The sequence below is a fragment of the Geodermatophilus aquaeductus genome, assembly GCF_900182545.1.
GTDB lineage: Bacteria > Actinomycetota > Actinomycetes > Mycobacteriales > Geodermatophilaceae > Geodermatophilus > Geodermatophilus aquaeductus.
This window is the reverse complement of record NZ_FXTJ01000018.1, coordinates 1-57441: the sequence shown is the minus strand read 5'-3', so window position 1 is coordinate 57441 and position 57441 is coordinate 1. Positions and strand designations below refer to the sequence as shown.

Genomic DNA, 57441 nt, shown 5'->3' with positions numbered 1-57441 from the left:
GCGAAGTAGCCGTGCTCGCGGCCGGCGGCGCCGTAGGTGAGCACCACCCGGTCGATGAGCTGGCGCAGGCTGGTCTCCCGCTGCGGGGTGCCGACGGCGCCGCGGAAGTACTTCGTGGTGACGATGTTGGTGGCGTTGATGCTCCACTCGGCGGGGAACTCCACGCCGCGCTGCTCGAAGTTGATCGAGCCGTCACGCCAGTTGGTCATGACGACGTCGCGGCGCTCCCACGTCACCTCGTCGTACGGGTGCAGGCCCGCGGTGGTGTAGACGCGCTTGACCTTCAGGCCCTTCCCCCTGGTCGGCGCCTTGGCGGCCCGACGGGTGCGGCCTGCCGGGCGGTCCTCGATCTCGGTCACGAGCTCTCCCTCGGTGAAGTGGTCCAGGCGGCTGGGGAAGAGAGCCGACCTGTTTCTAGCGGGCGGTACTGACGTTCTCTGGCGGTGCGAACGGTGGTGCCGGGGTGGCGCTGCTGGGTGGTGCGGGGCCGGCGACGCTGCCGGCGGGTCGAGGGGCAGGGGACGGCGGTCAGCCGTCGCGGGCGGGCGAGGGGTTGCGGGCGGGGCCCCGGCGCCGGGGCGCCGGCGGCTCGATCTGCATCCCGGGCAGCGGCGGGGTGCCACCACGGTGGTGGCGCGCCCGCAGCTCGGTGATCTCCTTCTCGAAGTCCTCGACCGAGGTGAAGGCGCGGTAGACGCTGGCGAAGCGGAGGTAGGCCACCTCGTCGAGCTCCCGCAGCGGCTGCAGGATGGCCAGGCCCACCTCGTTGCTGGGGACCTCGGCCACGCCGCTGGCGCGGACGGCGTCCTCCACCTGCTGGGCGAGCTGCTGGAGCTGGTCCTCGTCGACCGGGCGGCCCTGGCAGGCCCGCCGCACACCGGCGACGACCTTGGCGCGGTTGAACGGCTCGCTGACACCGCTGCGCTTGACGACGGCGAGCACCGCCTCCTCCACGGTGGTGAAGCGGCGACCGCAGGCCGGGCACGAACGGCGGCGGCGGGTGGTCGCCCCCTCGTCGGCCTCGCGCGAGTCGATCACCCGGCTGTCGGGGTTGTGGCAGAACGGGCAGCGCACTGCGGGTCACCTCCTCCGCGGGTTCCTCGTCCGGACCGGTCCCCCGGTCGCGGGCGGCTCGTGCCGGCGGGCCCTGGCGGGCCGCCCGGCTGCCGGTCTCCTGTGGACCCCCCTGGGGACATCCGGTGGACTTCCCGTGGAGGTCCTGAGGACGGCCTGTGGATGAGTTCCAGAGGTGCAACTACTAGATGTAGGGGGACAGTAGGCCGCGCTCCACTACATCTGCAAGACGGGGATCCGCGTGTCTGTTCCGTCGAGATGCGCTCGTGACCCGGTGGTGACCAGGCGCGACCACGCTCCCCACCCGTCACACGACACGCCGGGAGCTCGTGCGTGTCGGTGCGCGACGGCGCCCGCGCGGGTGTATCCCGCGGGCACCACAGGACCGCCGGCCGACCGCCGCTGCGCGCCGGTGCACGAGCGGGAGGAACCGGCGCGGGCGCGGAGCCGAAGGGGGCAGAGCGCCGTCGGTGGCGCGGACCGGGCAGGTGCCCGGTGCCGGATCAGGCCGGAGGCCGGACCGCGGGCCGGCCGCCGCGCGGGTTCGGCACCAGGTCGCCGAGCCGGATCGGCCGGGTCAGCAGGTCCGGCTCCCCCGTGCTCTCCACGGCCGGGCCGGCGGGCGCCTCAGCGGCGGGCGCGGCACAGGTGACGCGCGGCATCTCGGTGGTGACCGCCCGGTGTCGCCCAGAGCCGGCGGGTGCCCGGTGGCGGCCCGCGGCGGCCGGGCGGACGGCGGGCTGCTCGGCGGTGACGTCGCCGCCGTGCCTCCGGGTGGCGCGTCGGGGAGCGCGGGCACCCGGCGCGACGGCGGGCTGCCCCGCCACGACCATGACGACCGTCCCCGGCGTGCCTGCGGACGCCTCCGCGAGGTCGGGAGCCAGGGACAGGTGCCGCTCGGGCAGTCGCACGGCGGCGAGGTCGGTCCAGGCCTCCTGTCCGGGCGCCGCGTCGCGCAGCCGGACGAGCGCCTGGCAGCCGTCGGTGGGGTCGACCCGCCAGCCGAGCATGGCGCCGGGCGCCCAGGCGCCGTCCATCCCGTCGCCGGCCACCAGGACCTCGACGTCCTGCGCGGACCGGAAGGACACCGTTGCGCTGCTGTTCACGGCTGCTGACACGCTCCTGACCGTAAGTGTCCTAGCGACCGCGGCCGGTGAACGACCGGGCCCGGATGGTTGACGAACTCACCGACGCCGTCTCGTCACTTCTCAGGGATGACGACTCCGGCCGGGACACCTACGGCAGGCGCAGGACCTGGCCCACGACGAGCGCGGACCCCTCCAGGTCGTTGAGCTCCTGGATCGCGTCGACCACGGCCCGCACGTCCCGGCCGGGGCCGGCCACCTCCCCGGCGATCGACCAGACGGTGTCCCCCTGCTCGACGACGAGGCTGCTCTCCCCCGCGAGGTGCAGGCCCGGGGCGGGCGCGAGGAACTCCCGCCCCAGGGCCGCACCGCCGACACCCGCCGCCAGCACCAGCGCGACCACCAGGCGGCGGCCGCGGCGGGTGAGCCGCACGGGCGCAGGGTCGGGCGCGCACCGGACGCGGGCGTCGCCGCGGGCCGGACCCGAGCGCACCGGCCGGCCACCGGGGCGGGCCGGGTCGCGGCGGGAGCGCGGCGCCTCGGCCGACGGGCCCGAGGTCCGCGCCGCCTGGGGGGCCGGCAGGTCGGGGACGGGCCGCAGGTGCCCGGTGACCCGCAGGCCGGAGCCGGGCACGGCTGCCCGCGGGACCCGCGCCTCCCGGGGGGCCTGCGCCGGCCGGCCGGCCGGTCGCGTCCCGCCGGGGCCACCGGCGTCCCCGAGCAACGGCCGCCACGGGACCCGGACCGCCGCGTCGAACTCCAGCACTGCCTGCCGCACGCCGCCCATGACCGCTCCTCCTCGACTGACCCACCGACTGGCCCACCGCATCGAACACGCGTTCGACTTCGAACGTGTGTGCGGATGTCTACCGCACGGCGACGACGGGATCGAGCCGGCGCGGCGTGTCCTTCGAACACACGTTTGAACCTGCGCGGTCCACGCGCTACGGTCCGTGCGGGCGCACCGCCCGCCGACCGGTCCGCAGGGCCGGGCGGTCGACGGAACGGCCGCGGGACGCGGCCGGCGAGGAGGAGACGTGGCGGGCACGAGCGGGACCGGCCAGGGCACGCGGAGCGGGGCGACGCGCCGGGCGGCCACCCCGGCCGGCGAGACCGCGGTCGCCGACGGCGCGGGCGCGGTCCGCACCTTCCCCGACCGCGGCGAGGGCGGCGACGGGCTGACCCAGCGCCAGCGCCGGGTCCTCGAGGTCATCCGCGACTCGATCGAGCGGCGCGGCTACCCGCCCTCGGTCCGCGAGATCGGTGAGGCCGTCGGCCTGTCCTCGGCGTCGTCGGTGGCCCACCAGCTGTCCGTGCTGCAGAAGAAGGGCTGGCTGCGGCGCGACCCCAACCGCCCGCGCGCCCTCGACGTGCGGCTCCCCGGCGACGCCACGGCCGAGGCCGCGCCGGCGGCCGCCGCGGCGCCCGACGGCACCACCGCCCCCACCTACGTGCCGCTGGTGGGACGTATCGCCGCCGGTGGCCCGGTGCTCGCCGAGCAGGCGGTCGAGGACGTGTTCCCGCTGCCCCGCGAGCTCGTCGGCGAGGGCACGCTGTTCATGCTGCGCGTCGCCGGTGACTCGATGGTCGACGCGGCCATCTGCGACGGCGACTGGGTGGTCGTGCGCCAGCAGCCCAGCGCCGAGAACGGCGAGATCGTCGCCGCGATGCTCGACGGCGAGGCCACGGTGAAGACCTACAAGCGCCGCGACGGGCACGTCTGGCTGCTGCCGCACAACCCGGCCTACGAGCCGATCCCCGGCGACGAGGCCACCATCCTCGGCCGCGTCGTCACCGTCCTGCGCCGGGTCTGACCGGCGGTCCGCCCGCCGGCGCGGCAGCTCAGGCGCCGGCGGGAGGACCGCCCGAGCGACGGCGGCGGATGCGCCCGCCGATCCACACCAGCACCGTCGCGACGAGCGCGGCCGCGATCCCCGCGGTCACCGGCGACGGTCCCGTGCCCCCGTCGTCGAGCAGCGCCGACAGCGACGGGTCCGCGGCGCCGCCCCCGCTCGCAGCCGTCGGGGCCGAGGCCGCCGGGATCGGCACGAGGGTGACGTCGCCGGGCACGCCCTCCCCCGCCACCAGCAGAGCGCTGCCGTCGGCGGTGAAGGAGACCGCCTCGCCCTGCGGGGCGTCGGGCAGCGCGATCCGCACCGGCTCGGCGGCCAGCGCGGCCGGGACGTCGGAGCCGGCCAGCGGCCAGACGTAGGCGTCGGTGTAGGTGCGCAGCGCGATGCGGCTGCCGTCGCGCGCGACCGCGCCGCCGGTCACGAGCAGTTGCCCGGCCCGCCCGACCGGCCCGCCCGGCGTGCCGGTGAGGGTGAAGGCGACGGTGCCGACGTCGGTCATCGGCACGGTGCCGCCGTCGACCAGCGGTGCGGCGGGCCGGTAGACGTGGCTGGCGCCGAGCACCTCCTTGGTCACCACGTACGGGGTGCCGTCGGGGGCGAGCAGCAGCGCCTCGGCGTCGTGCGGCCCGTCGGGATAGGTCAGCCGGTACAGCGCGGTGCCGCCGTCGGGCCGCAGCGCGATCAGCGCGACCGTGGCGCGGGTGGCGTTGTTGTCGCCGGTGTCTGCGAACCACACGGTGCCGTCGGCGCCGACGCCGAGGTCCTCCGGGTCGTAGGGGTCCAGCGCGGCGGTGGTCACGTCGACGACCTGGCACCCGACGTCGAGCACGTACACGGCGATCTCGTCCCCGCCGTCGACCATCGCCAGCATCCGGTCGCCGACGTCGACCAGCCCGGACAGCTCGGCCAGCCGCGGGTCGGTGACCTGGCAGCGCACCGACGGGGCCGCCGGCTCCTCGGCGGCGGCCGGCGCGGCGGTCAGGACCGCCAGGTCCAGGGTCAGCAGCCCCAGCGCCAGCAGGAGCGCCGGTGCCCGGCGGGAGCGCGCGACGGCGCTACGCGGGGGGGCGGCCGGCTCGGGCACTCGCCCAGCGTGACACCACGAGTGCGTCGAGTGCGTGAACCACGCCCAGCAGCAGCACCCCGACGGCCGCGCCCACCACGGCGTCGGTGACCCAGTGGAAGTCCAGGGACACCATCGCGATCCCGGTGGCCACCGGCCCGACGACGGCGAGCCACCACAGCGAGCGCTGCACCCGGGGCCCCATGCGGTACTCGACCGCCAGCCAGTAGGCCACGCCCCACATGAGCACGGCGTTGGCCACGTGCCCGGAGGGGTAGCTGGCGCCGTCGCGGTGGAAGAAGGAGCCGGGATAGGCCGGCGCCGTGCGCCCGGTCCCGAACTTGAACGCGTAGACGACCACCGTGAGCAGCGCCAGCGCGGTGAGCACCCGCAGCAGGGGCGCCACCGTCCGCCGCCGTACGCACAGCCACCCGACCAGGGCGGTCAGCACGATGAGGATGGTGCCGCGCCCGCCGATCTGGGTGACCGCCCAGACCGGCCAGTACGCCGGGGAGTCGCGCAGGTCCCACGCGCTGACCACCTCGGACACCTCGAGGTCGAGCCGCTCGAGCACGCCGCGGCTGAGCAGGTCGGCGGTCACGCCGACGGTGACGACGAACGCGACGAGCAGCAGCCACCACGACGGGCGGCCGGGGCTCACGACCGGCTCGGGCCGGGCTCCGGCCTCCTCCGGCTCCCCGGACGGCGCGCCGGGAGTGCGCCGCACAGCGGCGCTGCTCACACGGCCGCTGGTCACCTGGTCACGGTACCGGCCCGTGACCCCTCCGTGACCTCAGCGGTGGCGGACGGCGAGCCGCCCGGGCACCCGGCGTGGAGCCGGGCACCCGGGCGGATGCGGGAGAACGGGGTCAGCCGACGGGGACGGCGAACCGCTCGAGCGCGGCGGCCAGACCGCCGTCGACGCGGGCGGTGAGACGGGTGCCCGACGCCTCGTGCTCCTCGCTCAGGACCTCGCCGTCGCGGTGGACGCGGGCCACCAGGTCGCCGCGGTCGTAGGGCACCAGGACCTCGACCTCGACGTCCGGGTGGGGCAGCCGGGCGGCGACGATCTCGCGCAGCCGCTCGATGCCCTCACCGGTGCGGGCCGAGACCCACACCGCGCCCGGCAGCGCCTGGCGCAGGGTGAGCACGTCGTCCTCGGTCATGGCGTCGACCTTGTTGACGACGATCAGCTCGGGCACCGCCGCCGCGTCGATCTCGCGGAGCACCACGTGCACCGCGTCGATCTGGCCCAGCGGGTCGGGGTCGGCGCCGTCGACGACGTGCAGCAGCAGGTCGGCGCCGGCCACCTCCTCCAGCGTCGAGCGGAAGGCGTCGACCAGCTGGTGCGGCAGGTGCCGCACGAAGCCGACGGTGTCGGTGAGCGTGTACTCACGGCCGTCGGGCGACTGGGCCCGGCGCACCGTCGGGTCGAGGGTGGCGAACAGCGCGTTCTCCACCAGCACGCCCGCGCCGGTCAGCCGGTTGAGCAGGCTGGACTTGCCCGCGTTGGTGTACCCGGCGATCGCCACGCTGGGGACGGAGTTGCGGTCGCGGCCGGAGCGCTGCGTGGCCCGCGCGGTCGCCATGCCGGCGATCTCGCGGCGCAGCTTGCTCACGCGGGACCGGATCCGTCGCCGGTCGGTCTCGATCTTGGTCTCACCGGGACCGCGGGTACCGATGCCGCCACCGCCGGCGACACGGCCACCGGCCTGCCGGGACAGCGACTCACCCCACCCGCGCAGGCGCGGCAGCATGTACTGCATCTGGGCGAGCTCGACCTGCGCCTTGCCCTCCCGGCTGGTGGCGTGCTGGGCGAAGATGTCGAGGATCAGCGCGGTCCGGTCGACCACCTTGACCTTGAGGATCTTCTCCAGCGCGTTGAGCTGGCCCGGGGTCAGCTCGCCGTCGCAGATCACGGTGTCGGCGCCGGTCGACGCGACGATGTCGCGGATCTCGGCGGCCTTGCCGGACCCCACGTAGGTGCCGGCGTCGGGCTTGTCGCGCCGCTGACTCACCGCCTCGAGCACCTCGGAGCCGGCGGTCTCGGCGAGCGCCGCGAGCTCGGCCAGCGAGCGGTCGGCGTCGGCCTGGGTGCCCTCGGTCCACACGCCGACGAGCACGACGCGCTCGAGGCGCAGCTGCCGGTACTCGACCTCGCTGATGTCGGCGAGCTCGGTGGAGAGCCCCGCCACGCGGCGCAGCGCGCCACGGGCCTCGAGGTCGTAGGAGCCGGTGGTGTCGTCGGTCTCGTCCCACTGGCCGGCGGGCGCGGGGCGCAGGGTCTCCTCCGCGGACGGGGGCGCCCCCTCCGCGCGCTCGGCCCGGTCCTGCGCGGCAGCGAGCACGGCGCGGTTCTGTGCGGTCGTCATCGGGTCCAGCGTGGCACGCATGCCGTCCCCGGTCACCTGGGTTGTCGTCTCTGCAGTCGTCATACGACCGGTACAACACCGGAACGGGTCAGGTGCATCCCGCGGGGAGGCGGGTAGGGGCGAGACGACGACCACGACGCAGGGAGGCCCCCGTGAGCACCAGCAGCGACGCCGGCACCGACGACCCCGGCCGCGACCCCGCCGGCCTGGACCCGCCGCGCAACCTCTTCGGGGGCGCCGACCAGGACACCGGCCGCGGCGAGCCGCGCGGCACCGGCAACGTGGGCCCCGGCGACAAGCCCGAGGCGCCGACCGACGAGCCCGAGACCCGCGCCGACACCCCCGACGCCCCCTAGGGAGCCAGCCACTCCCGCGTGAGCTCGCCCGCCGCCACGACGACGGCGGGGCCGCGCAGCACCGTCGTCTCCGGGGACACGTCGACCGTCAGCCGCCCGCCGGGGACGTCGACGACGACGGTGCCGCGCTGCGGCTCCTCCGACCCCGCCGCCAGCGCCGCGTAGGCCGTGGCGCAGGCGCCGGTGCCGCAGGAGCGGGTCTCCCCCACCCCGCGCTCGTGCACCCGGAGCCGCACGTGCGCGTCGGCGCCCTCCGCGCCGGCGGCGAGCACCCGCACGAACTCGACGTTGACGCCGTCGGGGAACAGCGCGGCGTCGAAGCCGGGCTGCCGGGTGAGGTCGAGGGCGTCGATGTCGGCGTCGGTGGGGCAGACCAGGTGCGGGTTGCCCATCGACACCGCCTGCCCGGGGAACACCTGCCCGGCGACGGTGGCCTCGCCGCGGCCGAAGGGCCGGGCCGGGCCCATGTCGACCCAGTAGGTGCCGTCGGGACCGGCGCCCACCCGCCGCGGCCCGCCGCGGGTGCCCACGAGCACGCCGTCGGCGCAGGCGGCGCGGTCGAGCAGTCCCTCGGTGACCAGCACGTGCAGGAACAGCCGGATGCCGTTGCCGCACATCTCCGCGTGCGAGCCGTCGGCGTTGCGGTGGTCCATGAACCACTCGCAGTCGTCGAGGTGCTCGCCGAGGACGGCGGGGGCGTCGGGCACGGACCGGCTGCGCACCACCCGCAGGACGCCGTCGCCGCCGAGGCCGGAGCGGCGCTCGCACAGCCGCTGCACCAGGGCGGCGTCGAGGCGGTCCTCGGGCCAGCGGTCCCCGTCGGGGTCGGGGAGGACGACGAAGTCGTTCTCGGTGCCGTGCCCGAGGAGGAACCGGTCGCTCACCGCCCGATCGTACGGCCGGCGACCAGCGCCCCGACCGCGTCGGCGAGGTCGGGACGGGCGGCGTCGAACCACGTCGTCGCCGCGTCGCGGCGGAACCAGGAGCGCTGCCGGCGGACGAACCGGCGGGTGGTGGCGACCGTCCGCTCGCGCGCCTCGGCGGGCGTCAGGTCGCCGTCGAGCTGGGCCAGCACCTGCGCGTAGCCGAGGGCCCGGGAGGCGGTCGGGCCCTCGCGCAGGCCGTCGGCCGCGAGTCGCTCCACCTCGGCGACGAACCCGGCGGCCCACATCCGGTCGACCCGCTCGGCCACCCGGGCGTCGAGCTCGGCCGGCTCGCGGTCCAGGCCGACGACCACCGCCGGGTAGTGCGGCCGCGGCTCGGGCAGCGTCGCGCGGAACGGGCGGCCGGTGATCTCGACGACCTCCAGCGCCCGCACGATCCGCCGCCCGTTGCTGGGCAGGACGGCCGCGGCGGCGTCGGGGTCGACGGCGGCGAGCCGGGCGTGCAGCGCGGCGGGGCCGACATCGTCCAGCTCGGCCTGCAGGCGGGCGCGCACGGCGGGGTCGGTACCGGGGATGTCGAGGTCGTCGAGGACGGCGCGCACGTAGAGCCCCGAGCCGCCGACCAGCAGCGGCAGCACGCCCGCCGCCCGCAGCCGGTCGATCTCCGCCCGGGCCATCCGGGCGTACTCCGCCACCGACGCCGCCTGCCGCACCGGCCAGACGTCGAGCAGGTGGTGCGGCACGCCCTGCCGCTCGGCGGCGTCGGGCTTGGCGGTGCCGATGTCCATGCCGCGGTAGAGCTGCATGGAGTCGGCGTTGACCACCTCGCCCCCCAGCCGCTGCGCGAGCGTCACCGCCAGCGCCGTCTTGCCGGTGGCGGTGGGTCCGACGACGGCCACCACGGGCGGCAGCGTCACCGCGCCGTCCACGACGCCACCAGGTACCCGACGCCGAACGGTGCGCCGTCGAACAGCAGGGCGGCGTCGACGTCGCGGCCGGCCAGCAGCGCGCCGGCCGCCCGCCAGGACGAGACGCCGGCGACCAGCAGCCGCTCTCCCTCCGCCGGGTCGAGCGCGGCCAGCGCGGCGGCGTCCCCCGCGGCGAGCGCGGCGGCCACGGCGGCGTCGAAGGGCGCGGCGGCCGGGTCGAGGTGCCCGGGCGCCTTCTCGCTGCGCCGGGCCGAGCCGTCCCCCATGACGAGCAGGCCGGTCCGGCCGGGCAGCTCCGCGACGACGGCGGCGAGGTCCTCCGGCGCCGTCCCGACGCGGGCGCCGGCGTACCCGGCGCGGTCGAGCAGCCAGGCGCCGACGGTCAGAGACAGCGGCAGCCGCCGACCGCCGGAGCGCACGGCGCCGTCCAGTGGCACGTCGAGGTCCACGCCGAAGCCCCGCAGGTCCCCGCCGTCGCCGGGCCCGTACCGCCCGTCCGTGCCGGGGCCCACGAGCACCACGGCGTCGGGCCGACCGGCGACGAGCGCCTCGACCGCCGCGGCGCACGCGGCGCGCAGCGCGGCGGTGTCCGCGGCGGCCCGGCCGGCGACCTCGGGGAGCAGCAGCGGCGGGCACGGGCAGAAGGCGACCGGGACCGGTGCGGCGGGCGGGCTGCTCACCGCAGCAGTGTCGCCGATGCGGCGTGGGACACTGCGGTGCGTGTCGAGCACGGAGAACCCCGGAGACGGGTCGCAGCAGGTCCCCCCGCCCGAGACGACCGGTCCCGACGCGGTGACCCCGGAGGCCGGGACGCCCGCCGCGCCCACCCCCGGGGAGGCGGCGCTGGCCGACCCGACGGCGACCGAGAGCACCCCCGAGGCGGTCGCACCGGAGGTCACCCCCGAGGAGGCGGCCCCCGAGGCGGTCGCACCGGAGGTCACCCCCGAGGAGGCGGCCCCCGAGGAGGCGGCACCGGAGTCCGTCGTCCCCGAGTCCGTGACCCCCGGCGACGTCGCCCCGTCGGAGTCGGCGCCCGCGCCGGCCGCCGAGGCGGTGTCGGACCCCGCGCAGTGGGGCCGGGTCGACGAGGACGGCACCGTCTACGTGCGCACCGCCGACGGCGAGCGCGCGGTCGGGTCGTGGCAGGCCGGTGACCCGGCCGCGGGGCTGGCGCACTTCGCCCGCCGCTACGACGACCTGGCCACCGAGGTCTCGCTGCTCGAGGCGCGGCTGAAGGCGCACACCGGCAACCCCAACGAGCTCAAGGCCAAGGCGCAGGCGCTGGCCGAGTCGATCCCGGCCGCCACCGCCGTCGGCGACCTCGACGGCCTGGCCGCCCGCGCCCGGGCGATGGTCGGCACCGCCGACTCCGCGGCCGCCGAGTCGCGCGCCGAGAAGGCCGCCGCCCGCGCCGTGCAGATCGCCCGCAAGGAGGCGCTGGCCGCCGAGGCCGAGCAGATCGCCGCGGAGTCGACGTCGTGGAAGGCCGCCGGCGACCGCCTCAAGGCGATCGTCGAGGAGTGGAAGACGATCCGCGGCATCGACCGCAAGACCGACGAGGCGCTGTGGACGCGCTTCGCCGCCGCCCGGGACGCCTTCGGCCGCCGCCGCGGCGCGCACTTCGCCGCCCTCGACGCGCAGAAGGGCGAGGCGCGCGCCGCCAAGCAGGAGCTCATCGCCGAGGCGCAGCGGCTGGCGACGTCGACCGACTGGGGACCCACCAGCGCCGCGATGCGCTCGCTCATGGACCGCTGGAAGGCGGTGCCGCGCACCGGCCGCGACGGCGACGACGACCTGTGGAAGCAGTTCCGCGCCGCGCAGGACGTCTTCTTCACCGCCCGCGCGGAGTCGGACAAGGTGCGCAACTCCGAGCAACTGGCCAACCAGCAGGCGAAGGAGGAGCTGCTCGCCGAGGCCGAGAAGCTCGACCCCTCCACCGACCTGCGCGGGGCCCAGGCCGCGCTGCGCCGGATCCAGGAGCGCTACGACGCGATCGGCCACGTGCCGCGCGGGGCGATGCGCTCGCTCGAGGACCGCATGCAGGCCGTCGAGCAGAAGGTGCGCGGGGCGTCGGACGCCGGCCGGGTGCGCACCGCGCCGGAGAACCCGATGGTCGCCTCCATGCGCGCCGCGGTCACCAAGGCCGAGGAGCAGCTGGCCAAGGCCGAGGCCGCCGGCAACGCCCGCCGCATCGAGGAGGCACGCGCGAACCTCGAGACCCGCCGCGAGTGGCTGGCCGAGGCGGAGAAGACCGCCTCGCGCCGCTGACGCACACGGGGCCGGTGCCGGACGTCGTCGTCCGTCCGGCGGACGACGGGGACGCCGCCGTCGTCCGCCGGATGCTCGCGGCCTACCACCGGGCGACCGAGCGGGAGAAGGGCCGTCCGGTCGACGACGTCGACCGGCTCCCTGCCGCCTACCGCGCCGAGATCGCCGACGCGGGGCCGGCGTCGGGCACGCTCCACCTGCTGGACGCGGGCGGAGCGGTGGCCGGCATGTACGTCCTCGCCCCGATGCCCGTTCGGGCGACCGTGGAGCTGAAGCGGCTGTGGGTCGACCCGGACCGGCGTGGCCGCGGACTCGGCGAGCTGGCGGTCCAGGATGCGGTCCGCCGGGCCGGCGACGCCGGCGCGCACACCGTCCGGCTCAGCGTGTGGGAGTGGCGGACCGGCGCGCTCGACCTCTACCGCCGTGCGGGGTTCGTCGACTGCCCGTCGTGGGATCCGCGGCCCGGCCTGGTGTGCATGGAGCGGCGGGCCGGCTGACGCGTGCCGGTCCCGGTCAGCACCCGCCGGTCGACGCCGGGAGCGGCTCGGGAACGCCGATCCCCGGCATGCCGAGCGCCACACCCGGGGTGGAGGGCCGGATGCCGGCCTCGTGCGCGTCGCCGGCCCGGGTGCGCCGGTGCGACAGCAGCGGGCCGTCGGCGACCAGGTGGTGCGGCGCGGCGGCGGTGACGACGGTCTCGACGACGTCGCCGGGCCGCACGCCCGCGCCCCCGGCGAAGTGGACGAGCCGGCCGTCGCGGGCACGCCCGCTCATCCGCCCCGTCCGGGCGTCCTTGCTGCCCTCCCCCGCCGCGGCCAGCAGCTCGACCGTGCGGCCGACCTGCGCGCGGTTCTCCGCCCAGCTGATCTCCTCCTGCAGCGCGGTCAGCCGCAGGTAGCGCTCCTGCACGACCTCCTTGGGCAGCTGGCCGTCCATCTCGGCGGCCGGCGTCCCGGGGCGCTTGGAGTACTGGAACGTGAAGGCGCTGGCGAAGCGCGCCTGCCGCACCACCTCGAGGGTCTGCTCGAAGTCGGCCTCGGTCTCACCGGGGAAGCCGACGATGACGTCGGTGGTGATGGCGGCGTCGGGCATCGCGGCGCGGACGCGGTCGATGATCCCGAGGTAGCGGTCCTGCCGGTAGCCGCGGCGCATCCGGCGCAGCACGTCGTCGGACCCGCTCTGCAGCGGCATGTGCAGCTGGTGGCAGACCGCGGGGGTCTCGGCCATCGCCTCGATGACGTCGTCGGTGAACTCCCGCGGGTGCGGGCTGGTGAAGCGGACCCGCTCCAGGCCCTCGATGCGGCCGGTGGCACGCAGCAGGTCGGCGAACGCGCCCCGGTCGCGGAACTCGACGCCGTAGGCGTTGACGTTCTGCCCGAGCAGGGTCACCTCGAGGACGCCCTGGTCGACGAGCGCCTGCACCTCGGCGAGGATCTCGCCGGGCCGGCGGTCCTTCTCCTTACCGCGCAGCGCCGGGACGATGCAGAACGTGCACGTGTTGTTGCACCCGACGCTGATCGACACCCAGCCGGCGTAGGCCGAGTCCCGCTTCGCCGGCAGCGTCGACGGGAACACCTCGAGCGCCTCGGCGATCTCCACCTGCGCCTCGGCGTTGTGCCGCGCCCGCTCCAGCAGCGCCGGCAGGGAGCCGACGTTGTGCGTCCCGAAGACGACGTCGACCCACGGCGCCCGCTTCACGATCTCGCCGCGGTCCTTCTGCGCCAGGCACCCGCCGACGGCGATCTGCATGCCCGGGTGCGCGTCCTTCACCGGGCGCAGGTGGCCGAGGTTGCCGTAGAGGCGGTTGTCGGCGTTCTCGCGCACCGCGCAGGTGTTGAGGACGACGACGTCGGCGTCCTGGCCCTCGGGGGCGGCGGCGTAGCCGGCGGCCTCCAGCAGCCCGGACAGCCGCTCGGAGTCGTGCACGTTCATCTGGCACCCGTAGGTGCGCACCCGGTAGGTGCGCTGCGGGCTGGCGAGCTCGGTTCCCATGGCGCTGACGAGGGTACGGCGCCCTGCCGTCCGCCTGCGGCGAGCGATGCCGGTCACGGGGCGTGACCGACGTCGTTACGGCTTCGTGATGACCCCGGGACCTCCCCGTCCCCGTCCGGCCCTAGGGTCCCTACGTGACCAGCCAGCAGACCGGAGGACCTCTCGTCCAGCTGACCGGCGTCAACAAGTGGTTCGGCGAGCTGCACGTGCTGCAGGACATCGACCTCTCGATCGACCGCGGCGAGGTCGTCGTCGTCATCGGCCCGTCCGGGTCGGGCAAGTCGACGCTGTGCCGCACGATCAACCGGCTCGAGTCGATCGAGAAGGGCGAGATCTCGATCGACGGACAGCGGCTGCCCGACGAGGGCAAGCAGCTCGCCCGCCTGCGCAGCGACGTCGGGATGGTCTTCCAGAGCTTCAACCTCTTCGCCCACAAGACGATCCTCCAGAACGTCACGCTCGGCCCCACGAAGGTGCGCGGGCACTCGAAGGCGGACGCCGAGAAGCGGGCGCGCGAGCTGCTCGAGCGCGTCGGCGTCAGCGCCCAGGCCGACAAGTACCCGGCGCAGCTCTCCGGCGGTCAGCAGCAGCGCGTGGCCATCGCCCGCGCGCTGGCCATGGACCCCAAGGTCATGCTCTTCGACGAGCCGACGTCGGCCCTCGACCCCGAGATGATCAACGAGGTCCTCGACGTCATGATCGCGCTCGCCCGCGACGGCATGACGATGATCGTCGTCACCCACGAGATGGGCTTCGCCCGCCGGGCGGCCAACCGGGTGGTCTTCATGGACGGCGGCCGGATCGTCGAGACCGCCGACCCCGAGACCTTCTTCACCGCGCCGCGCTCGGACCGGGCCCGCGACTTCCTCTCCAAGATCCTCAACCACTGACCACCCACGGGAGGACACACCCATGCGCAGCACCCGGAGGATCGCGGCCTTCGCCGCCCTCGGCCTGACCCTGGCCGCCTGCTCCAGCGAGGCCGGCAACCAGGCGGCCGAGGAGTCCTCGGCCGCACCCACCGTCGCCGAGGACGTCGACTTCCCCGCCGGGTCGACGATGGCCGCGCTCAACGAGGCCGGCACCATCACCGTCGGCACCAAGTACGACCAGCCCGGCTTCGGCCTGCTCAACCCGCAGTCCGGGGACCCCGAGGGCTTCGACGTCGAGATCGCCAAGCTCATCGCGGCCGAGCTCGGCATCGCCGAGGACGACATCACCTGGACCGAGACGGTGTCGGCCAACCGCGAGCCGTTCATCCAGAACGGCCAGGTCGACATGGTCGTGGCGACCTACACGATCAACGACGCGCGCAAGCAGGTCGTCGACTTCGCCGGCCCGTACTACCTCGCCGGCCAGGACATCATGGTCGCCGAGGGCAACCCCGAGGGCATCGAGGGCCCCGACGACCTGGCGGGCAAGACGGTCTGCTCGGTCGAGGGCTCGACCCCCGCGCAGAACATCCGGGACAACTACCCGGAGGCGCAGCTGACCACCTACGACGTCTACTCGAAGTGCGCCGACGACCTGCGCAACGGCAACGTGCAGGCGGTGACCACGGACAACGTCATCCTCACCGGCCTGGTGGCCGGCAGCGACGGCGCCTTCGAGCTGGTGGGCAACCCGTTCACCGAGGAGCCCTACGGCATCGGCCTGGCGCTCGGTGACACCGACTTCCGGAACTTCGTCAACGACGTCCTCGAGGAGGCGTTCGAGGACGGCCGCTACGCCGACGCGTGGGACCGCACCGCCGGTTCGATCACCGGCGAGGAGGCTCCCGAGCCCCCGGCGGTCGACCGGTACTGATCCCACTCGACCGGCCGTGACGCCGCCGGGGGGCTCCCCCGGCGGCGTCACGCCCCTGACTGATCGAGGGCGCGGTGCAGTTCCTCAGCGACAACTCCGATCTGTTGTGGAGCGCGTTCCTCACGACGCTCTCCCTGGCGGTCGTCAGCGGCGTGTGCGCCCTCGTGCTGGGCACCGTGCTCGCCGGCATGCGGGTCAGCCCGGTGCCACCCCTGCGCGGGCTGGCCACGTTCTACGTCGAGGTCTTCCGCAACACCCCCCTGACGGTGGTGTTCTTCTTCCTCGCGTTCGGGATCGTGGAGATCGACCTGCAGTTCCCGAGCCGGTTCATCACCGCCGTGGCCGCCCTGTCGCTGTACACCGCGGCCTTCGTCTGCGAAGCGCTGCGCTCGGGCATCAACGCCGTCCCGCCCGGACAGGCCGAGGCGGCCCGGGCCCTGGGGCTGACCTTCGGGCAGGCGCTGCGCCAGGTCGTCCTCCCCCAGGCGTTCCGCACGGTCGTCCCGCCGCTGGGCAACGTGTGGATCGCCCTGGCGAAGAACACCTCGATCGCCGCCGGCTTCGCCGTCACCGAACTGACCGCCTCGTTGCAGCGCCTGGCCAACGTCAACGCCGACCAGCTCCTGGCCGTCTTCGCCGCCGTCGTCGCCGGCTACCTGGTCATCACACTGCCCTCCGCCTGGCTCATCCGGGTGATCGAGAACCGGGTGGCGATCGTCCGATGAGCAGCAGCGTCCTGTTCGACCTGCCGGGGCCGCGCGCCCGCCGCCGGCAGCGCATCGGCACCGTCGTCGGCGCCCTCGTCATCGCGGCCCTCGTGGGGCTCGCGCTCTCCCGCCTCTACGTCAACGGCCAGCTCGAGCCCGACCGGTGGGCGGTGCTGTTCGACCCGGCGTCCGGGGTGCCGCAGGCGCTCTGGGAGGGCCTGCTCAACACGCTGAGCGTGGCCGCCGTCGGCATGGTGCTGGCCACCGTGTTCGGCGCGCTGCTCGCCGTGGGCCGGCTGTCCGACCACCGCTGGGTCCGGGTCCCGGTCGGCCTGGTGATCGAGTTCTTCCGGGCCGTGCCCCTGCTGATCCTCATCCTGTTCTGCCTGCTGTTCCTGCCGACGGTCGGGGTCCCGATGAGCGCGTTCCGCGCGCTGGTCCTGGGCCTGACGCTCTACAACATGGCCGTGCTGGCCGAGATCTTCCGGGCCGGGATCCTGTCGGTCGACCGCGGGCAGCAGGAGGCGGCCTTCGCCCTCGGCATGCGCAAGACCCAGGTCATGACGCTGGTCCTGCTGCCGCAGGCGGTGCGCCGGATGCTGCCGGTCCTGGTGGCCCAGCTCGTCGTCCTGCTCAAGGACTCCTCGCTGGGCTTCATCGTCGCCTACTTCGAGCTGCTGCGGACGGCACGCAGCCTGGTCGAGTTCTTCAACTTCAGCTTCGGCAACCGGTACACCTTCCAGCTCTACGTGGCCGCCGGGCTGATCTACATCGTGGTCAACGTGCTGCTCTCCACGCTGGCCAAGTACGTGGAGAAGCGCACCCGCCGCAGCGCCAAGGCGGCCGCGGTCGACGAGGTCGAACTGCCGGCCGACGTGCAGATGGGTGGCGGCGGCGGGACGGTCACCAAGGCCTGACCAGGCCGTCCTGGGTCCGTCCGGCCGCGCCGCCGGCCGCTCGGACACGGGACGGTCACGGCGAGTCCCGCCCGTCCCGCCGTCCGCGCGGACCACGCGGGTGGTCAGGCCGGGCCGCCGGGCTGCCGAGAGGTGCTCCGTGGACACCGCTCTCCGCCCCGTCGTGCCGCCGCTGCCGGCGATGGTGCGCCTGCCCGACGGTCAGGTCGACGTCGCCCAGGACTTCGTGAACCGCCTGCGTGCGGCCGCACCGCACTTCGCGATCGCCGCCGGTGCGGGGTCCGCCGTCGTCCGCGAGGCCGTGCCGCCGGCGCGGCACCGCCGGGCGCGCTGCCGCGTGGTGCTGCGGCACGCCGACGGCACCGAGCGCGACCTGACCTTCCTCGGCCCGGTCAGCCGGCCCGCGGTGATGCCCGACCGCACCTTCGAGCAGCAGATCCAGCAGTGGCTGGCCGCCGGGCTCGAGGGCGAGGGCGAGTGGCTGGTCGCCGACGACGAGGCGCCCGACGGCGTCGCCGTGGACCTCACCGCCTGGACCGGCCGTCCCGCAGCCGCCGGTCTGGTCACCCAGGCGATGCCGCTGCAGGCCGTGCCCGCCGAGTCGCTCGCCACCCAGGCGATGCCCGCCCAGCTCGCCGCTCCGCTGGCTGGCTGAGCACCGGCGGTCCAGGCCCTACGGGCTCAGTCGTCCTCGGAGCCCCAGGCGGTCGGGTCGGCGTCGTCGTCCCCGAAGGCGGTCTCGTCGAGGACCTCGCGGACCACCGCGCCGGCCAGGCCGCCGTTGTAGCCCTTGCGGGCCAGCATCCCCACGAGGCGGCGGGTGGCGGTGACCCGGTCCACCCGGCGCAGTGACGGCAGGCGGCGCTCGACCAGGTGCCGGGCGGAGGCGCGCTCGTCCTCGTCGTCGACCTGCGCGAGCGCCTGCTCGGCGTCCTCGCCGTCGACGCCCTTCTGGCGCAGCTCCGCCCGCAGCGCCCGGCGGGCCAGGCCACGGCCGGTCTGCCGGGAGGTCACCCAGGCGCGCGCGAAGGCGGCGTCGTCGATGAGACCGACCTCGCCGAACCGGTCGAGGACGGCGGACGCGGCGTCCTCGGGGATCCCGCGACGCTCCAGCAGGTCGGCCAGCTGCTGACGCGTCTTGGCCGACCCGGTCAGGGCCCGCAGACAGATGGCGCGGGCCACCGACTCCGGGTCCCCCTGGTCGTCGGCGGCACCGTCGCGGGGGCCGCCGGACCCCGGGTCGGCGGCGGCCGGGTCGTCCGGGTCAGGGGACGACCCGGCCCGCCGCCGGGAGCGGCCGGCGCGGTCGCGAGGACCGCGACCACGCCGGCCGGCGGGTCGGTCGGACTGCTCGGGGTCGGCCCACTCGGGGCTCGAACCGGACCAGCCGCTCACGAGGTCGCTCAGAAGTCGACCGCGGCAGGGGCCTCGGCCGGCGCGTCGAGCGTGGCGCCGACGCCCAGCTTCTCCTTGACCTTCTTCTCGATCTCGTCGGCGAGGTCGGGGTTGTCCCGCAGGAAGGTGCGGACGTTCTCCTTGCCTTGGCCGAGCTGGTCGCCCTCGTACGTGTACCAGGCGCCGGACTTGCGGATGAAGCCGTGCTCGACGCCGGCGTCGATGAGGCCGCCCTCGCGGCTGAAGCCGTGGCCCCACAGCAGGTCGAGCTCGGCCTGCTTGAACGGAGCCGCGACCTTGTTCTTGACGACCTTGACGCGGACCCGGCTGCCGACGGCCTCGGTGCCCTGCTTGAGGGTCTCGATCCGGCGGACGTCGAGGCGCACCGAGGAGTAGAACTTCAGCGCGCGGCCACCGGTGGTGACCTCGGGCGAGCCGTAGACGATGCCGACCTTCTCGCGCAGCTGGTTGATGAAGATCGCGGTGGTGCCGGAGTTGTTGAGCGCACCGGTGATCTTGCGCAGCGCCTGGCTCATCAGGCGGGCCTGCAGACCGACGTGGCTGTCACCCATCTCGCCCTCGATCTCGGCGCGGGGCACGAGGGCCGCCACGGAGTCGATGACGATGACGTCGAGCGCGCCGGAGCGGATCAGCATGTCGGCGATCTCGAGGGCCTGCTCACCGGTGTCGGGCTGGCTGACCAGCAGGGCGTCGGTGTCGACGCCGATGGCCCGGGCGTACTCGGGGTCGAGCGCATGCTCGGCGTCGATGAAGGCGGCGATGCCGCCGAGGGCCTGGGCGTTGGCCACCGCGTGCAGGGCGACGGTGGTCTTACCGGAGGCCTCCGGCCCGTAGACCTCGATGACGCGGCCGCGGGGCAGGCCGCCGATGCCGAGCGCGATGTCGAGGGCGATGGAGCCCGTGGGGATGACCTTCATCGCCTGGGCCGGGTTGTCGCCCAGCCGCATGACCGAGCCCTTGCCGAACTGCTTGTCGATCTGGGCCAGGGCCATGTCGAGGGCCTTGTCGCGGTCGAGCGTTGCCATGGTGCTCACCTTCGGGAAGTCGCGTGTCGTGGAGTCGAAGCGGTGTCGGAGGCGACGCTAGGCCGGGGGTCTGACACTTTCGGGTGACCGACTCGACCTGTGGAGGGACGACCCCCCTGTGGACGCGGTGCCACTGTAGGGCGAACACGTGTTCGAGTCGAGTGACACGCCGCCGCCCGCGTGCGGGAACGGGCTCAGCGGTCCTTCGGCGGCACGTCGTACTCCTCGCAGATCGCCAGCCACACGCGGCGCACCGGCACCCCGGCGTCGATGGCCTCGACCGCGGAGCGGCCGCCGAGGACGGCGAACACGTGGTCGCGCGCCACGCTCTGCGCCCGCATCGACCCGAACTGGGCCTCCAACCGGGACCAGAACTCCTGCAGGCGCACGTCCCCGACGCTAGCGCGCGTCCCCGTCGGCCGGAGCAGCCGCGTCGGCCCGGGCGGCGTCGACCCGCGCCGCGTCGGTCCGGGCGGCGTGGTCGGCGAGCCCGGCCCGCAGCCGGCGGACCAGCGCGGCCGGGTCGTCGGCGGCCAGCCGCAGCTCGGTCACCGGCCGGCCGCGGGTGCGCGCGAGCGGCAGCACCAGCGGCGTCCGCAGCTCGACGTCCACCTGGGTCGAGGACATGACCGTCACCGACACCGCACGCCGCTCCCCCGACTCCTCGACGACGACCGTGCGCGAGCCCTCGACGCTGCGCCGCCGGGCCCGCACCGCGACGATCTCCTCCCACGGCACCCGGACGTCGACGGCGAACCCGGACCGCACCCGCAGGCCGTGGTCGCCGACCGAGTGCGGGTACACCTCCATCGACGCGAGCAGGCCGATCATCCACAGCAGGCCGTACACGCCGACGACCAGCAGCGCGATCCGCAGGGACTGCCACGGCAGCAGCCAGTCGACCAGCGGGATCTCCACGGCCGACAGCACGATGAACGTCCACAGCACCGGCGTGACGGCCGAGGCGTAGGGGAAGGCGTCGGCACCGGCCGGCACGTCGGGACGGCGCCGCACCCAGCGCCACAGGCTGCACCACATGCCGATCTCGAAGGTGACCGCCTTCCGCAGCAGGCCGGCGACGGTCACGACGCCGCCCCGCCGGGCACCAGGACGCGCAGCCGCTCGAGGACCTCGTCGAGGCCGGAGACCAGCCCCTCCAACCGCTCCGGCGACATGCCGCCGAAGAGCTGGTCGGCGAGCTCGGCCTGCCCGGCCGCCATCCCGGCGAGCAGCTCGTCGGCCCGGGCGGTCGGGGTGACGAGGGTGGCCCTCCGGTCGGTGGGGTGCGGCTCCCGGGTGACCAGGCCCGCCTCGACCAGCCCGTCGACCAGGCCGGTGACGTTGCGGGCACTGACGCCGAGGGCATCGGCGAGGGCGCGCTGGGTGCTCGGGCCGGTCTCGCGCAGCCGCCACAGCAGCGTCGTCCGGGCGACGGTGAGGCCCTCGCCCGCCAGTGACGCCGTCATGTCCCGGCCGAGCAGGACGGTGACCTCGAGGACCCGGTCGAGCGCGGCGATGCGCGCGTCCGTCATCGTGAACCTCCTACACCGTGAAGTAACTTCACGATATAGGACGGCCTAGGCTGGCGCCGTGTTCCCCACCACGGGCTCGTCGACCTGGGACGTCGTCCTCGAGATCGGCATCGCGCTGTGCCTGGTGGTCACCCTCGTGCTGCTGTGGCGCAACATGCGCGGCCGCTGAGCGGTCAGCGCCGGGCCCACACCAGCGCCAGCGGTACCACCAGGGCCGCCGACACCCCGGCCACCAGGCCGAAGCCGCCGAGGGCCAGCAGCGGCCCGCCGAGGGCGCCCGCGACCGCGGCCCCCAGGCCCATCAGCAGGTCGGTGCCGCCCTGCGCGGTGGGCCGCACGTCCCCGGACACCGACTCGGTGACCAGCGTGGAGCCCGCGATCAGCCCGCACGACCAGCCGAGCCCGAGCAGCAGCAGGCCGGCGCCGAGCCGCCCGGCGGCCTCCGGCGGTGCGGTGCCCGCGATGCCGGCGGCCGCGAGGAGCAGCAGGCCCCCGACGGCGACCGTCGCGCGCCGTCCGACGCGGTCGGCGAGCAGGCCGACGAGCGGGCTGAACAGGTACATCCCGGCCACGTGGACGCTGATGACCAGGCCGACCAGCCGCAGCGTCGTCCCGTCGTCGTGCCCGCCGGCGTGGCCCATGTGCACCGGGGTCATGACCATCACGCCGACCATCACCGCGTGGGAGACCACGACGGCGACCAGGCCCAGGCGGCCGCCGGGGTCGGCCCACACCGCGGCCAGCGCCGCCCGGGTGGCCCGGCGCGGGCGGACGGGCGCCGGGCCGGTGCCGTCGCGCAGCCGCCGGGCCAGGAGCAGCGGGTCGGGGCGCAGCGCCAGCCACAGGCCCGCCGCGACGACGGCGAACACGGCGACCGACACGGCGAAGCCGCCGCCGAGCGCGGGCAGGCCGAGCGCTCGGCCGAGGTCCGCTCCCGGTGCGGCGAGGTTCGGACCGAGGACCGAGCCGATCGTCGTCGCCCACACCACGAGCGACAGCGCCCGCCCGCGGCGCTCGGGGGCGGCGAGGTCGGCGGCGGCGTAGCGCGCCTGCAGGCCGCACGCGGTGGAGGCCCCGAAGGCGAAGAGCCCGACCAGCAGCAGCGGCAGCGACGACAGCGCCGCCGCGACGACGGTGAGCGCCGCCCCGCCGACCGCGACGGCGTACCCGGCGGCGAGCCCGGTCCGCCGCCCGGCGCGGTCGGACAGCCGCGCGAGCGGGACGGCGAGGACCGCGGCGCCCAGCACGCCCGCCGTCTGCCCGAGGCCGGCCGCGGCGTCGCTGCCGGCGACCTCGCGGGCGAGCAGGCCGCCCACGGTGATCCCGACCGTGACGCCCAGCCCGGCCAGCGCGACGGCGCCGGAGAGCACGCCGACCGTGCGCCGCTGGACCCGCTCGACGTCGAGGGCGGCCGGGACCTCCGTGGTCACGACACCCTCACAGGCCCAGCGACCGGCCGATGATCTCGCGCATGATCTCGTTGGTGCCGCCGTAGATCGACTGCACGCGGGCGTCGCGCCAGGCCTTCGACACCGGGTACTCGTCCATGTAGCCGTAGCCGCCGTGCAGCTGCAGGCAGCGGTCGGCGACCTTGTTCTGCAGCTCGCTCGTCCAGTACTTGGCCATGGCGGCGTCGACGGCGGTCAGCTCGCCGGTGCCCAGCTGGCGCACGCACTCGTCGACGAAGGTCCGCGCGATCGTCGTCTCGGTGTGCAGCTCGGCGAGGACGAACCGGCTGTTCTGGAAGCTGCCCACCGGCCGGCCGAAGGCGGTCCGGCCGGTCACGTACTCCCGGGTCTGGGCGAGCACCGTCTCGCAGGCGGCCACCGCGCCCACCGCGATCGACAGCCGCTCCTGCGGCAGGTTCTCCATCAGGTGGGCGAAACCGCGGTTCTCCGTGCCGAGCAGGTTCTCCGCGGGCACGCGGACCTCGTCGAAGAACAGCTCGGCGGTGTCCTGGGCCTTGAGGCCCACCTTGTCGAGGTTGCGGCCGCGGGTGAACCCGTGCATGCCGCGCTCGACGACGAGCAGGCTGGTGCCGCGCGAGCCGGGGGCGTCGGGGTCGGTGCGCGCCACGACGATGACCAGGTCGGCGTTGATGCCGTTGGTGATGAACGTCTTGGCGCCGCTGAGCACCCACGAGTCGCCGTCGCGGCGTGCGGTGGTGCGGATCGACTGCAGGTCGCTGCCGGTGCCCGGCTCGGTCATCGCGATGGCCGTGATCAGCTCGCCGCGGCAGAAGCCGGGCAGCCAGCGCGCCGCCTGCTCCTCGGTGCACAGGTCGCGCAGGTAGGGCGCGACGACGTCGTTGTGCAGGCCGAAGCCCAGGCCGCTGGCGCCGACCCGGGTGACCTCCTCGTCGAGGACGGCGTTGTAGCGGAAGTCGCGGACGCCCCCGCCGCCGAAGCGCTCGTCGATGTCGAAACCGAGCAGGCCCTGCTCGCCGCCGGAGAGCCACACGTCGCGCGGGACGACGCCGTCGCGCTCCCACTGGGCGTGGAAGGGGGCGACCTCCTTCTCCAGGAAGGTGCGGACGGTCCGGCGGAGGTCCTCGTGCTCGGCCTCGTAGAGCGAGTGGCGCATGCCCGGCAGTGTGCCGCACGCCACCCCCGGATCGGGGGACCGATCCGCCGTGGGCGTACGCGCAGGCCAGCGGACTGTCGTACCCGCGGGGAGACTGGGGACGTGCCCGCTCTCGACCGGTTCTCCGCGCCCACGCGCGCGTGGTTCACCGGCGCCTTCGCCGAGCCCACGGCCGCCCAGGAGGGCGCCTGGCAGGCGATCAGCAGCGGCGAGCACGCCCTCGTCGTCGCCCCCACCGGGTCGGGCAAGACGCTGGCGGCCTTCCTGTGGTCGCTCGACCGGCTGGCCAGCACCGCGCCGGTCGACGAGAGCCGCCGCTGCCGCGTCCTCTACGTCTCCCCGCTCAAGGCGCTGGCCGTCGACGTCGAGCGCAACCTGCGCGCGCCGCTGGCCGGCATCGGCCAGGCCGCGATGCGGCTGGGCCTGCCGCGGCCGGAGACCACCGTGGGCATCCGTTCCGGCGACACCCCGGCCGACGAGAGGCGGGCGTTCACCCGCCGGCCCACCGACATCCTCATCACCACGCCCGAGTCGCTGTTCCTCATGCTGACCAGCTCCGCGCGGGAGGCGCTGCGCGGTGTGGAGACGGTGATCGTCGACGAGGTGCACGCCGTCGCCGACAGCAAGCGCGGCGCGCACATGGCGGTGTCCCTCGACCGGCTCGACGAGCTGCTCGAGCGGCCTGCGCAGCGGATCGGCCTGTCGGCCACGGTGCGCCCCATCGAGGAGGTCGCCACCTTCCTCGCCGGCGGCCGCCCGGTGCAGGTCGTGCAGCCGACGTCGGTGAAGCAGTGGGACCTGTCGGTCGTCGTCCCGGTCGAGGACATGAGCGCACTCGGCCAGCCGACCGGCGAGCTGGAGGGCTCGGCGGCCGGCGACCAGCCGCGGACGTCGATCTGGCCGGCGGTCGAGGAGCGGGTGCTCGACCTCGTCGAGGCGCACCGCAGCACGATCGTGTTCGCCAACTCCCGGCGGCTGGCCGAGCGGCTCACCAGCCGGCTCAACGAGATGTCCTACGAGCGCACCACCGGCGAGGTCGTGCCCCCGGGCACCAACGCCGCGGCGCTCATGGCCCAGGCCGGCTCCGGCGGGGGCACGCCCGAGGGCTGGCAGCCGGTCGCCGCCGCGCACCACGGATCGGTGTCCCGCGAGCAGCGCGCCGTCGTCGAGGAGGCGCTGAAGTCCGGCCGGTTGCCGGCGGTGGTGGCGACGTCGTCGCTGGAGCTCGGGATCGACATGGGGTCGGTCGACCTCGTCGTCCAGGTCGAGGCGCCGCCCACCGTGGCCGCGGGCCTGCAGCGGGTCGGCCGCGCCGGGCACCAGGTGGGCGCCATCAGCCGCGGCGTGCTGTTCCCCAAGTACCGCGGCGACCTCGTGCAGTGCGCGCTGGTGGCCGAGCGGATGCAGGCCGGCGCCATCGAGTCCATCCGCTACCTGCGCAACCCGCTCGACGTGCTCGCCCAGCAGATCGTGGCGATCGTGTCCGAGGGCCCGCGCACGGTCGAGGAGGTCGGCGCGCTGGTCCGCCGGTCGGCGCCGTTCTCCGGCCTGCCCGACTCCGCGCTGCACGCCGTCCTCGACATGCTGGCCGGCCGCTATCCCTCCGACGCGTTCGCCGAGCTGCGACCGCGGCTGACCTGGGACCGGGTCACCGACACCCTCACCGCCCGCAGCGGCGCCCAGCGGCTGGCGGTCACCAGCGGCGGCACCATCCCCGACCGCGGGCTCTTCGGCGTCTTCCTCGTCGGCGGCGAGGGGGCCGGCGGGCGCCGGGTCGGCGAGCTCGACGAGGAGATGGTCTACGAGTCGCGGGTGGGCGACGTCTTCCTGCTCGGGTCGTCGTCGTGGCGGATCGAGGAGATCACCCACGACCGCGTGCTGGTCTCCCCCGCCCCCGGCCAGCCCGGGAAGATGCCGTTCTGGCACGGCGACGCCCCCGGCCGGCCGCTGGAGCTGGGCCGGGCGCTCGGCGCGTTCCTGCGCGAGGTCGGCTCGGCAACGCCGGAGAGGGGCCGCGAGCGCGCGCAGGCCGCCGGGCTGGACGACTGGGGTGCGGCCAACCTGCTCGCCTACCTCGCCGAGCAGAAGGCGGCCACCGGCCACCTCCCCGACGACCGGACGCTGCTGGTCGAGCGGTTCCGCGACGAGCTCGGCGACTGGCGGCTGGTCGTGCACTCCCCCTTCGGCGCGCAGGTCAACGCCCCGTGGGCGCTGGTGCTGGCCGCGCGGCTGCGCGAGCGCTACGGCGTCGACGTCGCCTCGATGCACTCCGACGACGGCATCGTGCTGCGGCTGCCCGACACCACCGGCGAGCCGCCCGAGGCCGACCTGGCCGTCCTCGACCCCGACGACGTCGAGCGGGAGGTGACCGCGGAGGTCGGCAGCTCGGCACTGTTCGCCAGCCGGTTCCGCGAGTGCGCCGCCCGCGCGCTGCTGCTCCCCCGCCGCGACCCGCGCCGCCGCACGCCGCTGTGGCAGCAGCGCCAGCGCGCCGCCCAGCTGCTCAGCGTGGCCAGCGAGTTCTCCGCGTTCCCCATCACGCTGGAGGCCGCGCGCGAGGTGCTGCAGGACGTGTACGACGTCCCCGGCCTGGTCGAGCTGATGCGCGACGTCCGCTCTCGCCGCGTGCGCGTGGTCGACGTGCAGACCCAGGCCGCCTCGCCGTTCGCCCAGTCGCTGCTGTTCGGCTACGTCGGGCAGTTCCTCTACGAGGGCGACGCCCCGCTGGCCGAGCGGCGGGCGCAGGCGCTGGCGCTCGACACCGGCCTGCTCGCCGAGCTGCTCGGCCGCTCGGAGCTGCGCGAGCTGCTCGACGCCGAGGCGCTCGCCGAGGTCGAGCGGGAGCTGCAGCGGCTGCCGGCCGAGCGCCACCCGCGCGACGTCGACGGCGCCTCGGACCTGCTGCGCGGCCTCGGCGACCTCACCCCCGCCGAGGCGGCGCTGCGCGGCGTGCCGGCGGCATGGCTGGAGGAGCTGGTCGCCTCGCGGCGGGCCATCGTCGTGCGGATCGCCGGCGAGGAGCGCCACGTCGCCATCGAGGACGCCGGCCGGCTGCGCGACGCGCTCGGCACGGCCCTGCCCGTCGGCGTGCCCGAGGCGTTCACCGAGCCGGTCGCCGACCCGCTCGGCGACCTGGTCGGCCGCTACGCGCGCACCCACGGCCCCTTCCAGCCGGCCGAGGTCGCCGCACGGCTCGGGCTGGGCATCGCCATCGTCACCGCGACGCTGCAGCGGCTGGTCGGCACCGGCCGGCTGGTCACCGGCGAGTTCCGGCCCGGCGGCACCGGCCAGGAGTGGTGCGACGCCGAGGTGCTGCGCTCGGTCCGCCGCCGCAGCCTGGCCAAGCTCCGGCAGGAGGTCGAGCCGGTCCCGATCGGCACGCTGGCGCGGTTCACCCCGTCCTGGCAGTCGGTGGGCAGCCGCATGCGCGGGGTCGACGGCGTCCTGGCCGTCGTCGAGCAGCTGGCCGGGGCGCTGGTGCCGGCCAGCGCGCTGGAGTCGCTGGTCCTGCCCAGCCGGGTGCGCGACTACCGCCCCGCGATGCTCGACGAGCTGACCAGCGCCGGTGAGGTGCTGTGGGCCGGCGCCGGCGGGCTGCCCGGCGGCGACGGCTGGGTGAGCCTGGTCCCCGCAGACCTGGCGCCGCTGCTGCTGCCCGACCCGGTCGAGCCGGGCGGGTGGGGAGACGGCACCGAGGGCGGCGTCGCGTTCGCCGTGCTCGAGCAGCTCGGCGCCGGGCAGGCGGTCTTCTTCCGCGGGCTGTCCGACCTCATCGGCGCCACCGACGACACCGCGCTGGCCGACGTCGTGTGGGACCTGGTGTGGGCCGGCCTGCTCACCAACGACACCCTCGCGCCGCTGCGTACCCGGCTGGCCGGCGGCGGCACGCACAAGCGGGCGCCTGCGCCGCCACGCGCCCGCGTCGACCGTCCCCGCTACGGCCGCGCCCGGCTCGGCCGCCCGGCCATGCCCACCCGCACCGGGCCGCCCACCGTCGCCGGCCGCTGGTCCCGGCTGCCCGAGCGCGAGGCCAACCCCACCCGGCGCACCACCGCGCGCGCCGAGGCGCTGCTCGAGCGGCACGGCGTGCTCACCCGCGGCGCGGTCATGGCCGAGCAGGTGCCCGGCGGCTTCTCCGCGGTCTACCCGGTGCTGCGGGCGTTCGAGGAGAACAACCGGGCGCGGCGGGGCTACTTCGTGGAGACGCTGGGCGCCGCGCAGTTCGGCACGGTCGGCTCGGTCGACCGGCTGCGCGCCTTCGCCACCCCCGACCGCCCGCCCGAGGGCGCGGTGGTGCTCGCGGCCACCGACCCGGCCAACGTCTACGGCGCCGCTCTCCCCTGGCCCGACCGCGGCGGCCCGACCGACGGCGGGTCCGCCGACCAGGTGGCCGTCGACGTCGGCGAGGGCACCGGCAGCCGGCGGGCCACCGGCCACCGCGCCGGGCGCAAGGCCGGTGCCCTGGTCGTCCTGGTCGACGGCGAGCTGGTGCTCTACGTCGAGCGGGGCGGCAAGTCGCTGCTGTCGTGGACCGAGGACGAGACCACGCTCAAGGAGGCGGCCACCGCGCTGTCGGGCGCCGTCGCCGCGGGGGCGCTGGGCCGGATGGTGGTGCAGAAGGCCGACGGCGCCTCGGTGCACGAGGACACCCCGCTGTCGTCCGCGCTGCAGGCCGCCGGTTTCGCCGCCACCCCGCGCGGGCTGCGCCTGCGGGGATGAGCTCCTGCGGCTGACCCCGCCGGGGGTGCCGGGCGCCCGCGTACCGTGGACCGTCGCAGTGACGAGGGATAGAGGGAACTGACATGGCAGCCGGAACGGTCCGCTGGTTCGACGCGGACAAGGGCTTCGGGTTCATCGAGCCGCAGGACGGCGGGGACGACGTCTTCGTCCACTTCTCGGCCATCGAGGACACCGGTGGCTTCCGGACCCTCCAGGAGGGCCAGAGCGTCGACTTCGACGCCACCGAGGGACCGCGCGGCCCGCAGGCCGACCGGGTGCGCCCGGTCGGCGGCGCTCCGCGCGGCGGACGCGACGACCGGGGTGGCCGGGACGACCGCGGCGGCCGGGAGGACCGGGGCGGCCGCGACGACCGAGGCCGGGGCGCACGGGCTCCGCGCGGCCTGGTGATCCAGGGCACCGTCGCCCGCTACGACGCCGACCGCGGCTTCGGCTTCATCGTCCCCGAGGACGTCTTCGTGCACGTCTCCGCGGTGGCTCGCGGCGGCGACCTCGAGGAGGGCGACCGGGTCGAGTTCGAGCTGGTCGAGGGCCCGCGCGGGCTGCAGGCGGACGGCGTGCGCCTGCTGCCCTCGCTGCCGCGCCGCGGCGCCGACCGCCCCGCGCCCCGCGAGCGCCGTGACGACCGCAGGGACGACCGGCGCGACGACCGGGGCGGCCGCGACCAGCGCCCGGCCCGCGCTCCCCGGGGCGACTCCGGTGGGGACGCCGGTGGGGACGCCCAGGGCACCGTGCAGTGGTTCAACGCGGACAAGGGCTTCGGCTTCATCACCCCCGACGACGGCGGCGACGACGTCTTCGTGCACTTCTCCGAGATCGCCGACGACGGCGGCTACCGCGAGCTCGAGGAGGGCCAGCGGGTCGCGTTCACCCGCACCTCCGGCGCGCGCGGCACCAGCGCCAGCGACGTCCGCCCGCTGGACTGAGTCAGCGGCCGCGGGCCGTCCGCTCGTCGTGGGCGGCCCGCAGCAGCACCGCGGCCCAGCTGCGGTAAGGGCGCCACGCCTCGGCGATCCGCGCCAGCTCCGCCGGCGAGGGGTCGGCCAGGCCGTAGCGGTGCGCCATCTCCTCGCGCAGCCGCGGCTCCGCGGTCGGGAGGACGTCGGGCGCCCCGGCGCCGCGCACCACCACCAGGTCGGCGGAGAACGGGCCGATCCCGGGCAACTCGCGCACCTCGGCCAGCGCCTGCCCCACCGGCAGCGACCGCAGCCGGCCGCCGTCGAGCCGCCCGTCGAGCGCCGCCTCCGCCAGCCCGCGCAGCCGCTCCTGCTTGACCGGCGGCACCGGCAGGTCGCCGGCGACGGCCACCAGCCGCGACGGCGTGGGGAACGCGGCCGTCGCCTCCCCGTCGACGTCGTGGACCGTGCCGAACCGCTCGGCGATCCGCGCCTTCGTCCCGGCCGCCGCGACCCTGCTGATCCGCTGCGAGAACACCGCCCAGCACGCGGCCTCGTACGGCGACCAGAAGGACACCGGGCGGAAGCCGGGACGCGCGGCGGCCAGCGGCGCGAGCACCGGGTCCGTCGCGGTGACCCCGGCGAAGCCCGCGCCGTCGACGTCGAGACCGAGGATCCGTGCCACCTGCTCGGCCAGCCGCGGCGGCCCGGCGTCGGCGCGCAGCCGCACCGCACCGTCGGCGTCCTGGCTGACGGCGATCCCCGCCGCGGTGTCCGAGCCCTCGATCCAGCAGGCCAGCCGCAGGACGCCGTCGGGTGCGCCGCGATGGCGGGCGGGCGCGAAACCCTCGAGGAAGCGGGCGCTCTGCGCGAGGTCGAACGGGCCGCGCACCGGGAGGGCGATCACGCGCCCCGGTCTACGCGGCGGGTGTGACGGTCCTCAGCGGCGGCCGCGCAGCCAGGGGGCGAGCCAGCGCGACAGCCGCGGCATGACCACCTGGCCGAGCAGCACGACGACGATCGTCGCCGACAGCAGCAGCCGGGCCGGCAGCGGCCACGACGCCACGTACGGGGCCACCAGCAGCTGGAAGGCCAGCGTGATGGCGAAGACGACGCCGATGGTCAGCACGGTCAGCCGCCAGCGCGGTCCCGGGCGCGGCGGGGTCAGCGCGGTGAAGAAGCTGTCCAGCCCGGCCACGCGGGCGTAGTCGGCGCCCTCGGCGAGGTGCTCGACCCGGTCCAACGCCTCCTGCCGCTGCGCCGAGCGCTCCCAGCGGGCCAGCGACTCGCCGTCGGCGAAGCGGTAGACCAGGTGGTAGCGGGTCGAGCCCGGACCCGGGCGCAGCAGGCTGGTGCCCAGGTTGCCCGCGAAGCCGGCGGCGAGGCCGAGGATCTCGTCGGCCCAGCGCTCGAACGCCTCGCCCTGCTCGGGCCGCACGTCGCGGGCGACGGTCACGGTCACCGGCTCACCGGCCGCGGCCAGGTGCGCGGGGGTGCTGCTGGCGGAGGCGGGTCGGCGCTGCACGGGTGCTGCAGCGCCGCGGCACCCGCTGGGCTTCCCGCCCGCGGGGTGACGTCCCTCGCGTCCGAGCAGGGCGGATGCCGTCGGGGGACACTGGAGGCGTGCCCGAGGGAGACACCGTCTGGCTGGCGGCCAAGCGGATGAACACGGCGCTGGCCGGCCAGACGCTGCGCCGCGGCGAGCTCCGGGTGCCGCAGCTGGCCGCGACCGACCTCGCGGGCCGCACGGTCAGCGAGGTGGTCCCCCGCGGCAAACACATGCTGACCCGGTTCACCGACGGCTGGACGCTGCGCACCCACTACCGGATGGACGGCAGCTGGCACATCTACCGCAAGGGCGCCAAGTGGCGCGGCGGGCCGGCGTTCTCGATCCGGGCCGTCCTGGCCACCGACCAGTGGGACTGCGTCGGCTACCGGCTGCACGACGTCGCGATGGTCCGCACGCAGCACGAGGACTCCGTCGTCGGCCACCTCGGCCCCGACGTCCTCGGCCCGGACTGGGACCTCGACGAGGCGCTGCGCCGGCTGCGGGCGCACCCCGACGAGCAGATCGGCGTCGCCATCCTCGACCAGCGCAACCTGTGCGGGCCGGGCAACCTCTACAAGGTCGAGGGCCTGTTCGTCTGCCGCGTGCACCCGTGGATGCGGGTGGCCGACGTCGAGGACCTCCCCGGGCTGGTCGAGCGGACCCGCGCGCTGATGCTGGCCAACCGCGACCGTCCCGAGCAGAGCACCACCGGCGACCTGCGCCGCGGCCGCGACCACTGGGTCTACGGCCGCAAGGACAGGCCCTGCTACCGGTGCAGCACGCCGATCCTGCGCGGTGACCAGGGCCCCGACCTGCAGGAACGCATCACCTACTGGTGCCCGACCTGCCAGGCCACCGACGCGCCGGTCGACCCGCAGGCCCGTACGGGCGAGCCGGACCACCCGCGGCCGCTGACCAGCGCGACCTGAGACACCGCGGGCCCGGTCACCACCGGTGACCGGGCCCGCGGTGGGTGCTCAGGCGTTCTCGGGTCGCTGGACCGGCTGCTCGGTCTTCTCGAACGACGGCGACGACGTCCCCGGGCCGATCGCGCCCGCGGCGCCGCTGCCGCCCTCGACGGCGGCCTGCCCGCCCATGCCGGCGCGGATCTGCTCCAGCCGGGAGGCGCCGGCGACGTCGAGCGTCGCCTTCTGCACCTCGAGCATGCGGCCCTCGACCGAGGTCTGGGCGAGCTCGGCCTGGCCCAGGGCGTTGGCGTAGCGGGCCTCGATCTTGTCGCGGACCTCCGCCAGACTCGGGGTGTTGCCCGGCGCGGACAGCTCGTTGACCTGGCGCATCGAGGCGGCCACGTGCTCCTGCATCTTGGCCTGCTCGAGCTGGCTCATCAGCTTGGTGCGCTCGGCGAGCGTGGTCTGCAGCCGCATCCGGCTCTGCTCGACCGCGCCGCGCGCCTGCTCGGCGGCGTGCAGCGCCTCGTCGTGGCTGCGCTTGAGGTCCTCCATCGCCTGCTCGGCGGCGACCAGTTGGGTGGCGAAGGCCTGCGCGGCGTTCTCGTACTCGCCGGCCTTGGCCGCGTCGCCCCGGCCGCGCGACTGGTCGGCGAGCACCAGCGCCTGGCGCGCCGAGGCCTGCAGCTTCTCGACCTCGCCGAGCTGCCGGTTCAGCCGCATCTCCAGCTGCCGCTGGTTGCCCAGCACCGCGGCGGCCTGGTTGGCCAGCGCCTGGTGCCGCTGCTGCTCGGCCTCGATCGCCTGCTGGATCTGGATCTTCGGGTCCGCCCGCTGGTCGATCTGCGCGTTGGCCGACGCGGTCAGGTACCGCCAGAGCTTGACGATCGGGTTGGGCATGGTGGCTCCTCCTGCTCCGGCGCGCGTCCCGCGCCGCCTCCTGGCCGACCGACCACCACCTCCCGGCAGCGGTCCTCCCCGTCATCGTCCCAGCAGGACGGGTGTCCCGGCCAACAGGGACGTCCCCGGTCCGCCTGGCGTCCCTCGTCCGGGGATGCCCGGAGCGCCCCGGCCGTCCGGGCCAGGGTCAGGCGGGCGCCAGCCAGACGGCGGTGTCGGGCGCGAGCGCCTCCCCCGGGGTCCCGCTGCCCAGCAGCACCCGCCCGAGCCCGGCCAGCGGGACCGGCCGCGCCGACAGGTTGACGACGCAGCGCAGCGCCGGCCCCCGGTCGAAGGCCAGGACGTCCGCACCCAGGTCCAGCCAGGTCAGCGGCTCCTCCACCGGCAGCTCCCGGCGCAGCCGCAGCGCGGCCCGGTACAGCGACAGCGTCGACGCCGGGTCCGCGCGCTGCGCCTCCGCGGTCAGCGACGCCCACGACGCGGGCTGCGGCAGCCACGGCGTCACACCGTCGGGCGCGAACCCGAACGGCGGCGCGTCCCCGGACCACGGCAGCGGCACCCGGCAGCCGTCGCGCCCCCGTGCCGTGTGCCCGGACCGCTCCCACGTCGGGTCCTGCAGCGCCTCGGCGGGCAGGTCCTCGACCTCCGGCAGGCCGAGCTCCTCCCCCTGGTACAGGTACGCCCCGCCCGGCAGCGCCAGCGTCAGCAACGCCGCGGCGCGGGCCCGGCGCAGCCCCCGGGCGAGGTCGGCGGGCGGGGCGTCGTCGAACCCCATCACCGCGGCGCCGCTGCGCTCCCGGCCGAAGCGGGTGACGTGCCGGGTCTCGTCGTGGCTGGACAGCACCCAGGTGGCCGGGGCGCCGACCGGGGCCAGCGCGGCCAGCGTCCCGTCGACCACCGTCCGCAGCGCCCCCGCGTCCCACGGCGCCTTGAGGTAGTCGAAGTTGAAGGTGGTGTGCAGCTCGTCGGGCCGGACGTAGCGGGCCAGCCGTTCCGGGCCGTTGACGACGGCCTCGGAGACGAACAGCCGGTCGCCGTCGTAGGCGTCGCCGATGCGGCGCCAGCGCCGGAAGACCTCGTGCACCTCGTCGACGTCCCAGTGCGGGTTGCCCACCCACTCGCTGCTGGCGAACGAGGCGCCCGGCGGGTGCCCCGCGTCGGGCAGGCCGGGCACCTTCGCCATCGCCGGGGCGGCGTCGACGCGGATCCCGTCGACGCCGCGGTCGAGCCAGAACCGCACCGTCGCGTCGAAGTCGTCGGCCACCTCCGGGGAGGTCCAGTCCAGGTCGGGCTGCTCCGGGGCGAACAGGTGCAGGTACCACTGCTCCGGGCCGCCGGGACCGGTCACCCGCGTCCAGGCCGGGCCGCCGAAGGCGCTGATCCAGTCGTTGGGCGGCGCGCTGCCGCCGGCCCGCCCGTCGCGGAAGAAGTACCGCGAGCGCTCGGGCGCGCCCGGACCCGCGGCCAGCGCCGCGCGGAACCACGGGTGCTCGGCCGAGGTGTGGTTGGCGACCAGGTCGACCACGACGCGCACCCCCAGCGCATGCGCGTCGGCCACCAGCGCGTCGACGTCGGCGAGGGTGCCGAAGCGCGGGTCGACGTCGCGGTGGTCGGCGACGTCGTAGCCGCCGTCGGCCATCGGCGAGGGGTACCAGGGCGTGACCCACAGCGCGTCGACGCCGAGGTCGGCGAGGTACGGCAGCCGGCTGCGCAGGCCGGGGACGTCGCCGAGCCCGTCCCCGTTCCCGTCGGCGAAGCTGCGCAGGTAGACCTCGTAGACCACCGCCGTCCGCCACCACGGACGGCGGTGGTCCACGGGCGGGGCCGTTACGCGGCGCCGGAGCGGTGCGCCCCGGAGGGTCCGGACGTCCCGGAGGGCCCGTCGATCACGCTGGAGCCGACGGTCTGCCCCGACGCCTGCGCCTCCTGGACCTGCTCCACCCGGTCCTCGGTGGCCATCTGCGTCAGCCGGGCGCCGGCCTCCGCGTCGCGGGTGAGGTTCTCGCCGGTCTGCGGGTCGAAGACGTGCACCTTCCGGCTGTCGAGCCAGAACTCCGCCTCCCGGCCCTCGCGGATCCGGCTCGTGGAGTCGATCGACACGATCGCCTGCGTGCGCAGCTCCTCGGAGTCCAGCTCCCGGGACAGGTCGCGCAGCTGGGCGGTGATCGCCTCGGGCGCCTCGTAGGGGATGTAGGCGTACTGCGAGTCCCCCAGCCACTCGGTGACGTCGACCCGGGCGCGGAACAGCGACCCGACCGGGCGCTTGGCCTCGTCGACCAGCGACGCGTCCTCGAAGTACTCCGGCCGGATGCCCACCAGCAGCAGCTCCCGGCCGGTGACGGCCGCGACCCGCTTCTCGTCGAGGGTGATCGACCCGAACGGCGTCGTGAGCGCGTTGCCCTCCAGCGTCGCGGGCAGGAAGTTCATCGGCGGCGAGCCGATGAACCCGGCGACGAAGAGGTTGACCGGCTGCTCGTAGAGCTCGCGCGGCGAGGCGACCTGCTGGATCTTGCCCTTGCGCAGGACGCAGACCCGGTCGCCCAGGGTCATCGCCTCGGTCTGGTCGTGGGTGACGTAGACGGTGGTGATGCCCAGCCGGCGCTGCAGCCGGGAGATCTCGGTGCGCATCTGCCCGCGCAGCTTGGCGTCGAGGTTGGACAGCGGCTCGTCGAAGAGGAACGCCTCGGCCTGCCGCACGATCGCCCGGCCCATGGCCACCCGCTGGCGCTGACCACCGGAGAGGTTGGCCGGCTTGCGCTCGAGGTGCTCCTTGAGCTCGAGGACGTCGGAGGCCTCGTTCACCCGGCGGCGGACCTCGTCGTCGGGCGTCTTGGACAGCCGCAGCGGGAAGGCGATGTTCTCGAACACCGTCATGTGCGGGTAGAGCGCATAGTTCTGGAAGACCATCGACAGGTTGCGCTCGCGCGGGGCGAGGTCGTTGACCCGCTTGCCGCCGATGACCATGTCGCCGCTGGTGATGTCCTCCAGCCCGACGATCATCCGCAGCAGGGTGGACTTCCCGCAGCCGGACGGGCCGACCAGGATCATGAACTCGCCGTCGGCGATGTCGAGGCTGACGTCGTTCACGGCCGGGTAGCCGTCTCCGTACTGCTTGACGATGTTGCGCATCTCGATGGAGGCCATCAGATCTCGTCCCCTTCGGACGTCAGTGGAACGGGGAGCACAGCCGGGTCAGCCCTTGACCGCGCCGTTGGTGAGACCGGCGACGATGCGCCGCTGGAACAGCAGGACCAGGACGACGACGGGGATGGTGACGATCACCGCGGCCGCGGCGATGGCCCCGGTGGGGTCCTGGAACTGGGAGGCCCCCGAGAAGAGCCCGAGCGCCGCCGGGACCGGGCGGGCGGCGCTGGTGGAGGTCAGGGAGATGCCGTAGGCGAAGTCGTTCCATGCGATGAAGAACGCGATGATCGCCGTGGTGAACACGCCGGGAGCGGCGAGCGGGACGATGACCTTGCGGAAGGCCTGCCACGTCGTCGCACCGTCGACCTGCGCGGCCTGCTCCATCTCCCAGGGGATCTCCCGGAAGAACGCCGACATCGTCCAGATGGAGATGGGCAGCGTCAGGGACAGGTACGGGATGATCAGCCCGGGCCAGGTGTCGTACAGGCCGATCTGCCGCCACAGGTTGAACAGCGGCGTCACGATCGAGATGACCGGGAAGATCGCCACCGCCAGCGCGGTGCCGAGGATGAGCTTCTTCCCCGGGAAGTCCAGCCGGGCGATCGCGTAGGCGGCGAACATCGACAGCAGGCACGAGATCGCCGTGGCGATCAGGCAGATGCCGAACGAGTTGCGCAGCGCCGGCAGGAACAGGTCACTGGCCGTGCCGGTGAGGATCGTCGAGTAGTTCTCCCACGTCCACGACGAGGGCAGGAACGACTTGTTCGCGAGGTCCGCGGTGGTCTTGAAGGACAGCGAGACGATCCAGGCGATCGGGAACAGGCAGTAGACGACGATCAGCACGCCGCCGACCCACCACCAGGTCTTCTCCTTGGTCGACATCAGCGCTCCCCTCGGGCCTGGGCCAGGTCGACCCTGAAGCCCTTGATGAAGGTGAAGGCGATGAGCACCACCGCCAGGAAGAGCAACACCGAGACGGCCGAGCCGAGCCCGATCTCCACCCGGGAGATCGTCTGCCGATAGGCGAGGAACGACACCGACTCGGTGTTGTTCGCGCCCGCGGTCATGATGAAGATGCTGTCGAAGACCCGGAACGCGTCGAGGGTCCGGAACAGCAGCGCCACCATGATGGCGGCCTTCATGTTGGGGATGGTGACCCGCCACATCCGCTGCCACCAGGTGGCGCCGTCGACCTTGGCCGCCTCCTGCAGCACCTCCGGCACCTGGGCCAGGCCCGCCAGGAGCAGCAGCGAGATGAACGGGGTGGTCTTCCAGATCTCGGCCAGGCAGATGACGAACAGCGAGGACGCCTGCCCACCGAACCAGTCGGTGGTGTCGCTGACGCCCGGCAGCCAGGCGAACCAGCTGTTGACGAAGCCGGTGTCGATCCTGAAGGCGAACTGCCAGGCGAAGGCCGACACGACCGTGATCACCGCGTAGGGGATCAGGATGGCCGCCCGGACGACCGGCCGGATCGACGAGAGCGCCTTGGCCATCACCAGGGCGAGGGCGAAGCCGGCCACCAGCTCGACGCTCACCGTGACCACCGTGATGATCACCGTGACGAGGATGGACTGCCACCACACGCCGTCGGTGAGGATGACCCAGTAGTTGCCGAGACCCTCGAAGGACCGGTTCTCGGGGTCGGTCAACCGGTAGTTGAACAGCGAGTAGTAGACCGCCTGCACGATCGGGTAGGCGGTCACCAGCAGCATGACCACGAAGGCCGGGCCGGCCAGCATCCAGCCGAGCTTGCGCTCGGCCCGGGACCGGTCGCTGATCGAGCCGCCGGGTGCGGAGACGGGCTGGGTCTTCTCGACCGGCGGCAGCGTCGTCTGGCTCATAGCAGCTGCTCTCCTGTCAGGACGGCCTGGGTGAGGGTCTCCGTGCGCTCACCGGTCTGGTCGTTCACCGAGCCCGGCGGGTGGAACTCGCGCAGGAAGCACCCCAGGACCTCGCTGTAGTAGGCCGTGAGCGGGCGGGAGGCCGCCAGCTCCAGGGACTCGCGGATGGTGTCGGCCATCGGGTAGGCCTCCTGCACCTCGGGGTCGTCGTAGACAGCGATCGACGAGGCCGGGTTGCCGTTGGTCACCATGTACTCGGCCTGGTTCTCGTCCTGGACGATGCAGGTGACCGCCTCGTAGGCGAGGTCGACGTTGCGGCTGAACGCCGACACGGCGATGTCGATCCCGCCGAGGGGAGGTGCGCTCGGCGTGCCCTCGTCGACGGCGGGGTACAGCGCCCAGCCGTAGTCGTCGGGCACCGACTGGTCCAGCGTGCCGGCCTCGACCTTGGACTGGGCCTGGGCGTAGACGAACGGCCAGTTGACCATGAAGCCGGCGTCGTCGCTCTCGAACTCGCTCGCGCTGGTGTCCTCGCTGGCCGTCGTGAACCCGGGGCCCACAGCCGAGGAGTTGGCGACGGCGGCCATCACCTCGGAGGCACGCTTGGCCTCGGGGGTGGTGAGACCGAACTGGATGCTCTCGGGGCTCTCCCCGCTCTCCTCGATGTACTGGCCACCGGCGGACTCCAGGAGCGCGTTGAACCACACCATCAGGGACTCCGACCGCCGGCCCTGGGCGCTGAGCAGCTTGTCCTGGCTCTCCGCGGCCTCGATCAGCTGGTCCCAGGTGACCGGCTGGCTCATGTCGAGCCCGGCCGCCTCCGCCACCGACTTCCGGTACCAGAGGAGCTGGGTGTTGGCCCAGAAGGGGACCGCGATGAGCTCGTCGTTCCACGTGGCGGAGTCCACCGCGCCCTGGAAGACACCCTCGGTGACCTCCTGTGCGACGTCCTCCGGCACGGGGGCGAGGAAGCCCGCCTGCGCGAACTCCGGCGGGAACACCACGTCCAGGCTCATGAGGTCGATCGACTCGTCGTTCGCCGCCAGCCGGCGGATCAGCTGCTCCCGCTGGGCGGGCGAGTCCCGGGGCAGCTGGGCCACCTCGATCCGGTAGGCCCCGTCCGAGTCCTCGGAGCAGCGCTCGGCGATCGTCGCCTGGCCGCCGGAGTCGGGGTTGATGTACCAGGTCAGGGTCGGGGTGCCGGAGTCCGATCCCCCACCGCCGCAGGCGGCCAGGGTGGACGCCACGACGAACGCGGTGGCCGCGCCCCCGAGAGCGCGTCGTGACCGCCTGCGCCGGGTCCGTCGAGGAAGACCTCCGGTTCCCGCGGGCGGTCCTTCTGTTGCGATGGACAAGACCTATCGCCTCCGTTTCGGGCGAGCACCGACGATCACCGCGATCCGTACCGTGGCCCACCTCACAGACCTGCGCAACCCGGGTGTGTCCCGGCCGTGACCGGCGCTCCGGCGCGTCGCCGTGTCAGGGACGTCTGGCGATGACCGAGGGCGTGGTGAGCTCCGGCGGGGTGCGCGGCAGGACGGTGCTGAAGTAGGACCGCGCCGCCTGCGTCGTCCCGACGTCGCGGCCCTCCTGCTCCGACAGGAACCACCGGTGCTCGAGCACCTCGTGGAACACCTCGGCGGGTGCGAGCCGGCCGGCCAGCTCCGGCGGGATGGCGTCGATGACGGGCTGGTAGACCTCGGCCAGCCAGCGCGCGCCGGCCACCGCCTCCGACACCGGCGCTCCCGTCTTCTGCTCCAGCCACGCCCGGTGGGTGCGCAGGTCGTTGAGCAGCCGCCGCGCCTGGTTCTCCTGGACCTCCAGCCCGGTGAGCCGCATGAGCTCGCGACGGTGCTGGCCGGGTGAGGACACCCGGGTCTCGACGCGCAGGCGGGCGCCCTCGTCGGAGGTCACGAGCTCCACCTCGCCGACGTCGAAGCCGAGGTCGTTGAGCCGCCGCAGCCGGTCGGCCACGCGGTAGCGCTGCTCGTCGGCCTGGAAGACCTCCTCGCGGGTGACCTCCTCCCACAGCCGGTCGTAGCGCGGGGGGAGGCTGTCGGCCACCTCGATGGGGTCGACCCCGTCGGGCAGCAGGCCGCCGAACTGCAGGTCGAGCAGCTCGGCGCCCACCCGCTCGCGGGCGAGGTCGAGGTCGTAGTGCCGCTGACCGCGGCTCAGCGTCGGGTGCCGCTCGGCGGTCTCGGCGTCCACCAGGTGGGCGGCCAGCGCGCCGGCGTCGAGCCGGAACAGGGTGTTCGACAGCGAGCAGTCACCCCAGAACACCCCCGCCAGGTGCAGCCGCACGAGCAGCACGACCAGGGTGTCCATGAGCTGGTCCACCGACTGCCGGGCGCTCGGCCGCGAGAACAGGTACCGGTAGGACATCGAGTACTCGAGGTAGCGGGTGACGAGGATGGCGTCCTGCCCGCCGGGCCGGTCGACACAGATGCCCAGGACCGAGACCGCCGGGAGGCCCTCCGCCTCGAACTCCCCCAGCAGCGCGTACTCGTGCCGGGCCAGCGGCTCGGCGATCTCCTTGAGCGCGAAGACCCGGCCCTGCTCGGCGACGAACCGCACGACGTGCCGCGAGATGCCGCGCTGGGGCACCTCCAGCAGCAGGTCCGGGTCCCACTCCTCGAGCGGCTGGTGCCAGGGCAGGGCGAGCAGGCTCGCGCCGTCCGTGCCCGGTGGCCGGAACAGGTACCGCACGGCGACCTCCGTCGGTGGCCGCTGCACCACCCGCGGCTGGGTGGTCCCCCTGGGGGCCCACCCTGCCACGACCGCCGGGCCGGTGCCGCCGGTGACGCGCGGTCCGGCCGGGCGGTCGGGGCCTACGCGGCGAGGGAGACGGCGCTGCCCGCGCGGTGGGCGGCGCGGGTGGTGGCGCCGACCAGCGCGAGCGCGGGCTCGGGCACGGGGGCGGCCGTCTCGGCCGGGACGGCGGTCTCCTCGGGAGAGGCGGCGTCGGCGGACGGGCCCTCGACGGGGGCCGCGGCACCGCCGGCGGCGGCGAACTGGCGGACGCGGCCGTCGGGGCCGCGCAGTCCGGAGCTCACCTCGGCGAGCAGGTCGGCCAGCTCGACGTCGAGGGCGTCACAGATGGAGGCGAGCAGTTCGGAGGACGCCTCCTTCTGCCCGCGCTCGACCTCGGAGAGGTATCCCAGGCTGACCCGGGCGGCACCGGAGACGTCGCGCAGCGTGCGCCGCTGCCGCAGCCGGTGACCGCGCAGGGTCTGCCCGAGCTGGGTGCGCAGCAGCGTCATGGCCGTCTCCTGTCTGGCTGAGGGAAGAGCGGCGGCACCCGCAGGTGCCGTGCGCCCACGGTACGCGGCGCCCCTGTCCGGCACCGAGCCGGCAGGGCCGCGTCCGCTCATGGCGTAACACCGGGACTGGGCTGCACGTTCCCGGCGCCCGGCTCCCGGGCGGGGGCCCTCAGGCGGCGGTGTCGGTGCGGGAGCCGGTGGGGCCGGCGGCGCGCCGCGCCGCGGCGGCGCGCATGGCCCGGGCGCTGGTACGGCGCAGCGTCAGGGCCCGGTAGACGTAGTCGAGGCCGGTCACCAGCGTGAGCACCAGCGCGGCGGCCATGACCCACCACCGGGCAGTGGCCAGCACCCCGCCCAGCGGCAGGATGTACAGGCCGATGGCCAGCGCCTGGACGACGGTCTTGGCCTTGCCCCCGCGGCTGGCGGCGATGACGCCGTGCCGGATCACCCAGAACCGCAGCAGGGTGACGCCGACCTCGCGGACGAGGATCGCCAGCGTCACCCACCAGGGCAGCAGGCCGAGCACCGACAGCCCGACCAGCGCGGTGCCGGTGAGCGCCTTGTCCGCGATCGGGTCGGCCAGCTTCCCGAACTCGGTCACCTGGCCGGTGCGCCGCGCGATCAGCCCGTCGTAGCGGTCGGTGATGATCGCCAGCGCGAAGAAGACCGTGGCCCAGACGCGGCGGTCGTCGTCCATCCCGCCGTCGGAGAGCAGCAGCACCGCGAACACCGGCACCACGGCCAGCCGCAACAGGGTCAGCGCGTTGGGCACGTTGACCAGGCGGGCCGACGAGGGCGGGGTCGCCGCGGGGTCCGTCGGCACGGCGCTCACCGGGACCTCACCGCTCGGCCGGTACCGGCGCGAGCGCGGCGGCGACGAGGTCGATGCCCTCCGTGCCGACCACCTCGGCGTCGAGCAGCTGCCCGGGCCGGGCGTCGCCGGGCACCCCGGTGACCGTGGTGGTGCCGTCGGCCTCGGGGTCCTGGTGCGCGGCGTGGCCGGCCCAGACGCCCGGCCCCTGCTCCGCGGAGAGGTCCTCGGTGAGGAGCACCTCCACGCGGTCGCCGACGCGGTCCTCGGCGCGCTGGGCGGTGAGCTCCTCGGCCAGGTCGGTGATCCGGCGGACCCGCGCGTCGATCTCGGCCTGTTCGAGCTTGCCCGTCATGCCCACCGCCTCGGTGCCCTCCTCGTCGGAGTAGCCGAACACCCCGACGGCGTCGAGGCGGCCCTCGGTGAGGAAGCGCTCGAGCTCGGCGACGTCGTCCCCGGTCTCCCCCGGAAAGCCGAGGATGACGTTGGTGCGGAAGCCCGCCGTGGGCGCCAGCGACCGCGCGCGGCCGATCAGCGCGAGGAAGTCGTCGGTGCCGCCGAAGCGGCGCATCCGGCGCAGCAGGCCCGGCGAGGAGTGCTGGAAGGACAGGTCGAAGTAGGGCGCCACGCCCTCGGTGGTGGCGATGACCTCGAGCAGCCCCGGGCGCAGCTCGGCCGGCTGCAGGTAGGCCACCCGCACGCGGACGATCCCCTCGACGGCGGCCAGCTGCGGCAGCAGCCGCTCCAGCGAGCGCAGGTCGCCGAGGTCCTTGCCGTAGGAGGTCGAGTTCTCGCTGACCAGCACCAGCTCGGTGACGCCCTGACCGGCCAGCCAGCGCCCCTCGGTGAGGACCTCGGCCGGCGGGCGGGAGACGAACGAGCCGCGGAAGGTGGGGATGGCGCAGAAGGCGCAGCGCCGGTCGCAGCCGGAGGCGAGCTTGAGTGCGGCGGAGGGACCCGAGGCCAGCCGGCGGCGCTGCACCCAGCCGTGGCCGGGGATGGCGGGCGCCTCCTCGGCGGTCACGGCGGCGGTGCGGGCGACCGGACTGATCGGCAGGAGCGTGCGGCGGTCGCGCGGCGAGTGCGGGACCAGCGGCCGGCCGGAGAGGACGTCGTCGAGCCGGTCACCGATGGCGGCGTAGTCGTCGAAGCCGAGGACGGTGGCCTCGGGCAGCGCGCCGGCCAGCTCGGACCCGTACCGCTCGGCCATGCAGCCGACGGCGACGACCTCGGCACCGCTGTCGGTGGCCGCGAGGATGGCGTCGACCGAGTCCTTCTTCGCCGACTCGATGAACCCGCACGTGTTGACCAGGACGGCGTCGGCACCCTCGGGGTCCTCGACGAGCCGGTAGCCGTCGGCGGCGAGCCGGCCGGCCAGTTCCTCGGAGTCGACCTCGTTGCGGGCGCAGCCGAGGGTCACCACCGCCACCGTCCGGGCAGGGCTGAGCGGGGCTGTCACCCGTCCATCGTAGGCGCCGTCCGCGACGGGGTCCTCCTACTCGCCGCCGGGCAGCGTGCCGCCACGCAGCGTGAACAGGACCGACTCCAGCTCGTCGGGCTTGATCAGCACGTCGCGGGCCTTGGAGCCCTCCGAGGGGCCCACGACGCCGCGGGTCTCCATGAGGTCCATGAGCCGGCCGGCCTTGGCGAACCCGACCCGCAGCTTGCGCTGCAGCATCGACGTCGAGCCGAACTGGCTGGTGACGACGAGCTCGACGGCCTGGCACAGCAGGTCCAGGTCCCCGCCGATGTCCTCGTCGATCTCCTTCTTCTCGCCCGCGGCGGCGGCGCTGAAGACCTCCTCGCGGTACTCCGGCTCGGCCTGGCGCTTGGTGAACTCGACGACCGCCTCGATCTCGGCGTCGGACACGTAGGCGCCCTGCACCCGCTGCGGCTTGCCGGCGCCGATCGGCATGAACAGGGCGTCGCCCATGCCGATCAGCTTCTCCGCGCCCGGCTGGTCGAGGATGACCCGGCTGTCGGTGAGGCTGGAGGTGGAGAACGCCAGCCGCGAGGGCACGTTGGCCTTGATCAGGCCGGTGACGACGTCGACCGAGGGCCGCTGGGTGGCCAGGACCAGGTGGATGCCGGCGGCGCGGGCCTTCTGCGTGATCCGGACGATCGACTCCTCGACGTCGCGCGGGGCGACCATCATGAGGTCGGCGAGCTCGTCGACGATCGTGAGGATGTAGGGGTAGGGGCGGTAGATCCGCTCGCTGCCCGGCGGCGGCGTGATCTCGCCGTTCTCGACCTTGCGGTTGAAGTCGTCGATGTGACGCACGCCGGTGGCGCGCATGTCCTGGTAGCGCTGCTCCATCTCCTCGACCAGCCAGGCCAGCGCGGTGGCGGCCTTCTTCGGGTCGGTGATGATCGGCGTGATCAGGTGCGGGATGCCGTCGTAGGGCGTGAGCTCGACCATCTTCGGGTCGACCAGGATCATCCGCAGCTGGTCGGGCGTGGCCCGCAGCAGCAGCGAGGTCAGCAGCGAGTTGATGCACGAGGACTTGCCGGCGCCGGTGGCACCGGCGACCAGCAGGTGGGGCATCTTCGCCAGGTTGGCGCAGACGAAGCGTCCCTCGATGTCCTTGCCCAGGCCGACCAGCATCGGGTGCGGGTCCTGCTTGGCGACGTTGGAGCGCATGACGTCGCCGAGGCTGACCGTCTCGCGGTCGGTGTTGGGCACCTCGATGCCGACGGCCGACTTGCCGGGGATCGGCGCGAGGATGCGGATGTTGTCGTTGGCGACGGCGTAGGCGATGTTGCGGGTCAGCGCGGTGATCTTCTCGACCTTCACCGCGGGGCCGAGCTCGACCTCGTACCGGGTGACCGTCGGGCCGCGGGTCATGTCGGCCACGCGGGCGTCGACGTTGAACTGCTCGAGGACGCCGGTGATCGCCTCGATGGCGGCGTCGTTGGCCTGCGAGCGGGCCCGCGGCGGCGTGCCGGGCCGCAGCAGGCTGACCCGCGGGAGCGTGTACTCGCCCTCCACCGGCTCGATGAGCAGCTGCTCGGGCTCCTCGATCGGCGGCAGCTGCTCGGCCTGCGCGGTGCGGTCCACCACGGCCGGACGCCGCGGCTCGGGCGCGGCCGGCTCGGGGTCGGGCTCGACGCGGACGGCCGCGCGGACGTCGGTGTGCGGGACGTGGTCGATGGGCCCGGTGGCGGTGAGGTCGGGCTCGTCCTCCGACAGCGCCTCGGCCAGTGCGGCGCGCTTGGAGCGGCGCGGCCGGACCGGCTCCTCCTCCGGCTCGTCGTCGTACTCGTCGGAGTCGTCGTCCCAGTCGCCGTCGGCGCCGGTGACCCGGTCGACGAAGCCGCGCAGCCGCTCGGGCACCTGGTGCAGCGGCGTCGCGGTGAGCACGAGCACGGCGAAGACGGCGAGCAGGGACAGCAGCACGACGGCGACGACGGCGCCGAGCCCCGCGGTCAGCGGCGTGCCGACCGCCCAGCCGACGAGGCCGCCGGAGCCGGGCTCGCCGCCCGTGGGGTCGGCGGGCGTGCCGACGACGGAGGCGATGCCGAGCACCGCGAGCGTGGCGCACACCCAGCCGATGGCCAGCCGGCCGCGGGCCTCGGGGCGCGGCGCTCGGCGCAGCAGCCGCAGGGCGACGAGGAAGAGCAGCGCGGGCAGCACGACCAGCAGGGAGCCGACCACCCAGCGGACGCCGTCGGCCATCCCGGCGCCCACGGGGCCGATGCCGTCGAACCACGCGGCGGCGCCGAGGACGACGGCCAGGCCGAGGACGGCGAGGCCGGCACCGTCGCGGCGGTGCTCGGGGGCGAGCGGCTCGGCCTCCTCCGGGCGGGCCACCGAGCGGGCCAGTCCCCCGGCGCCGCGGGCGACGAGGGACCAGGCGCCCGCGGCGGCCCGCCAGGCACCGGCGGCCGCACCGGAGCCCTGCTTGGGGGCCGGCTTGCGGGCGGGCGGCTTGCGGTTGCCGTTGCGGGCGGGGGTGCGCGGGGCCGGCCGCTTGCCGGAGGCCGTCGACCCGGACCGGCCCCGGGGGGCCGAGCCGGCCGGCCGGCGCGAGGGCGTGGTGCGGGCAGGCATGCGCCGACGGTAGCCGTCACCGGGCGTCCGCCCAGGCAGGCGCGACGTCGTGTCCCCGGCCTACGGTCCCTGCATGCCGCCCTCCTCCCCCGTTCCGTACGGCAGCTGGCCGACCCCGCTCACCTCGGCACTCGTCGTCCGCGCCGCCGCCCGGCTGGGCGAGGTCGCCGTCGACGGGGGCGACGTCTGGTGGTCGGAGTCACGGCCCGGCGAGGGCGGCCGGTCGGCGCTGGTGCGGCGCTCGGCCGACGGCACGGTCACCGACGTCCTCCCGCCGCCGTGGAACGCCCGCACCCGTGTGCACGAGTACGGCGGGGCGGCGTGGACGGTGGCCGGCGGCACGGTGTGGTTCACCCACTTCGACGACCAGCGGCTGTACCGGTTGTCCCCCGGCGACGACGGCCCGGTCGCCGTCACCCCGGAGCCGGAGCTGCCGGCCGGCGTGCGGTACGCCGACCTCGTGCCCACCGCGGACGGGTCGTTGCTCGCCGTCCGCGAGACCCACACCTCCTCCGGGAGCGCTGCCGACGTCGTCAACGAGGTCGTGCGGCTGGCGCCCGACGGCACCGCCGAGGTGCTGGTGAGCGGCCCCCACTTCGTCTCCGACCCGCGGCCCGGGCCCGGCGGGGAGCTGGCGTGGCTGCAGTGGGACCACCCCGACATGCCGTGGGACGCCGCACAGCTGGTGGTCCGCGCCGCCGACGGGACCGAGACAGTGGTGGCCGGCGGCCCGGGCGAGTCCGCGGTGCAGCCGACCTGGGGCGCTGACGGCACCCTGTGGTTCTGCTGCGACCGCACCGACGTGTGGTCGCTGTGGCGGTGGCGGCCCGGCGGCGCGCCCGAGCTGGTCCTCGACACCGGCACCGAGATCGCCGGGCCGCAGTGGGTCTTCGGCGCGCGGCGGTTCGTGCTGCTGCCCGGCGGCCGGGTGGTGGCCGCGGCCGGCGGGGACGGCGGTGACCGGCTGGTCGTCCTCGACCCGGACGGGACGGCGTCGGAGGTGCGGCTGCCCGGCTGGACCGCGCTGCGGTACCTGACCGCGGCCGGCGACGGCGTGGTGTGCGCGGCCGGGAGCCCCACGCGCGAGCCGGTGGTGCTGCGCGCGGACCTCTGCGGGGAGGCGGAGGTGCTCCGCCCGGCGCGCGACCTCGGGCTGGACCCGGCCTGGTTCTCCGTCCCGGAGTCCGTGACGTTCCCGACCGAGGAGCGCGGCACCGGGATCGCCGAGGCGCACGCCGTGGTCTACCCGCCCACCAACCCGCAGGTGAGCGCTCCCGAGGGCGAGCGCCCGCCGCTGATCGTGATGGTGCACGGCGGCCCGACGTCGGCCCACGACCGCGGGCTGAACCTGGAGATCCAGTACTTCACCTCGCGCGGCTTCTGCGTCGCGCACGTCGACTACCGCGGCTCCACCGGGCACGGCCGCCGCTACCGCGACGCGCTGCAGGGCCGCTGGGGCGTCGTCGACCTCGACGACGTCGTCGCCTGTGCCCGGTACCTCGCCGACGCCGGCCGGGTCGACCCCGCGCGCATGGCCATCCGCGGCGGCTCGGCCGGTGGCTACACGACGCTGGCCGCGCTCACCCTGCGGCCCGGCGTCTTCACCGCCGGCGCCAGCCACTTCGGGGTGGCCGACCTCGGCGCGCTGGCCGCGGACACGCACAAGTTCGAGTCCCGCTACCTCGACGGGCTGGTGGCGCCGTGGCCCGACGGCGCCGACGTGTACGCGCAGCGCTCCCCCATCACCCACGTGCACGCCCTCGACACCCCGCTGGCGGTGTTCCAGGGCGCGGAGGACCGCGTCGTGCCGCCCGAGCAGGCGGAGGTCATGGTGGCCGCCCTGCGGGACCGGGGCGTGCCGCACGCCTACCTGCTGTTCGAGGGAGAGCAGCACGGCTTCCGGCGCGCGGAGAACATCCGGGCCGCGCTCGACGGCGAGCTGTCCTTCTACGCGCAGGTGTGGGGGTTCGACCTCCCGGCGGAGGAGGGGATCGCCCCGATCGAGGTCGTGCGCTGACAGGGTGAACCGCCGCGGCCCGGCGGCCGTACGTCCTCCTGAACGGGGAACCCGGCTGGGAGGTGCGGATGGCACGGCGGTCACCGGCACCGGCGCCGCTGGACGTGCGGGCGGCCTACGCCGCGCACGGGGCCGAGCTGTACCGCTTCGCGCTGCGCCAGCTCGGCGACGGCGGCGCGGCGCAGGACGTCGTCCAGGAGGTGTTCCTGCGGGCCTGGCGGGCCTCGGCCTCCTACGATCCGCAGCTGGCCAGCCTGCGCACGTGGCTGTTCGCGATCGCGCGCAACGTCGTCGTCGACGAGGCCCGCCGCTTCGCCGTCCGGCCGTGGCAGCGGGAGCTGACCGACGACCCGGCGACGCCGCCCGAGGCCGCCGCCGACGACCGGCTGGTGGACGCCTGGGTGGTCGAGGAGGCGCTGCGGCGGATCAGCGCCGAGCACCGCACGGCGATCGTGCAGACGCACCTGCGCGGCCGCCCCTACACGGAGGTGGCCGCCGAGCTCGGTGTGCCGGTCGGGACGCTGCGCAGCCGGGTGTTCTACGGGCTCAAGGCACTGCGCCTGGCCCTGGACGAGATGGGGGTCGAGCCGTGAGCGGCGCGCACGGGGACGAGTACCGGGAACTGCGCGAGATGCTGGGCGCCTACGCCCTGGGGCACCTGGACCCGGCCGAGAGCGCCCGCGTGCGGGCCCACCTCGACGGCTGCCCCGCCTGCCGCGTGGAGCTGGCCGAGCTGGCCCCGCTGGCCGCGCGCCTGTCCGCGGTCGACCCCGACGTGCTCGACGAGACGCCCACCCCGCCCCCGGGTCTGGGCGCCGCCGTCCTGGCCCGGATCGCCGCCGAGGAGCAGGGCGGCCCGCCCCGGCACCGCGCCACCCCCCTCCCCCGGCGTCGCCGCGTCCTCGCCGGCGCCCTCGTCGCGGGGGTGGCCGCCGCCGGGGCCGCGGTCGGCTGGCTGGCCCGGCCGGTGCCCGATCCGCCGCCGTTGGAGCCCGTGGCGGTGCAGGCGGTCGACCCCGGCGTCGAGGCCCGCGCGGACCTGGTGCCACACACCTGGGGCGTGGAGGTCCGGCTCACCGGCACGGGCTTCGCCGACGGCGAGGTGTTCCGGGTGGCGGTCACCGACGACGAGGGCCGCGAGGTGCCGGCCGGGGAGTTCCTCGGCGTCGGCGGCGCGGAGCTGCGGTGCAACCTCAGCTCCGCGGTGCTGCGGGACGACGCCGTCGGCTTCGAGGTCGTCGACGGCGACGGCGACGTGGTGGTCCGCTCGGACTTCTGAGCGCACCGACTTCTGAGCGCACCGACTTCTGAGCGCACGACCTTCTGAGCGCACGACAGGGGGGCGCCTCCCCGTGGCCGGCGCCCCCCTGTGCGGTGCAGATCAGGTGCGGTGCGGGTCAGGCCTCGCCGGGCACCCGCTGCCCGTCGACGGTGAAGCCGGTGCCGGCGCCGTCCTGGAACACGTCCGGGCCGACCGGGGCGGTGTTGCCGCTGATCCGGGTGCGGGTGACGGTCATGGTCCCGGGCTCGGAGTTCCAGAGGCCGCCGCCCTCGTTGGTCGCGCTGTTGCCGGTGACGGTGCCGCGGTCGATGCGCACGGTGCCCGCGCCGGTGAGGTGCAGGCCGCCACCGTTGCCGGGGGCCGCGCCGGTGCTGTTGCCGGTGAGCGCGGTGCGGTCGAGCGTCGTCGTCCCGCCGAGGGCCTCGATGCCGCCGCCGGCCCGCCGGGCGTCGTTGTGGTCGACGACGGTGCGGGTGACGGTGAGGGTGCCGGCGTTGAAGAGACCCCCGCCGGAGCCCGCCGCGCCGGTGGCGGAGTTGCCGCGGACCTCGCTGCGGTCGACGGTGAGCGAGCCGCCGTCGTTGAACAGGCCGCCGCCCCCGTTGTCCGCCGCCGCGCCCGCGGCGGTGTTGCCGCTGACCGTGCTGCGGCTGACCGTCATGGTGCCGGTGGCGGAGTTCCAGAGGCCGCCGCCCTCCGAGGCCGCCGTGTTGCCGGTGACCGTGCTGCGCTCGACGTGCACGGTGCCGGTGCCGGTCAGGTGCAGGCCGCCGCCGTTGCCGGGCACGGCGCCGGTGGTGTTGTGCGAGAGCGTCGAGCGGGTGACGGTCGTCGTGGAGCCCGCGAGGGCCTCGATGCCGCCGCCGGCGCGCACGGCACTGTTGGCGGTGACCGTGCTGCGCTCGACGACGAGCGTGCCCGCGTTGAGGACGCCGCCACCGGAGGCCCCGCCGGTGGTCCCGGGTGTGCCGGCGATCCGGCCGCCGGTGACGGTCACGTGCCGCAGGGTCAGCGAGCCGCCCGGCCGGACGTCGAAGACCCGGTCCAGGCCCGCGGCGTCGATCGTGGCGCCCCGGCCCTCGACCACCAGGCGGCCGGTGACGTCGAGGTCCCCGGCGGCCGCGGTGTCGTCGGTGCCGGCCAGCGCAAGGCGGTACACGCGTTCGGACAGCACGACGGTGCCCGAGCCGGCGGCGTTGGCCGCCTGGACGGCGGCGCGCAGCGAGCCGGCGCCGGAGTCCGCGGTGGTCGTGACGGCGGTCCCGCCGCCGCGGCCGGGAGAGCCGGAGCCGCCCGGTCCGCCGGCCGCGGCCGGGGTCGCGGCCAGCAGGAGCAGGGCGATGGCCGTCGTGCCGGCCGCGGCGCCGGCGGCGGTGCCGGTGCGCAGGGTCGTGGGTCGCATGTCAGTCCCCTCGGGAGGCGGCACCCGCCGACCGGGTGCCGCGTACGAGGGGATACGGCGGGGACGCCTGCCGCGTTCAGACCTCGAGGACGGTCGGGATGATCATCGGCCGGCGGCGGTAGGTGTCCGACACCCACTTGCCGACGGTCCGGCGGATCGACTGCGACAGCCGGTGGGCGTCGCGCTGCCCGTCGGCGAGGTCCCGCTTGAGGTTGTCCTCGACCAGGTGCAGCACCTCGTCGAAGGCCGCCGGGTCGTCGGAGAAGCCGCGGGTGGACAGGTGCACCGGGCGCACGATCGTGCCGGTCGAGGGCTCGATCACCACGGTGAGCGCCACGAAGCCCTCGTCGCCGAGGATCCGCCGCTCCTGCAGCGACTCCTCGCCGACGTCACCGACGTTGAGCCCGTCGACGTACACGTTGCCCACCGGCACCGACCCGGTGATCGAGGCCTTGCCGTCGACGAGGTCCACGACGACGCCGTCCTCGGCGAGCAGCACCCGGTCGGCGGCCATGCCGGTCTGCTCGGCCAGCGCGGCGTGCGCGCGCAGGTGCCGCCACTCGCCGTGCACCGGCATGAGGTAGCGGGGCTTGGCCACGTTGAGCAGGGTGCGCAGTTCGCCGGCCGGGGCGTGCCCGGAGACGTGCACCATCGCCGTCTCCTTGTGCACCACGGTGGCGCCGAGCCGCGCGAGCCCGTTGATGACCTTGTAGACGGCGGTCTCGTTGCCGGGCACCAGCGAGGACGCCAGCACGATCGTGTCGCCGGCCTCGATGGTGACCTGGTGGTGTTCGCCGCGGGCCATGCGCCCGAGCGCCGACAGCGGCTCCCCCTGCGAGCCGGTGCTGATCAGCACGACCTGCTCCGGGGGCATCGCGGTCGCCTCGTCGAGCTTGACCATCAGCCCCGGCGCCACGCGCAGCAGGCCGAGGTCCTGGGCGACGCCCATGTTGCGCACCATCGAGCGGCCGACGAGGGCGACCTTGCGGCCGTGCGTCTCGGCGGCGTCGAGCACCTGCTGGATGCGGTGCACGTGGCTGGCGAAGCTGGAGACGATCAGCCGCTGGGTGGCGCGGCGGAAGACGTCCTCGAGCACCGGCCCGATGTTGCGCTCGGGGACCACGAAGCCGGGCACCTCGGCGTTGGTGGAGTCGGCGAGCAGCAGGTCGATGCCCTCGAGGCCCAGCCGGGCGAACGCACCCAGGTCGGTGAGGACGCCGTCGAGCGGGAGCTGGTCCATCTTGAAGTCGCCGGTGTGCACCAGCACGCCCGCGGGCGTGTGGACGGCGACGGCGAGCGCGTCGGGGATCGAGTGGTTCACCGAGATGAACTCGCAGTGGAACGGCCCGGCGACGTGGTCGTCGCCCGCGGCCACCTCGACCAGCGTCGGGACCAGCCGGTGCTCGCGCAGCTTGGCCGCGACCAGCGCGAGGGTGAAGCGCGAGCCCACCAGCGGGATGTCCCCGCGCAGCCGCAGCAGGTAGGGAATCGCGCCGATGTGGTCCTCGTGCCCGTGGGTGAGGACGACGGCGACGACGTCGTCGAGGCGGTGCTCGATGACGCCGAAGTCGGGGAGGATCAGGTCGACGCCGGGCTGCTCGGCCTCGGGGAACAGCACGCCGCAGTCGATAACGAGCAGCTTGCCGTCGAACTCGAGGACGGCCATGTTGCGGCCGATCTCGCCGAGGCCGCCCAGCGCCATCACCCGCAGGCCGCCGGCGGGCAGCGGCGGCGGCGTCTTGAGGTCCAGGTGCGGCTGGCCGGCGGTGCCGGCGGTGCTGACGGTCACGGGGTCGGGCTCACGGGACTCGCAGGGCTCACAGGGAGATGCCTCCGTCGGCGAGGTCGGTGCGCAGCTGCGCGATCTGCTCGGGCGTGGCGTCGACCAGCGGTGGGCGCACGGGGCCCGAGGGCAGCCCCAGCGCGCGCAGCGCCGCCTTCGCCAGGATGACGCCCTGGGTGCGGAAGATGCCGGTGTAGACCGGCAGCAGGCTCTCGTTGACCTCGCGCGCCTTGGCGAGGTCGCCGGACTCGACCGCGGCGATCAGCTCGGCCAGCCGGGGGCCGACAAGGTGACCGACCACGCTGACCACGCCGACGGCGCCGGAGGCCAGCATGGGCAGGTTGAGCATGTCCTCGCCGCTGTAGTACGCGAGGTCGGTGCGCGCCAGCGTCCAGGCCAGCGCGCCGAAGTCGCCCTTGGCGTCCTTCACCGCGACGATGCGCGGGTGCTCGGCGGCGCGGACCAGCGTCTCGACCTCGATCGGCACGACCGAGCGCGGCGGGATGTCGTAGAGCATCACCGGCAGGTCGGTGGAGTCGGCCACCGAGGTGAAGTGGCGCAGCAGCCCGGCCTGGGGCGGCTTGTTGTAGTACGGCGTCACGACCAGCAGCCCGTGCGCGCCGAGGCGCTCGGCGCGGCGGGCGTTGTCGATGGTGTGCGCGGTGTCGTTCGTACCGACCCCGGCGACGACGACCGCGCGGTCGCCGACGGCGTCGAGGACCGCCTCCAGGACCGCGGACTGCTCGCCGTCGCTGAGCGTGGGCGCCTCACCGGTCGTGCCGAGCACGACCAGGCCGTCGTGGGCCTCGCGGTCCACCAGGTGCGCCGCCAGCTCCTGGGCCCCCGCGAGGTCGATCGAGCCGTCCTCGGCGAAGGGGGTCACCATCGCCGTGAGCACGCGCCCGAAGGGCCGGGCGGGGTCGGTGGTCATGCGGTCGAATCTACCGACCGTCCGCGGGAGTCCCCGGCCCGGCAGCGGCCGTCCGCGCGTACTCCGAGACGGCGAACCGCAGGCCGGTGGCCGAGGTGGCCCAGCCGTGCTCCGGCGTGCGGGTCACGCGGCGCCACCCGGCGTCGAGGACGGGCGCGCGGGTGTCGCCGTTGACGGCCAGGTCCACGTCGGTGACGACCAGCCGGGCGGCGTGCGGGAGGAAGGCGGCGTAGACGGCCGCGCCGCCGATGACCCAGCAGTCCGGGTACGCGGCGAGCACGTCGCCGACCGAGCCGGCCCGGTGCGCGCCGACGGCCGACCAGGCGGGGTCGGTGGTCAGGACGACGTTGACCCGCCCGGGCAGCGGCCGGTTGCGCTCCGGCAGCGACTCCCAGGTGCGCCGCCCCATGACCACGGTGCCGCCGGACGTGAGCTGCTTGAACAGCCGCAGGTCCTCGGGCAGGTGCCAGGGCAGCGTGCCGCCGGATCCGATCACCCGCCCGTGCGCCTGGGCCCAGACGATCGAGACCGTCACACCGCGACGGCGGCCCGGATGGCCGGGTGCGGGTCGTAGCCGTGCAGCGTGAAGTCCTCGAAGACGTGCTCGAACAGCGACGGCGCCGGCGCGATCTCCAGCGTCGGGAACGGCCGGACCTCGCGGGAGAGCTGCTCGCGGACCTGCTCGACGTGGTTGCTGTACACGTGGCAGTCGCCGCCGACCCAGATGAACTCCCCCGGCTGCAGGCCCACCTGCGCGGCGACCATCCGGGTGAGCAGCGCGTAGCTGGCGATGTTGAACGGGACGCCCAGGAACATGTCGGCGCTGCGCTGGTACAGCTGGCAGGACAGCCGCCCGTCGTGGACGGCGAACTGGAACAGGGCGTGGCAGGGGGCCAGCGCCATCTCCGGCAGCGCGGCGACGTTCCACGCCGACACCACCATGCGCCGGGAGTCGGGGTCGGTGCGCAGGGTGTCGAGGACGCCCTGCAGCTGGTCGACGGTCCCGCCGTCGGGCGCCGGCCAGGAGCGCCACTGCACCCCGTAGACCGGCCCGAGGTCGCCGTCCGCGTCGGCCCACTCGTCCCAGATGCTCACGCCGCGCTCCTGCAGCCAGCGGACGTTGCCGTCCCCGCGCAGGAACCACAGCAGCTCGACGGCGACCGAGCGGAAGTGCACCTTCTTCGTGGTGACCAGCGGGAACGACGTCGACAGGTCGTAGCGCAGCCGCTCGCCGAAGGTGCTCACGGTGCCGGTGCCCGTGCGGTCGGACTTCGGCGTCCCCGTCTCGAGGATCCGCCGCAGGAGGTCCTCGTACTGCGTGTCGACCGTTCCGGTGCTCCCCACGGCGGGCCAGCCTAGGCGACGTCGGCGCTGGAACCGGCCAGCGCGGAGGTGAGGTCGGCCGCCAGGTCCCCCCGCTCGGCGACGGCGACGTCGTCGAGCTCCAGCCAGCCGGCCATCAGCCGCAGCTCCGCGGCCAGCTCGGCAGCGACCTCGGCGCGGTCGACGCCGTCCTCGGCGTGTGCGGCCTGCACGCGCAGGACGCCGGCCTGCCGGTCGGCCTTGAGGTCGACCCGGGCCACGAGGCGGTCGCCGAGCAGGAACGGCAGCACGTAGTAGCCGTGCACCCGCTGGGCGGCCGGCGTGTAGATCTCCAGCCGGTAGCGGAAGCCGAAGATGCGCTCGACCCGCGGTCGCTCCCACACCAGCGAGTCGAACGGCGACAGCAGCGCGCGGGCGCGGATCCACCGCGGCCGGCGCGCGGCCGGGTCCAGCCAGGCGGGCGCGCCCCACCCGGCCACCTCGACCGGGAGCAGCTCACCGGCGTCGGCCAGCTCGGCGATCGCCTGACGCGACTGGGCCGGCCGCAGCCGGAAGTAGTCGCGCAGGTCGCGCTCGGTGGCCACCCCGAGCGCCCGCGCGGCGGTGCGGACCAGCTCGCGGACGGCGTCGTCGGGGTCGGGCGTCGGCGTCTGCAGGACGGCGGCGGGCAGGACCCGCTCGGTGAGGTCGTAGACCCGCTCGAACGACGTCGTCCGCGCCCGGGCGGTGAGGACGCCGGTGTAGAAGAGCCACTCGAGCGCGACCTTGCCGGCGTGCCAGTTCCACATCGACCCGGGCCGGTCGGGACGGGCCTCCCCGAGCTCGCTGGCCCGGACCGGGCCGCCCGCGCGCACCCGGTCGAGCACCTCGGCCACGTAGCCGGGCCGCTCGCGCTGGATGCTCACCATCGAGCCCCACGCGTGCTCCTCGGCCGCGGCCATCCGCCAGCGCAGGTACGGGTGCAGCCGGACGGGGAGGAAGGACGCCTCGTGCGCCCAGAACTCGAACAGTTCGTGCCGGCGGGCGGTGAAGTCGTCGAGGACCGGCCGCCGGTAGGCACCGAGCCGGCTGAACGCCGGCAGGTAGTGCGAGCGGGACACGACGTTCACCGAGTCGATCTGGACGACGGCGACGCGGTCGGTCATCCGCCGCAGCTGCCGGCTGTCGACGACGCCGGTCGGCCGCGGGTCGGCGAAGCCCTGCGCGGCCAGGGCGATGCGCCGCGCGAGGGCGGCGGGGAGCCGGTCGGCGACGGGTGGGAGCACGCCGCCGATCCTGCCGTGCCCCGCTGACGGTCCGCCTCTCCTCCCCGCCGACCTAGGCTGCCCCGCGTGGACCCCGTCCCAGCGTTGCCGCGCCTGACCGGCACTGCCGACGTGTCCGTGCGTCCCGCGGTCGCCGGCGACGCCCCCGAGATCGCCCGCGTGCAGGGCGAGACGTGGCGGATCGCCTACCGCGACGTCCTCCCCGCCTCCGCGCTGGAGGCCTGGGACGCGGGCGAGGCCGAGGCGGCGTGGACAGCGGCGGTCACCCGTCCACCCACCCCGGCGCACGGCGTGCTCGTGGCCCTCGAGGGCCCCCGCGTCGTCGGCTTCGCCGCCTACGGGCCGCCGGAACTGGCAGCGGACGAGCAGGCCGACCCTGCCGGTCCCACGACGGAGCTCGCCGTCCTGCTGGTGGAGCCGCGGTGGGGACGGCGCGGCCACGGCAGCCGGCTGCTCGCCGCGGTGGCCGACCTGGCCGCCGGCAACGGGACGGCGCGGCTGAGCGCCTGGGTGGCCGAGGGCGACCGGGTGACCGCCGCCTTCCTCGAGTCGGCCGGCTGGGCGCGGGACGGATGGGCACGGACCCTCGACGCCGACGGCACGCCGCTGCGCGAGGTCCGCTGGCACACGCTCCTGGGAGGAGAGGAATGACGTTCCGGGGGTTCCCCGACGAGGGCCTGGTGTTCTACGAGGGGCTCGAGGCCGACAACTCGAAGACCTACTGGACCCGCCACCGCGCCGTCTACGACACCTGCGTGCGGGCACCGATGCAGGCACTCGTCGACGACCTGGCCGCGGAGTTCGGGGCGCCCAAGCTCTTCCGCCCCTACCGGGACGTGCGCTTCAGCAACGACAAGACGCCCTACAAGACCCACCAGGGCGCCGTCGCGCAGCAGGAGGGTCGCGGCGCCGGGGCCTGGTACGTCGAGATCTCCGCCGAGGGACTGCGCGTGGCCGGCGGCGCCTGGCGGTTGGAGTCCGACCAGGTGGAGCGCTACCGGCGTGCCGTGGCAGACGGCGTCCAGGGCCCCCGGCTGCGGACCGAGGTCGACCGCCTCACCGCAGGCGGCTGGGAGATCGGTGGCGACCGGCTCACCCGGGTCCCCAAGGGCTACGACATCGACGACGGACGTGCCGACCTGTTGCGTCACCGCTCCTTGCATGCCGGCCGACTGTTCGAGTTCGCCGACTGGCTGCACGCTGCCGAGGCGCTCGAGCGCGTCCGCACCGCCTGGCGGGACCTCACGACGCTCAACGCCTGGCTCGCCGACAACGTCGGTGCGACGACGAAGGAGATCCGTCGCCGCTGAACGGCGATCCCCACCGTTCCCGGACATGCAGAAGGGCCCCCACCGCACTGGTGGGGGCCCTTCTGTGTAATGGTTGTCCGGCGGCGTCCTACTCTCCCACCCCGTCTCCAGGGCAGTACCATCGGCGCTGAGAGGCTTAGCTTCCGGGTTCGGAATGGGTCCG

Annotated in this window: 54 protein-coding genes and 1 rRNA gene (1 of these 55 only partly in view); 17 read left to right on the top strand and 38 right to left on the bottom strand. The window is 75.0% G+C overall.

What is annotated here, in order from left to right; all coding sequences use genetic code 11:
• From FN207_RS25045 to FN207_RS25030, 4 genes are all read right to left on the bottom strand, one after another.
• On the bottom strand, window positions 1-359 hold the beginning of the coding sequence (locus tag FN207_RS25045) for a vitamin B12-dependent ribonucleotide reductase (protein ID WP_142461172.1). It extends 2515 nt beyond the left edge of the window; the window shows 359 of its 2874 coding nt (coding positions 1-359); the start codon lies at window positions 357-359; its stop codon lies beyond the left edge, outside the window.
• Between the two features lie 169 nt (window positions 360-528).
• Window positions 529-1074 carry a transcriptional regulator NrdR gene (nrdR, locus tag FN207_RS25040; protein ID WP_110908669.1) on the bottom strand — a complete coding sequence of 182 codons (546 nt, stop codon included), beginning with the start codon at window positions 1072-1074 and terminating at the stop codon, window positions 529-531.
• A 503-nt stretch (window positions 1075-1577) separates the two neighbouring features.
• Entirely contained in the window at window positions 1578-2192 is a 615-nt protein-coding gene (locus tag FN207_RS25035) for a hypothetical protein (protein ID WP_142461171.1), read from the bottom strand.
• A gap of 118 nt (window positions 2193-2310) precedes the next feature.
• Complete coding sequence (locus FN207_RS25030; RefSeq protein ID WP_142461170.1) at window positions 2311-2946, bottom strand: LysM peptidoglycan-binding domain-containing protein; 636 nt, start codon at window positions 2944-2946, stop codon at window positions 2311-2313.
• Between the two features lie 250 nt (window positions 2947-3196).
• On the opposite strand from FN207_RS25030, the gene lexA reads away from it, so the two are divergent.
• Complete coding sequence (gene lexA, locus FN207_RS25025) at window positions 3197-3973, top strand: transcriptional repressor LexA (RefSeq protein WP_142461169.1); 777 nt, start codon at window positions 3197-3199, stop codon at window positions 3971-3973.
• A 28-nt stretch (window positions 3974-4001) separates the two neighbouring features.
• On the opposite strand, the gene FN207_RS25020 is transcribed toward lexA, so the two are convergent.
• The 3 genes from FN207_RS25020 to hflX form a co-directional block, all read right to left on the bottom strand.
• Window positions 4002-5096, bottom strand: coding sequence for a flagellar basal-body rod protein FlgG (locus FN207_RS25020; RefSeq protein WP_246066369.1), 1095 nt, complete (start codon window positions 5094-5096; stop codon window positions 4002-4004).
• A complete protein-coding gene (locus FN207_RS25015) occupies window positions 5068-5832 on the bottom strand; it encodes a phosphatase PAP2 family protein (RefSeq protein WP_246066368.1) in 765 nt (254 codons plus the stop codon). Before FN207_RS25015 ends, FN207_RS25020 begins: the two co-directional genes overlap by 29 nt.
• A 112-nt stretch (window positions 5833-5944) precedes the next feature.
• On the bottom strand, window positions 5945-7447 hold the full coding sequence (gene hflX / locus FN207_RS25010; protein ID WP_142461168.1) for a GTPase HflX: 1503 nt from the start codon (window positions 7445-7447) through the stop codon (window positions 5945-5947).
• 152 nt (window positions 7448-7599) lie between these two features.
• Between hflX and FN207_RS25005 the strand changes: the two genes are divergently transcribed.
• Complete coding sequence (locus FN207_RS25005) at window positions 7600-7803, top strand: hypothetical protein (protein WP_142461167.1); 204 nt, start codon at window positions 7600-7602, stop codon at window positions 7801-7803.
• On the opposite strand, the gene dapF is transcribed toward FN207_RS25005, so the two are convergent.
• From dapF to FN207_RS26590, 3 genes are read right to left on the bottom strand one after another with little or no spacing between them, the layout of a single operon-like run.
• The gene (gene dapF / locus FN207_RS25000) at window positions 7800-8687 is read right to left on the bottom strand and encodes a diaminopimelate epimerase (RefSeq protein ID WP_142461166.1); all 888 of its coding nucleotides are present in this window, start codon (window positions 8685-8687) and stop codon (window positions 7800-7802) included. The two genes, FN207_RS25005 and dapF, sit on opposite strands and share 4 nt — an antisense overlap.
• Window positions 8684-9604 carry a tRNA (adenosine(37)-N6)-dimethylallyltransferase MiaA gene (gene miaA / locus FN207_RS24995; protein ID WP_221888392.1) on the bottom strand — a complete coding sequence of 307 codons (921 nt, stop codon included), beginning with the start codon at window positions 9602-9604 and terminating at the stop codon, window positions 8684-8686. The genes dapF and miaA overlap by 4 nt, the downstream gene beginning before the upstream one ends.
• A complete protein-coding gene (locus tag FN207_RS26590; RefSeq protein ID WP_185938574.1) occupies window positions 9601-10296 on the bottom strand; it encodes a class III extradiol ring-cleavage dioxygenase family protein in 696 nt (231 codons plus the stop codon). The genes miaA and FN207_RS26590 overlap by 4 nt, the downstream gene beginning before the upstream one ends.
• A gap of 40 nt (window positions 10297-10336) precedes the next feature.
• On the opposite strand from FN207_RS26590, the gene FN207_RS24990 reads away from it, so the two are divergent.
• Together FN207_RS24990 and FN207_RS24985 are read left to right on the top strand one after the other, a co-directional pair.
• The gene (locus FN207_RS24990; protein WP_246066367.1) at window positions 10337-11884 is read left to right on the top strand and encodes a DUF349 domain-containing protein; all 1548 of its coding nucleotides are present in this window, start codon (window positions 10337-10339) and stop codon (window positions 11882-11884) included.
• Between the two features lie 14 nt (window positions 11885-11898).
• Window positions 11899-12381: a GNAT family N-acetyltransferase gene (locus FN207_RS24985; protein WP_221888391.1), complete on the top strand. Its 483-nt coding sequence runs from the start codon at window positions 11899-11901 to the stop codon at window positions 12379-12381.
• Between the two features lie 16 nt (window positions 12382-12397).
• On the opposite strand, the gene miaB is transcribed toward FN207_RS24985, so the two are convergent.
• Window positions 12398-13876 (bottom strand): tRNA (N6-isopentenyl adenosine(37)-C2)-methylthiotransferase MiaB, encoded by a 1479-nt coding sequence (gene miaB / locus FN207_RS24980; RefSeq protein WP_142461164.1) that lies wholly within the window; start codon window positions 13874-13876, stop codon window positions 12398-12400.
• Between the two features lie 134 nt (window positions 13877-14010).
• Here miaB and FN207_RS24975 point away from each other — a divergent pair, with 134 nt between their 5' ends.
• The 5 genes from FN207_RS24975 (at window position 14011) to FN207_RS24955 (ending at window position 17961) form a co-directional block, all read left to right on the top strand.
• Entirely contained in the window at window positions 14011-14766 is a 756-nt protein-coding gene (locus FN207_RS24975) for an amino acid ABC transporter ATP-binding protein (protein ID WP_110908680.1), read from the top strand.
• A 22-nt stretch (window positions 14767-14788) separates the two neighbouring features.
• Window positions 14789-15682 (top strand): glutamate ABC transporter substrate-binding protein, encoded by an 894-nt coding sequence (locus tag FN207_RS24970; protein WP_142461163.1) that lies wholly within the window; start codon window positions 14789-14791, stop codon window positions 15680-15682.
• A 74-nt stretch (window positions 15683-15756) separates the two neighbouring features.
• The gene (locus tag FN207_RS24965) at window positions 15757-16407 is read left to right on the top strand and encodes an amino acid ABC transporter permease (RefSeq protein ID WP_142461162.1); all 651 of its coding nucleotides are present in this window, start codon (window positions 15757-15759) and stop codon (window positions 16405-16407) included.
• Entirely contained in the window at window positions 16404-17306 is a 903-nt protein-coding gene (locus tag FN207_RS24960; RefSeq protein ID WP_142461161.1) for an amino acid ABC transporter permease, read from the top strand. Before FN207_RS24965 ends, FN207_RS24960 begins: the two co-directional genes overlap by 4 nt.
• A 139-nt stretch (window positions 17307-17445) precedes the next feature.
• Complete coding sequence (locus FN207_RS24955; protein ID WP_185938571.1) at window positions 17446-17961, top strand: PH domain-containing protein; 516 nt, start codon at window positions 17446-17448, stop codon at window positions 17959-17961.
• Between the two features lie 26 nt (window positions 17962-17987).
• On the opposite strand, the gene FN207_RS24950 is transcribed toward FN207_RS24955, so the two are convergent.
• From FN207_RS24950 to FN207_RS24920, 7 genes are all read right to left on the bottom strand, one after another.
• Window positions 17988-18701 (bottom strand): regulatory protein RecX, encoded by a 714-nt coding sequence (locus FN207_RS24950; RefSeq protein WP_221888390.1) that lies wholly within the window; start codon window positions 18699-18701, stop codon window positions 17988-17990.
• An 8-nt stretch (window positions 18702-18709) separates the two neighbouring features.
• Entirely contained in the window at window positions 18710-19747 is a 1038-nt protein-coding gene (gene recA, locus FN207_RS24945; RefSeq protein ID WP_142461160.1) for a recombinase RecA, read from the bottom strand.
• A gap of 194 nt (window positions 19748-19941) precedes the next feature.
• Window positions 19942-20136, bottom strand: a complete 195-nt coding sequence (locus FN207_RS24940; RefSeq protein ID WP_110005764.1) for a DUF3046 domain-containing protein — start codon at window positions 20134-20136, stop codon at window positions 19942-19944.
• 10 nt (window positions 20137-20146) lie between these two features.
• On the bottom strand, window positions 20147-20833 hold the full coding sequence (locus FN207_RS24935; protein WP_142461159.1) for a hypothetical protein: 687 nt from the start codon (window positions 20831-20833) through the stop codon (window positions 20147-20149).
• A complete protein-coding gene (locus FN207_RS24930) occupies window positions 20830-21279 on the bottom strand; it encodes a MarR family winged helix-turn-helix transcriptional regulator (protein WP_142461158.1) in 450 nt (149 codons plus the stop codon). The genes FN207_RS24935 and FN207_RS24930 overlap by 4 nt, the downstream gene beginning before the upstream one ends.
• Window positions 21280-21452: 173 nt before the next feature.
• The gene (locus FN207_RS24925) at window positions 21453-22709 is read right to left on the bottom strand and encodes an MFS transporter (RefSeq protein WP_142461157.1); all 1257 of its coding nucleotides are present in this window, start codon (window positions 22707-22709) and stop codon (window positions 21453-21455) included.
• 7 nt (window positions 22710-22716) lie between these two features.
• Window positions 22717-23862 carry an acyl-CoA dehydrogenase family protein gene (locus FN207_RS24920; protein ID WP_142461156.1) on the bottom strand — a complete coding sequence of 382 codons (1146 nt, stop codon included), beginning with the start codon at window positions 23860-23862 and terminating at the stop codon, window positions 22717-22719.
• Between the two features lie 102 nt (window positions 23863-23964).
• On the opposite strand from FN207_RS24920, the gene FN207_RS24915 reads away from it, so the two are divergent.
• Together FN207_RS24915 and FN207_RS27575 are read left to right on the top strand one after the other, a co-directional pair.
• On the top strand, window positions 23965-28581 hold the full coding sequence (locus tag FN207_RS24915; protein WP_142461155.1) for an ATP-dependent helicase: 4617 nt from the start codon (window positions 23965-23967) through the stop codon (window positions 28579-28581).
• A gap of 83 nt (window positions 28582-28664) precedes the next feature.
• Window positions 28665-29525, top strand: a complete 861-nt coding sequence (locus FN207_RS27575) for a cold shock domain-containing protein (protein WP_425459860.1) — start codon at window positions 28665-28667, stop codon at window positions 29523-29525.
• Between the two features lies 1 nt (window position 29526).
• Here FN207_RS27575 and FN207_RS24895 read toward each other — a convergent pair whose 3' ends face one another.
• Window positions 29527-30402 carry a DNA-3-methyladenine glycosylase family protein gene (locus FN207_RS24895; RefSeq protein ID WP_142461153.1) on the bottom strand — a complete coding sequence of 292 codons (876 nt, stop codon included), beginning with the start codon at window positions 30400-30402 and terminating at the stop codon, window positions 29527-29529.
• Window positions 30403-30435: 33 nt separating this feature from the next.
• Window positions 30436-31020, bottom strand: a complete 585-nt coding sequence (locus tag FN207_RS24890) for an antibiotic biosynthesis monooxygenase (RefSeq protein ID WP_142461152.1) — start codon at window positions 31018-31020, stop codon at window positions 30436-30438.
• A 98-nt stretch (window positions 31021-31118) separates the two neighbouring features.
• On the opposite strand from FN207_RS24890, the gene FN207_RS24885 reads away from it, so the two are divergent.
• A complete protein-coding gene (locus FN207_RS24885) occupies window positions 31119-31973 on the top strand; it encodes a DNA-formamidopyrimidine glycosylase family protein (protein WP_142461150.1) in 855 nt (284 codons plus the stop codon).
• Between the two features lie 48 nt (window positions 31974-32021).
• On the opposite strand, the gene FN207_RS24880 is transcribed toward FN207_RS24885, so the two are convergent.
• The 11 genes from FN207_RS24880 to FN207_RS24830 all read right to left on the bottom strand — a co-directional run bounded on the left by FN207_RS24880 (window position 32022) and on the right by FN207_RS24830 (window position 45965).
• Window positions 32022-32852: a PspA/IM30 family protein gene (locus FN207_RS24880; protein ID WP_142461148.1), complete on the bottom strand. Its 831-nt coding sequence runs from the start codon at window positions 32850-32852 to the stop codon at window positions 32022-32024.
• A 187-nt stretch (window positions 32853-33039) separates the two neighbouring features.
• A complete protein-coding gene (locus tag FN207_RS24875; protein ID WP_142461147.1) occupies window positions 33040-34668 on the bottom strand; it encodes a glycoside hydrolase family 13 protein in 1629 nt (542 codons plus the stop codon).
• Window positions 34669-34679: 11 nt separating this feature from the next.
• Window positions 34680-35996, bottom strand: a complete 1317-nt coding sequence (locus FN207_RS24870; protein WP_246066366.1) for an ABC transporter ATP-binding protein — start codon at window positions 35994-35996, stop codon at window positions 34680-34682.
• Between the two features lie 48 nt (window positions 35997-36044).
• Window positions 36045-36878: a carbohydrate ABC transporter permease gene (locus FN207_RS24865; protein ID WP_110908694.1), complete on the bottom strand. Its 834-nt coding sequence runs from the start codon at window positions 36876-36878 to the stop codon at window positions 36045-36047.
• The gene (locus FN207_RS24860) at window positions 36878-37840 is read right to left on the bottom strand and encodes a carbohydrate ABC transporter permease (protein ID WP_142461145.1); all 963 of its coding nucleotides are present in this window, start codon (window positions 37838-37840) and stop codon (window positions 36878-36880) included. The genes FN207_RS24865 and FN207_RS24860 overlap by 1 nt, the downstream gene beginning before the upstream one ends.
• Window positions 37837-39087: an extracellular solute-binding protein gene (locus FN207_RS24855; RefSeq protein WP_142461143.1), complete on the bottom strand. Its 1251-nt coding sequence runs from the start codon at window positions 39085-39087 to the stop codon at window positions 37837-37839. The genes FN207_RS24860 and FN207_RS24855 overlap by 4 nt, the downstream gene beginning before the upstream one ends.
• A gap of 232 nt (window positions 39088-39319) precedes the next feature.
• Entirely contained in the window at window positions 39320-40549 is a 1230-nt protein-coding gene (locus FN207_RS24850) for a DUF4032 domain-containing protein (RefSeq protein WP_142461141.1), read from the bottom strand.
• Between the two features lie 122 nt (window positions 40550-40671).
• Window positions 40672-41103, bottom strand: a complete 432-nt coding sequence (locus FN207_RS24845; RefSeq protein ID WP_142461140.1) for a helix-turn-helix domain-containing protein — start codon at window positions 41101-41103, stop codon at window positions 40672-40674.
• A 169-nt stretch (window positions 41104-41272) separates the two neighbouring features.
• A complete protein-coding gene (gene pgsA, locus FN207_RS24840) occupies window positions 41273-41926 on the bottom strand; it encodes a CDP-diacylglycerol--glycerol-3-phosphate 3-phosphatidyltransferase (protein ID WP_246066365.1) in 654 nt (217 codons plus the stop codon).
• A 16-nt stretch (window positions 41927-41942) separates the two neighbouring features.
• The gene (locus tag FN207_RS24835; protein WP_142461137.1) at window positions 41943-43373 is read right to left on the bottom strand and encodes a MiaB/RimO family radical SAM methylthiotransferase; all 1431 of its coding nucleotides are present in this window, start codon (window positions 43371-43373) and stop codon (window positions 41943-41945) included.
• 36 nt (window positions 43374-43409) lie between these two features.
• Entirely contained in the window at window positions 43410-45965 is a 2556-nt protein-coding gene (locus tag FN207_RS24830; RefSeq protein ID WP_142461135.1) for a DNA translocase FtsK, read from the bottom strand.
• Window positions 45966-46038: 73 nt separating this feature from the next.
• Between FN207_RS24830 and FN207_RS24825 the strand changes: the two genes are divergently transcribed.
• The 3 genes from FN207_RS24825 to FN207_RS24815 all read left to right on the top strand — a co-directional run bounded on the left by FN207_RS24825 (window position 46039) and on the right by FN207_RS24815 (window position 49261).
• Window positions 46039-47982, top strand: coding sequence for a S9 family peptidase (locus FN207_RS24825; RefSeq protein ID WP_142461134.1), 1944 nt, complete (start codon window positions 46039-46041; stop codon window positions 47980-47982).
• A 68-nt stretch (window positions 47983-48050) separates the two neighbouring features.
• Entirely contained in the window at window positions 48051-48575 is a 525-nt protein-coding gene (locus FN207_RS24820) for a sigma-70 family RNA polymerase sigma factor (protein ID WP_142461133.1), read from the top strand.
• Window positions 48572-49261 (top strand): anti-sigma factor family protein, encoded by a 690-nt coding sequence (locus tag FN207_RS24815; protein ID WP_246066364.1) that lies wholly within the window; start codon window positions 48572-48574, stop codon window positions 49259-49261. The genes FN207_RS24820 and FN207_RS24815 overlap by 4 nt, the downstream gene beginning before the upstream one ends.
• A gap of 118 nt (window positions 49262-49379) precedes the next feature.
• Here the strand turns inward: FN207_RS24815 and FN207_RS24810 are convergent, their stop codons facing one another.
• From FN207_RS24810 to FN207_RS24785, 6 genes are all read right to left on the bottom strand, one after another.
• On the bottom strand, window positions 49380-50666 hold the full coding sequence (locus tag FN207_RS24810; RefSeq protein WP_142461131.1) for a right-handed parallel beta-helix repeat-containing protein: 1287 nt from the start codon (window positions 50664-50666) through the stop codon (window positions 49380-49382).
• A gap of 76 nt (window positions 50667-50742) precedes the next feature.
• Window positions 50743-52455, bottom strand: a complete 1713-nt coding sequence (locus tag FN207_RS24805; protein WP_142461130.1) for a ribonuclease J — start codon at window positions 52453-52455, stop codon at window positions 50743-50745.
• Window positions 52456-52483: 28 nt separating this feature from the next.
• Complete coding sequence (gene dapA / locus FN207_RS24800) at window positions 52484-53380, bottom strand: 4-hydroxy-tetrahydrodipicolinate synthase (RefSeq protein ID WP_142461129.1); 897 nt, start codon at window positions 53378-53380, stop codon at window positions 52484-52486.
• A gap of 10 nt (window positions 53381-53390) precedes the next feature.
• The gene (locus FN207_RS24795; protein ID WP_142461128.1) at window positions 53391-53915 is read right to left on the bottom strand and encodes a dihydrofolate reductase; all 525 of its coding nucleotides are present in this window, start codon (window positions 53913-53915) and stop codon (window positions 53391-53393) included.
• Window positions 53912-54724: a thymidylate synthase gene (locus tag FN207_RS24790; RefSeq protein WP_142461126.1), complete on the bottom strand. Its 813-nt coding sequence runs from the start codon at window positions 54722-54724 to the stop codon at window positions 53912-53914. The genes FN207_RS24795 and FN207_RS24790 overlap by 4 nt, the downstream gene beginning before the upstream one ends.
• Window positions 54725-54735: 11 nt before the next feature.
• Entirely contained in the window at window positions 54736-55968 is a 1233-nt protein-coding gene (locus tag FN207_RS24785) for a winged helix-turn-helix domain-containing protein (RefSeq protein ID WP_142461125.1), read from the bottom strand.
• Between the two features lie 66 nt (window positions 55969-56034).
• On the opposite strand from FN207_RS24785, the gene FN207_RS24780 reads away from it, so the two are divergent.
• Both FN207_RS24780 and FN207_RS24775 read left to right on the top strand, forming a co-directional pair.
• The gene (locus FN207_RS24780; protein ID WP_142461124.1) at window positions 56035-56619 is read left to right on the top strand and encodes a GNAT family N-acetyltransferase; all 585 of its coding nucleotides are present in this window, start codon (window positions 56035-56037) and stop codon (window positions 56617-56619) included.
• The gene (locus tag FN207_RS24775) at window positions 56616-57278 is read left to right on the top strand and encodes a DUF2461 domain-containing protein (protein ID WP_142461123.1); all 663 of its coding nucleotides are present in this window, start codon (window positions 56616-56618) and stop codon (window positions 57276-57278) included. Before FN207_RS24780 ends, FN207_RS24775 begins: the two co-directional genes overlap by 4 nt.
• A gap of 75 nt (window positions 57279-57353) precedes the next feature.
• On the opposite strand, the gene rrf is transcribed toward FN207_RS24775, so the two are convergent.
• Window positions 57354-57441, bottom strand: a 5S ribosomal RNA gene (rrf, locus tag FN207_RS24770); the annotation flags it as partial.

Excerpts from the sequence above, each read along its gene's own strand:
- FN207_RS25030 (WP_142461170.1), bottom strand. The coding sequence starts at position 2,946 with ATGGGCGGCGTGCGGCAGGCAGTGCTGGAGTTCGACGCGGCGGTCCGG.
- hflX (WP_142461168.1), bottom strand. The coding sequence starts at position 7,447 with ATGACGACCGCACAGAACCGCGCCGTGCTCGCTGCCGCGCAGGACCGG.
- miaB (WP_142461164.1), bottom strand. The coding sequence starts at position 13,876 with ATGGGAACCGAGCTCGCCAGCCCGCAGCGCACCTACCGGGTGCGCACC.
- FN207_RS24970 (WP_142461163.1), top strand. The coding sequence starts at position 14,789 with ATGCGCAGCACCCGGAGGATCGCGGCCTTCGCCGCCCTCGGCCTGACC.
- FN207_RS24960 (WP_142461161.1), top strand. The coding sequence starts at position 16,404 with ATGAGCAGCAGCGTCCTGTTCGACCTGCCGGGGCCGCGCGCCCGCCGC.
- recA (WP_142461160.1), bottom strand. The coding sequence starts at position 19,747 with ATGGCAACGCTCGACCGCGACAAGGCCCTCGACATGGCCCTGGCCCAG.
- FN207_RS24930 (WP_142461158.1), bottom strand. The coding sequence starts at position 21,279 with ATGACGGACGCGCGCATCGCCGCGCTCGACCGGGTCCTCGAGGTCACC.
- FN207_RS24920 (WP_142461156.1), bottom strand. The coding sequence starts at position 23,862 with ATGCGCCACTCGCTCTACGAGGCCGAGCACGAGGACCTCCGCCGGACC.
- FN207_RS27575 (WP_425459860.1), top strand. The coding sequence starts at position 28,665 with ATGGCAGCCGGAACGGTCCGCTGGTTCGACGCGGACAAGGGCTTCGGG.
- FN207_RS24880 (WP_142461148.1), bottom strand. The coding sequence starts at position 32,852 with ATGCCCAACCCGATCGTCAAGCTCTGGCGGTACCTGACCGCGTCGGCC.
- FN207_RS24870 (WP_246066366.1), bottom strand. The coding sequence starts at position 35,996 with ATGGCCTCCATCGAGATGCGCAACATCGTCAAGCAGTACGGAGACGGC.
- FN207_RS24865 (WP_110908694.1), bottom strand. The coding sequence starts at position 36,878 with ATGTCGACCAAGGAGAAGACCTGGTGGTGGGTCGGCGGCGTGCTGATC.
- FN207_RS24860 (WP_142461145.1), bottom strand. The coding sequence starts at position 37,840 with ATGAGCCAGACGACGCTGCCGCCGGTCGAGAAGACCCAGCCCGTCTCC.
- FN207_RS24845 (WP_142461140.1), bottom strand. The coding sequence starts at position 41,103 with ATGACGCTGCTGCGCACCCAGCTCGGGCAGACCCTGCGCGGTCACCGG.
- FN207_RS24830 (WP_142461135.1), bottom strand. The coding sequence starts at position 45,965 with ATGCCTGCCCGCACCACGCCCTCGCGCCGGCCGGCCGGCTCGGCCCCC.
- FN207_RS24825 (WP_142461134.1), top strand. The coding sequence starts at position 46,039 with ATGCCGCCCTCCTCCCCCGTTCCGTACGGCAGCTGGCCGACCCCGCTC.
- FN207_RS24820 (WP_142461133.1), top strand. The coding sequence starts at position 48,051 with ATGGCACGGCGGTCACCGGCACCGGCGCCGCTGGACGTGCGGGCGGCC.
- FN207_RS24810 (WP_142461131.1), bottom strand. The coding sequence starts at position 50,666 with ATGCGACCCACGACCCTGCGCACCGGCACCGCCGCCGGCGCCGCGGCC.
- dapA (WP_142461129.1), bottom strand. The coding sequence starts at position 53,380 with ATGACCACCGACCCCGCCCGGCCCTTCGGGCGCGTGCTCACGGCGATG.
- FN207_RS24775 (WP_142461123.1), top strand. The coding sequence starts at position 56,616 with ATGACGTTCCGGGGGTTCCCCGACGAGGGCCTGGTGTTCTACGAGGGG.